The organism is Neiella marina, from assembly GCF_002165625.1.
GTDB lineage: Bacteria > Pseudomonadota > Gammaproteobacteria > Enterobacterales > Neiellaceae > Neiella > Neiella marina.
This window is the reverse complement of record NZ_NGNS01000013.1, coordinates 57,672-115,342: the sequence shown is the minus strand read 5'-3', so window position 1 is coordinate 115,342 and position 57,671 is coordinate 57,672. Positions and strand designations below refer to the sequence as shown.

Below are 57,671 nucleotides of genomic sequence, written 5' to 3'. Positions count from 1 at the left end.
CAGTTGTGGCGATATGTCAATGCCCAAGCCGTGACCAGATAATGGTTCGACTAGCGCCCTCGGTCCGAGCATTAGCGGTGGCTCAAAAATATCGTGAGCGAGCAACAAAGTTCCGAAGCAACCTTCTCGCCACCTCAAAGTAGGCGTAATAGTAGCCAAGGCCAAACCTGCGGCTGATAAACAGCTGGTTTCGCCTACCTGAGCGCCAAGCTGGCAACCAATGCCATTGTCTGCCGCTACTTGTGCTATGCGGTGACTGTTGCCAAGACCACCACACTTGGAAATGCGAATGTTAAAAAAGTCGCAGGCATGTTGGTCGATCAGTGTTTCGGCATCCGCCAATGAACAGATGGATTCGTCAACCATCACCGGAGTGATGGCCGCCTTTGTCAGAGCGGCCAGACCATCAAGATCCTCACTCGCCAATGGTTGCTCGATGCTGTTTAAGCCAAAACGTTTGAGTTCACTGAGTTGAGCGGCCGCTTCATCGGCATTTTGCCAAGCACAATTGGCATCGCCACGTAAATCATGATCAGGGCCAAGCACGTCGCGAACAGCTTGTAGCAAGTGGATGTTTAAGTCTAACTCTTGATGGAGTTTAATCTTGCTGCAAGGTACCCCAAGCTGCTTGATCTGCGTTGCCATCGCAACCGCTTTTTCAGGCTGACCAACGGCGATGACGCCGCTATATTGCTGTTTGCTTGATGATGGTGTCGCCAGTAAGCATGCTGCCTGACATTGGCGCTGTTTACCTATGATATCGAGTAACGCCAACTCGAGTGCGCAAAATGCCGCATGCTTGTTGCGAGGTAAATTGATGGTTTGCATCATCAACCAGTCTTGTAAATGCTCGCTTGTCGTGCCTTGCAAATCCTTCAGCAGTGGTAACAATTCGTCAGTCAGGGTCTGCCAGGCTTGTTCAAATGTTTCCCCTGTTACGTATTGGCGAGGACAGCTTTCGCCAAATCCAGTTAGGCCATCCGATGTGGTAATTTTGAGTAGGATATTACGGGCGACTTTACGCGAAGCTAAGGCATGCTCGACTTCTACCAGCATGGGTATTTCGATGGCATACAGTTCCGCTGATTGAAACTTCATTATTGAGCCTCCTTTTGACTGAGCCACTGGCTAATATCTGTTGCCAAGCGATTTGGCATTTCCAGTTGAATGGCATGGACTTGCTGAGGGTAATGTTGCACCGATGTAGCTTGCTGTCCCCTGAACAAAAGCTTGGTCACTTTGTCGTTGTCGATGATTTCATCCTTACCGGCTAAAAAAAGTAACGTCGGACGTTGCAACTGGTTGATATTGGCCGCTATCCATTTATCCATACGGCGGGTTTGCCAGAGAAACTCCGCAGTCACCAGTGGGTTTCGCAGCGGATCCGACTCAATAAACTCAACCCACTGTTGCTTGTCACTGAACATCGCCGGAGTCACAGGTACCGGGTATGTGCTTTGTTGACAAAATAAATGGCAAACGGCGATGGAGAGTTTTTCAAAGCCATTGTAGTCAACGGCCGCAACCAAGCCTGGGGTGACTAACGCTAAGCCACTGACCTTGTCCGGGTGAGCTAATCCGTAAGCGGTTGCCAGCTTGCCCCCCCAAGATAAGCCAATCAGGTAAATGTGGTTGTATTGCGGTCTGATTTGACGGATGAAGTCGTCCAAATCATCCAACCAATCGTGCCAGCTATCGATGTGACCGGGGGTAATACTTCGCTGCGAGCGATTAACGCCACTACCGCGGCGATCAAGCATGTAGACGTCGTGGCCTTGAGCCGCTAAGCGGTTCGCTGTTAGCTCAAACCAACCTGAGTGACTGGCGATTCCGTGTAAGTACACAAATGCGGTGTCGGGATGTTCGGATGCCATACGAGCGAAGTAACCGAGTTTGGAACCATCACGGGTGACGTACTCCAACTCTGAGCGCTGCTCAATGTGCTGTGAAATTTCTTGTTTCAGGCTGTCATCGTTTGCCATTGCAAACTGACTGACATTAACGCAAGCAGTCAAGATAAAGGCTAGGACCTGCTTGTAATTCATCGCGTTAACTCCTCGGTTAGGTCGACTGCTTGAACGTCTTGTTGGTCGCGCTGTGCTAACAGAATGTCAGCGTCTTGCTGCCAACTCCCAGTGGCCAGTTGCTCTGACCACGGTTGTGATTCTGCCAATTGATATAAGGTATTGAGTACCTGCTGACAGTCTTGAGGACGGTCTTCTGGCTGGCGACTCAAACAACTCATAATCAAGGTTTCAAACGGTGCTGAAATCTTGCCATCGAATTGGGCATTGAGATCTTTCGGCGCTTCGCTGAGCATTTTGGCGACCATTTCCATTGGCGTGTCAGCGACGAATGGTGAATTTGCGGTCAGTAGGTTGTATGCGACAACGCCGATGGAATAGATGTCCACCGCAACACTCGCAGCAAGCGGGTCGCTTAGGCGTTCTGGCGCAATGTAGGCCGCAGTGCCTGCAATCGATTGGGTTTGGGTAAGCGCCATATCTTGATTGCTGCCAATGTCTTTGACGAGGCCAAAATCCAGTACTTTGACAAAATCAGCTTGGCCACCAAGTTGGCACAGCATGATGTTAGCCGGTTTGATATCGCGGTGAATGAGACCTTTACCATGGGCCTCATCGAGGCTTTGACACAGTTGTTTGATGATGTGAATCACTCGGGCTTCTGGCTGAGGCCCGCGTTGCTCAATGAGCTCAGCCAACGAAAAGCCGTTAAGTAATTCCATCACGTAGAAAAAGCGCCCCGTTTCAGTCATGCCGAAATCAAAGATCTCAATCGTATTTGGATGGCGCAACAAAGCTGTTTGTTGCACTTCAAGCTCGAACCGTTGAATGTTTTCCGGAGTCGATTGATCGCGGCGCAACAGCTTCACCGCCGTTGGTCGCTGGAGCAGTGCATGCTTGGCGCGATAAACACTACCCATTCCGCCTTCGCCAATTTTCTGTTGCAGCCGATAGTTACCAAGTTTTGATAGGTCATCAATTTGCTGCGCCATGTGTGATAGCCGGTAACGCAATACCGATAAGCCAGCAATGGCAAGTGAAACCAGCGCTAGTAAGCCATATTGGCTGTAGACCAAAGGCGACATCAGGTTGAATGCTTCATCACGCTCTACCTCAATCACCAAGCCAATTTCTAGCGCAGGCTCCCATGCCCAAGCGCCCATGACGTCGATGCCTCTGAAATCCTTGTAACCATCAACGTTAACTCCAGACTGTTGTTGGATGACCGATTGAACCGACTTAATTAGCTGATCGCTGTTGGCGCGAGTAAGGCGCAAGTTAAATAGCAAGTCGTCATTGTCGGGGTCGAGACGTTGTTGTTGTTGCTCAGGCAGTGTCATCGACATTGGCGAGATAAGGACCCCATCACCATTAACAATATAGCTGTGAGTGAAATCATCTTTATCAAATATTTCAGTGAGATATTTCAACTCTGTCTCTGGGTCAAGAACCGAAATGGCGACATGTTGTTGGTCATCGTGCTGTAACGCGATACCGACCAGAATGATTGGTATTGATATATCGAGTTTAGGAAACAGTTGCTTGGAGTTTTCAAGCGCCGACATGTGAACGCCGCTGGCGAGCGTTTGATGAACAAAGTAAGTCATCTTTGGGGTCAGTTGGCCGTCTTCCGCAGCTTTGTGGGAGCTCAAGATGACCTTACCTGTGTTATCCGCGATGGCATAACCAATAGCACTGACGCTCTCGGTGTAGCGTTTCAGTAAGGCGTGAATGGCGCTTCGATCCTTAGCGCTAGCACTTTGTAAGTAATTGTTGAATAACGCTGGCAAAGCTAGTTCATCGGCAAGAAATTGAGCATGAATCAGCTCAGCTTGATACCAGCGCTGAATAATATTCTCATGGGTCTCAATTTGTTGGGTTAAGCGATGTTGATAGCTCTCTTCGACACCTTCGATGATGTGAGTCGAAATGACATAGGCAAGCACCGACAATACCAATGCCGTAGCCAGTACCACCAGCGTTAAGTTTTCGCGGCGACTTCGCTTTTTGCGTTGGGGGCTTAAGGTCAGCCGGGTTTGGCCGCTGTCGGTGCTCAAAGTTGCAACTCCATTGTGATGATTTCAGTCAACATCGCTGCCGAATCCGATATTGGCAACATCGATGGTGGCGATATAGCACCGTCCGATACGAATTTAACACCTTATCTCGCAGCCAATGCAACGATAGCAGTGAAGTATAGCTTGGAAGAAAGGCTCAATAGCTTTCTGTAAGTATGTGTCAATTTATTGATGTTTCAATAAATTATTTAATTTTACTGGTAGTTATTCGAGACCTGTTCAGGCTGTCGACAGATCGCAAGCTGAAATAGCCGGACAACAGTAGACCATTGCCGAAGAAGCTTGGACTACTTCTTCGACAATGCAATGTCATGGGTTAGGTGAGGCTATGGTAGGCGTTAGTGAGTGTCGCGGCGGAAGCTAATGCGGAAGAAAATACTGTACAGCACTGGAACCGCAATGAGAGTCAGAATAGTCGCAAAGGTCAGACCGCCCATAATGGTGACCGCCATATCGGCAAAGAACGCATCAAACAATAACGGTGCCATACCGAGAATGGTGGTAATGGCCGCAAGTGCTACCGGCCGCAAACGGCTCAAACTTGCTTCGACCAACGCTTGTCGCTTGGGCTTACCTTCGGCGATTTGCAAATCAATCTCTTCGACCAAGACGATGGCATTTTTAATCAGCATGCCAAACAGGCTAAGGAAGCCAAGCAATGACATGAAACCAAAAGGCATGTCGGTAGCGAGCAAGCCACTGACAACGCCAACGGTTGCCATCGGTACTGTTAACCAGATGATCAGTGGTTGTTTGACGCGACCAAAAAGCAATACCGTGACCAGAATCATGACCAAGAAGCTCATTGGTAAACCTGCGCCTAATGCCCGCTGTGCATCACCAGCAGATTCATATTCGCCACCCCAATCAATGTCATACCCGTCGGGCCGTTCAATCGCTTCGATTTGCTGACGGATTCTACTGAGTGCTGCCGCTGCGGTGTCATCAAACCCAGGCTCGCCGAATACTGCAATGGTGCGCACCCGATCTCGACGCTGGATGAGCGTATCTTCGCTGGCTAGTTCAACCTCTCGCATAACCTGGCTCATGGGGATATAGCGGCGCTGATGAGCACTCCATACCAAGGCATTGCGGAGGCTTTCGACATCGGCGACCGCGGCATCAGGCACTTTGGCGACAATCGGGTAGTCGTAATCACCATCGCGCAATTTACCTAGTTCTAAACCACTACTGACGTATTGCACAGCGTCAGCGAAATCGGCACGGGTGACACCAGCAACTCCTGCGTTGTACTCATCGAAATCGGGTACCAGCGTTAAGGCTTTTTCGCGCCAGTCATGGCGAATGTCTCGGATCTGACCATCGGCCCGCATGATGCTTTCTGCTTCGGCCGCCAGCGTTCTCAGTACCGATATGTCTGGACCAGAGAAACGTGCCTCTAGCTTGGCTGTTGTACTGGGGCCAAAAACCATGCGCTTGAGGTAAAAGTCGGAATCCGGATCCATGGCACTTAGCTTGAGGGTGATGGTGGCAATAAAGTCATCAATTGCCTCTGCATCCTTCATTTCTACCAAGAACAAGTTGTAGCTTTCGTTACGTGCCTCGGGGCCGTAGGTTAGGGTAAAGCGGGCGGTGCCTTGTCCAATACTTGATGTCACTGCGGCAACATCATCATATTGCAGCAATAGTTTTTCAATGGCTTTAGCCTGTTGCTCTGTGGTTCGAATATCACGCGCTTGCGGCCCCCAATGGTGAATGTAGAACATCGGCGTGTTAGACGGTGGAAAGAATCCTTGCTTGACGTTGCTGAAATTGGCCATGGCGACCAAAGTAATCGCAATCAACCCGGCAATAGTCACCCAGCGAAACTTAAGTGCTGATGTTAACGCTGATAAATAACCCTTGTGAAACAATGAGCTTGATGTTTGTTCGTTGCTTTGCTTGCCCTGTTTATAAAAGTAAGAACCAAACAAAGGCGTTACCGTGACAGCCAGTACCCAACTTAGCATCAGTGAGATCAGGATGACGGCGAATAGGGAAAACAAGAACTCTCCGGTGGCATCATCTGACAAGCCAATGCCAGAAAACGCGGCAATACCGATGACAGTGGCGCCGAGCAACGGCCATTGTGTCCGTTTGACGATAAAACTCGCCGCTTCAATTGCTCGCTTGCCTTGCTGCATTCGCAGCATCATGCCCTCGGCGACTACAATCGCGTTGTCGACCAGCATTCCCATCGCAATGACCATGGCGCCTAGAGAGATCCGCTGCAACTGCAGATCAAACAGCCACATCAACAGAATTGTGCCCATGACGGTGAGCAATAGCACGGCGCCGATGACCACGCCTGAGCGCCATCCCATAAACAGGCAAAGTGTCAGGGTGACGACCAGCACCGATAGCTCGAGATTGAGAATAAAACCTTTGACGGACTCATCAACAATACTGGCTTGGTCATAGATTGGCGCCAAGGTCAGCCCTGCTGGCAGTTGCTGGATCATGCTATCTACTTCGGCTTGAACCGCTTTGCCTACTTCGACAATGTTGACATCGTCGTTGGCGGAAATTGCCAGCGTAATGGCGGGATTGCCCTGGTAGCGAAACAAGTTTGGCTGCACATCCACCGGTTCGATGCGAAGTTCAGCAAAGTCTCTGACTCTGATTGTCGCCTTGGAGCCGGGAACCGCCAAAATTAAATCGCCCAATTCTTGTAGGCGGTTGTCTGCCGCTTCAATCGGGATGCGAACTCGATTGCCATCGATCAATAAGCGCGCATCGTGCAATGGGCGGAGATTGTATTGCAGCAGTTGAGCAATATCGGGAAAAGACAGGCCAAGTCCGGCGATATGGTTGAGATCCATTTCCACCACAATTTGCTCTTTTAGCACGCCACTGACGTCCACTTTGGCAACGCCGGGCACAGTAAGTAGATTTCGGCGAATGATTCGTGAGAATTCACGCAACTGATAGGGGCTAAAATCCGGTGCTGTCAGGGCATAGTAAAGGCCAAAAACATCACCAAAATCGTCATATACAGTCGGCGCTCTGGCTCCTGCCGGTAGTGTTTTGCTGGCATCAGCTAAACGTTTGCGCAATTCATCCCAAATTTGTGGTAGCTGAGAGCCGTCGAAATGCCGTTTCATTTCAACCGTGATCTCAGAAACTCCGGGCTTCGATGTTGAAGTCAGCTCGTACAGCTGCGGCATTTGCTGAATGGCTATTTCCAACGGTTCAGTGATTTCATCTTCGACCTGCAAAGCGTCGGCGCCCGGATATTGGGTGATTACCTTGGCTTGCTTGATGGTAAATGCCGGGTCTTCCAAACGACCAATATTGCTGAGGCCGACAATGCCGCCAATAAGGCAAATTAAGATCAGCAACCATGTATTGACCGGTGTTTTGATTGAGTAACGGGCTAAATCCACAGGTCATTACTCCGCAACATAAGGTTTTACTGCTAAGCCTTCACGCATTTGCGATACACCGGCGGAAACCACCTGATCGCCGAGCGCCAAACCGTGTTTGATCACCACCATATGACCGTGCGTTGTACCAATCTCAACGGCAACTTGCTCGACGACCTTTTGCTTTGCGTTGTAGCGCCACACTGAATATGAGTTATCAGGATTAACTTGTAACGCATTCAGCGGTACATATAGCTCTGACGAATCATTGGCATGGCCAACAACAACATTGGCAGATGCGCGAATGCCGGGTGTTAAATGGGTATCTGCGGGTGGTTCGCTGGCAAACACGACCTTGTAAGTTTGGGTAACAGGATCAGCAGCGGTAGTGTGTTCCACATATTCCAGTTCAAACTCATTGTCACTGCGGCCGGCGACAGTTGCTTTGGCACTGAGGATCTTATTATCAATGTTGGCCGCCAGAACGCGTTCCGAAACGTTGATTTCAAAATGGACTTTTGACACATCCTGCAAGCGGGTGATGGCTGTTCCGGTAACGATGTAGCTATCCGCTTCGACAAGGCGTTCACTGACCAAGGCATCAAACGGAGCGCGAAGCTCGGTGTAGCTTAAATCTTGAATGCTGTTTTCCAGATCGACTTTGGTAATTTCAAACTGGGTTTCGGCGTTGTCTAGCTCTCGTTTGGCAGCCAAACCCTTTTTGTAAAGTGATTGGATGCGTTCTAGCTCTAATCGTGCTTGTTTGTGACGCGCTCGGTTTTCTCGAACGCTCCGCTCAAATGGGGCTGCATCAATGGCTGCTAGCAAGGTGCCTTTTTGCACCCGTTGGCCTTGCTTTAAATCGACATATTTCAACCGACCTGATACTTCAAAATTGAGTTCTACCGTTTTTACTGCGGTGACGGTGGCAGGAAAGCGATAGGCCTGAGTGCTATCGGTTTGCTGCACCGCACTGAGTTGCACGGTTTTCGGTGGTTGTACGGATAAATCGTCCGGTTTATCGGCTGGCCCACAAGCTGTAAGGGCGATCGAAAGAGGCATGAGCAAAAGAAATAATCGAGTCACGGGGGCACGCTCGGTGGTAATGAAATACAACGGTTATCAAGTTAACATATTTTCATAAAGTGTAAACTTGCAAATTGCCAATTGAGATCAAAGTCGTTAGTCTTTGTCGCCAGTTCGATCCTCGCCATAGTTATTTGAGACATGCTGACAAGTACCGAAACAATCTTAAAAGCGGCCCGCCAATGCTTTTTTCAGCATGGTTACAGTACCAGTAGCATTGCCATGATTAGCCGTTATGCCGATATCTCGCGAGTGACGATCCACAAGCAGTTCGGTAGCAAAGAGCAGCTATTTAGGGCATTGCTGAAGCATGAGCATGAGAGCCAATACAGTAAATTGGCAGGCTATCTCACTGATTATGATTGTATCTGGCAGCAACTTGAGGCCATGCTGCTTGACTGGGGACGACCACTCTTTGAGGAAATTACTGACAAATTGGTGCTCAGTGACTTGGTTAGATCTGCCAGTGATCATTGCCAAGATATTTTTGATTCCCATTCCGAGGTGATTACTGATTTTGTCGTGTCTGCGCTGGCGACCGCCGAACAAAAGTCACAGATCTCGTTTGCACAGCAGAGCTTGACGCCACAGCAGTTTGCCGAAACCTTGGTGGTGACTGCCAAAGCCATCTTCTCTATTTCGCCGTTAACGGATGCCAAACAGGCGGTGCTTAATAATTTAGCGATTTATCGAGCCGCGTTAAGTCGCTAGTGCTGCCATTTCTCAGCTCTGATCAGTCGTGGTATTTATTGCCACTGAGTTTCCTTCGCCAACAAAACCTTCTATCCTAATTTGACAGTCATAATTGTGCTGTTTGTTGTTGAAACGCAACTTCCAGTACGCTGTTTTTATTATATTTATTGACCTACCTATGCAGCCTTTTGACGAGCCATCTATGGCGCTCAAAAGTCACTGCAAAACACTGACCTCGCAAAACGGAGAGCCTGATGAAAAAGGAAACCCTGGCCATTCACGCTGGATATCAAACCGATCCAACGACTAAATCGGTTGCCGTACCTATATATCAAACGGTGTCATATGAATTCGATTCAGCGCAGCATGGTGCAGATCTGTTTGATTTGGCGGTACCAGGCAATATTTACACTCGCATCATGAACCCTACTAATGATGTGCTAGAGCAGCGTATGGCAGCTTTAGAGGGCGGTATCGCAGCCCTGGCGGTAAGCTCTGGTATGGCGGCAATCACGTATGCCGTGCAGACTCTGGCTCAGCAAGGCGACAACATCATCAGTGTGCCGCAACTTTATGGTGGCACTTACACTTTGTTTGCCCACATGCTGCCGAGTCAGGGCATCGATGTTCGTTTTGCCATCGATGACTCTGCTGCTGCCATTGAAGCTTTGATTGATGACAAAACTAAAGCGGTTTATCTTGAAACGATTGGCAATCCAGCAGGCAATATTGTTGATTTGGAGGCTATTTGTCAGGCAGCCCACAAACATGGGGTTGCGGTAATCGTCGATAATACCGTTGCCACGCCTATCCTTTGTAATCCAATTGAGTATGGTGCTGATATTGTGGTGCATTCTCTGACGAAGTATGTTGGCGGTCACGGTACTTCGATCGGTGGCATCATTGTCGACTCGGGTAAGTTTCCTTGGGCAGAGCACAAAGAGCGTTATCCCGTATTTAATCAGCCTGAACCTTCTTATCATGGTGTGGTTTATACCGAAGCGTTTGCAGAGGCGGCCTACATTGGTCGGGCCCGGACTGTACCGCTACGCAATACCGGTTCGGCAATCTCTCCGATGAATGCCTTTCTGATCTTGCAAGGCTTGGAAACTCTGGCACTTCGAATGGAACGTCATTGTGAAAATGCAGTCGCGGTTGCTCAGTTCTTGAAGCAACACCCACAAGTCGAGTGGGTCAGCTATGCAGGGTTGGACGATGACCCATACCACCAACTCGCTCAGCAGTACTGCAAGGGCACACCAGCCTCATTGCTCACTTTTGGTATCAAGGGTGGATTTGATGCCGGGGTGAAGTTTTATGATGCGCTGGAGTTAGTGAAGCGCTTGGTCAATATTGGTGATGCTAAAACACTGGCTTGCCACCCAGCATCGACCACCCATCGTCAGTTATCTGAGCAAGAACAGGCCGCTGCTGGGGTGAAGCCTGAGACCATCCGGATTTGTGTTGGCATCGAACACGCCGACGATATTCTGGCTGATTTAGAGCAAGCGTTTGCGGCGATCTAGCTTGACCGCGTCAGTTAAAAAGTTGAAATAAAAAGGGAGCCGTTAGGCTCCCTTTTTTTCATGCTTTTTCAGTACCACTGATTATTGATTCAATGTATTCACTGAGGCATCAGCACCAGCGAACATGACGTTGTAACCAAATGGCGTGTCTGGATCGTTGTACAACAACATGGTGTAGTTGAAGTCATCTTGGAAATCGAACATTTCTGATTGGTAAACCATTTCCAAGGTGTGATCTTCAGTTTCAATCACGACATTAACGCGATAGCTGTTGGTTGGCAGGTTGCCTGTCTCCACTTCTTCAAAGTCAACACTTTGGAAGGTGTAAGGCGTGGTTTCAATGGTTTTGCCTTCTTCAACGAAGTAGACGTCTACCTGATCGATATCTGTGGTTAGGTTAACGAAATTAACATCAACCTGATAAGTCAACTGACGAACCGACTCAGGGAAGGTCAGCACTTTCACTGCATCTTCTTTGTCGTGATAAATCGCCGCACCCATTGTTGCGTTTTGTGGCAGGCTCATGACAACGCCACGGTAGATTTCCTCATCGCTCTCGTCAGTTAGGAAGATCTTGTAGTCGTTGTAGTTAACCACGTCATACGGGCTCGCCGTGTATGGCGCGATGTCATCTTGGGTGTAAGTATCGTCACCTGAGACAATTTGCGAGTTAACGGTTTGGTCAATCAAGTTCATGAAACGATACTGGGCCGCGCCGAAGGCATCTTCATAGCTAACCACAGTTGACGAGCTGGTCATCTTGTCGATGGCAACACCCGAGTTGCTTGGGCCAAAGGTATCACGCAATACAATGATGTAGCCGGTTTCCGCTTCCATGTTGACATCTTCTGCGGTAAACAGAATGTCAGTGGTACCGGTGCTGGTCAGATAGATATCGTAAGTATCGGTTTCAAAGTCACCGACTTCGAACATAGTGCCAGGGACACTGGTTGCCCAAAGCTCAGCTGCTGAAAAGCCTTCATCGGCAATGCCAACATAAACGTCGTAGCCTGGGCTGTTGACTTTAAAGTCAGCGACCAGAAAACGCATGGTGTCATCGAACAGGTCATTGAGGTTGAAATCGAATTCAGCCAGCGCAATTTCAGGATAGATGCCGTAGGTAAAAACAATGTTCCGCTGGTCATTGCGGATGTTCACTTCAACGTCTTCGAGAATATCTTCACGGTCACCGTTGGCATCGATACCAGAGACGGTTACTTCGTGAGTGCCGTTTTTCGATACTTGAGTTAAGCCACTGGCATCGCCGAAGGTAATGAAGCTAGCGATGTGAGTGGTTTCGTTATTTTTTTCAAATTCGTAGGTTAAGCCTGTGCTGTTTGGCGAGGCGTTGTAAACCTGAATACGCGTCTCGTTAACGTCGTCACTTTTCTCGTTGTTGTTGCCGCCGCCGCCGCCACAGGCAGTCAGCATTGCGGTAGCAAAGGAAAGAGCCAGCGCAGGATATAAATTGTTTTTAAGCATAAATCTTCTTTCTCTGGTTCAAACAGCAAATTGAGGGCTGATTACCTTCAGACACTCGACTGCACTACTAAATAAGCTTGTAAAATCTCGTTCCTTAAGAAGCCCTTTTTACAAGACCAAATGAGCCATCAGGCAGATAACGGGCAAGGTTACCAAAGTTCTGAGTAGGAACACCACGAATAGTTCCCACAATTTGATGGGAATTTGACTCCCTAGTAACAAAGCACCAACTTCTGACATGTAAATCAACTGGGTGACCGACATGGCAGCAATAACAAAACGAGTCAGTTCATGGTCAATACTGGCAGCCAGAATTGACGGGATGAACATATCAGCGAAGCCAACCATCACGGTCTTGGAGGCAGCTTGCGCTTCGGGAATTTGCATCAGTTCTAACAGCGGCACAAATGGCATGCCGAGATAGTCAAAAATAGCGGTGTACTCGGCAATGATCAGTGCTGTGGTACCAATGGCCATGACGACAGGTAGAATTCCAAATACCATATCGATGGCGTTACGGACCCCTTCGAAAAACACCTGACGGAAGCTTTGGACTTGGCTGGCTTTGGTCAGTGCGCGCTCCATTCCCCAGCCCCATAAACTTTGCTCTGGCGGTGTTTGCTCGGCATTGTCATCACGAGTGGTGCCGTCGATAAAGCAATCCTTTTTATTCCGCAGTGGTGGCAGCTTGGGCACGATAATGGCGGCGACGAAGCCAGCGAGACATACGGTCAGATAAAACGGGGCAAACAAGTGTTCGAGTTTAACCTGAGTGATGACTACTAACGAAAAGGTAATGGAGACGGCAGAGAAGGTGGTGCCAATAATTGCCGCTTCTTTCTGGGTGTAGTATTTGGCTTCATACTGTTTGCTGGTAAGTAATATGCCAACTGAGCCATCGCCTAACCAAGATGCCATGCAATCAATTGCTGAGCGCCCTGGCAAGCCAAAAATCGGCCGCATAATTTTGGTCAGTAGGGTGCCAAATAGCTCCAGCAAGCCGAAGTTCAATAACAACGGCAGTAGTAATCCGGCCAACAAAAACACCGCGAGTAGGACTGGCATCAACTCATACAACACCAAACCACCGGTGACGTCGGAGTAAATCAACTCCGGGCCAACTTTAAAAAATGCCAGTAGCACGAAAACTGCGCCAAAGCAGCGGACAACAAACCAGATCGGCGACACGTTGAGCAAGGCATTCAAAAATGGATCTTTGGTTACCCACCTTGGTGCCAACGTTTTGGTAAAGACAGACGCCAGCGTTGCCAAAACCACGACTGCGGCAATGAGTGACGTGATATTGCCGCCGAGAAACTGTTGGATCCATTTTGCCAGTATCGCGATCGGAATAGTCAAGCCGCCTTGGTAGGGGACAGGCAGCATAAAAAGCGCAACGCCGATTAACGAAGGAATGGCGAAAATTGAGATGTTGCGAGCGCTGTACAACGAAGCTGTTCGAGTCTGGCGAACCATATCGGTTGGGTTGTTTGCTGGAAAATGAAATCAGCCACGCATGCTAAAGCGACAAGCCAATGAACTCAATAGCTAAGGCGAGATTATTGCCAGAGGGACTGTACAAATCACAAAGCATTGTGGTTTCGCACGCCCGGCTCGGTGAATTTTGCTTCATGCATCAATAAACCGCACCTTTTTCTGTTTCGGTAAGCATTTGAAAGTCGTCCTGAGCCATACCCTTGGCATAAATCACCTGATATGCCAGCACGGCCTGAACATAATCTCTCGTTTCTCTAAACGGGATGGTTTCGACCCAAACGTCAAACGGCAGCGGTGTATCATCGTTTAGCCAACTCTTGATGCGATGCGGACCTGCGTTGTATGACGCAATGGCGAGTACCCTGTTTTGCTTGAACTGTTTTAGCAAGCGTTGCATGTAGGCTGAGCCCAAACGGATGTTAGTTTCTGGCTGATACAAGGTTTTGACCCCGCGGTAACGCAGATTGATTTTGCGAGCCGTTTCTTTTGCTGTGGCTGGCATTAGCTGCATGAGTCCGCGAGCATCCTTAGGCGAGCGAGCGTAACGGTTGTAGCTACTTTCTCGCCTTGCGATAGCCATCAATAAGGTATCGTCGACCTTGCGCATATCGGCAAAGGTGTCGAACAGATCTTGGTAGGCGATGGGAAAGCGCAAATCGACTGCATCCCAAATTCGAGCGCGGATGGCGGCGGAAATGGCAAAATGCCACCAACCTTGCTGCAACGCATAATGAGATAGCGCGACACGCTTGTCATCCGAGCTATAGCGGAGTAAGTAAATCCATTCTGAGTTAGCATCGTTGTGCTGCTCATTGCTCATTAACGCTCTGACTCGAGCGAGCCCTTTGGAGCTAGCTAGCAATTCGGTGCTTGCTTGAGTGGGTTGCGGCGTGTTGGCAGCAAGTTGGTAGTCTCGGCCCAACTCGTCTGCGGCCAAGTAAGCGTAATAATTGCGCTTGTCGGCAATCGCTTCAAGTCGCTGCGTTGCTACTTGGTGTCGCCCATGGATATTGTCGATTTTTGCTAACCAGTACTGCCAACGTTCGGACTGCTGTTGTTCTGGGCTGAGTGCTTCAATCAACTGTTGCACCGCTGACCAGTCTTGCTTCTTGAGTTGTTGACGGATTCGGCGCTCGGTCAAATCATTACTCGATAGGGCCTTTAATCGAGTGTCGGCCCAAGCACTTGCTTTGGCATCTTTACGAGCGTAGGCATAGCGGACAATCTGCTTCTCAATCGCCGCTTTTTGCGCGGTGGTAAAAGATAGTTGTTGTTGATAATGCTGCCAGAGGTTGATTGCTGTTTGCGGCGACGTTCGTGCGAGCTTGCGTAAAGCGGCACTAATGATGGCGCGACTTTCGCTGTTGTCTTGTTTGAATGAGCTGTGATTTTTGATTCGATTGGGGCTGTTATAAACCGACCATAGCTGATCGCCATAAGGACGGTAGTTGCCGTTCAGCTTGCGACTCAAATAAGACAGCAAACCACGCTCTTTGGCATCGAATGCCAAAAGCATCCGTTCCCAGATCTGCTCGTTGGTGCGCAGTCCTGCTTTGGTCCACTCATCAAACAACACATCGCAAGCTTTCGGTTGTGATGTACCACTGAGCCAGAGACTCTCGGCACCATCATAGCCAACTTGCTTGCTACCCTGTTGTAGTTGCGCTCGATGATAATAACAACGCAACTCGGTCGCTGTTGGCTCGGTTGGGCTAACGGTTAAGAAGTCTCGCCAGCGCCTCTTGGGGCCAATGTAGCTCAGGTATCGTCGTTGCAGTCGCGGCGCCAAAGGAGACCCTTCGGCTCGCTCGATAAAATCGGCAACTTGGCTGGCCTTGAGTTGCTTTAGTCGATCACCGAGATAATAGTAATCAAGGTAAATGGCCAGCGGGTGCTCATCAAGTTGCTTACGCAGAGATTTGTACTTGCTAATGTGGCCTTTGCGCAGAGCTTGACGTGCTTTGTCATAATGCTGTTGTTGCTGCTCTGGAATATCAGCTAACTCAATGCGGAGCTGTTGTTCAACTGGTGCAGAGTTAGACCAAGTCGGAAATGCACCAAGTGCAAGTACAGCAGCAAAAGCTGCTGTTCGAGCAAACCGATGTGAAAGATTAGATAACCGCTGAAGCTGTTTGTTGCTAACCACTCAGTGTTCTCGTCTAAGCAAAGGCAATGCTCAAGAGTGTAATCAAGCTAGCGCCAAGCTGACAGGAAATACTTGGTTATTTTTCTGTGAACGATTGGTTAACCGCTGGTCAGGTTGACTTCAATTTTCAATCGCTGACCCGCTCGCAAAAAATCTGAGGTCAGAGAATTCCAACGTTTGAGGGCCGATACGCTGACATCGAAACGTTTGGCAATCAGGCTCAACGAATCGCCGTTACGCACTTTGTAGCGCACTGTTTTGGTTTGGTGTTGCGGCTCATTGGTGTAGATGGTCAATGTTTGACCTGGTTTGAGCATATTGCTACTTAAGCCGTTCCATCGAGCGATATCCTGATGTTTTACCTTATAGCGACGGGCAATCAGCCACAGGCTATCACCTCGCTGAACTTGGTACTTGGTTGGTTTGTCCTCTGCCATTCGTAGCGGAGGCAATCGTGCTTCGTCGCCCAGAGGAATCATCAAATGACGACCTGCTCGGATGATATGACTGTTGAGGTTGTTGGCAGTCATCAACACATTGACTGTTGTGTGATGTTTCTTCGCAATGCGCTCTAGGCTGTCACCTGGGCGAATTTGATAGCGCTGCCAGCTCACTCGTTGCTCGGCGGGTAATTGAGCCAACCCTGCTTCAAGCTGTGCTTGCTGACTTTGCGGGATCAGCAACATATTGGATTTAGTTGGAGCGGTGGCCCAGCGGTTATAGCCAGGATTTAATTCGGCAATTTGTTTCAAGCTCATATCAGCAAGTTCTGCGACTATCGCTAGTTCAATCTGACTGCCAACATCGATGGCCACCAAAGTTTGCTGATTGGGTCGTTCTGGTAACGCCATATTGTATTGTTCGGCGTTTCTAATGATGTCAGTAATTGCTAACAAACGAGGAACGTAAGCAGTTGTCTCTGAGGGTAGTTTAAGCGAGAAAAAATCAGTTGCTTTGCCGCGACGTTTATTCTTCTTCACCGCACGTTTTACTCGGCCTTCGCCGCTATTGTATGCAGCCAAGGCCAATAGCCAGTCGCCATCAAACATGTTGTGCAGATACTTCAGATAATCGATCGCTGCCAGAGTGGATAAGTAGATGTCGCGGCGGCCATCAAACCACCAGTCATTTGCCAAGCCGAAGCGCTTTGCCGTCGCTGGCATAAACTGCCACATGCCCACGGCACCACCATGACTGTATGCGTATGGGTCAAAGCCGCTTTCGACAAACGGCAGCATGGCAATCTCGAGTGGCATCTGATGTTGCTCTAGCTGCTCGATGATGACGGCGAGATAAGCCCCTGCACGTCTATCAATTTCGGCAATCACATCCTTATGTCGTAAGTAACGCTTGCGCTCCTTGTCGATTGCTGGGTGCGATTGCTCAGCAAGAGCGAATCCATCGCGCATGTGGTGCCAAAGATATAGCTCTGCTTGGGTTGGTGCAGTGGGTTCGGGGGCGGCTTCGACCGCCGGTGGCTCTACTGGAGTGACTACTTGTTGGGCGGTCGATTCGCTAATCTCTGAAGTGCTTTGACAGCCTGCCAACAGCAAGCCCAATAACAAACCAACTAAGCCATTATTTGTACAACGTTTCAACAAACCAACTACCACAATCACAAATCATTGAAAGGCCCGATTCCGGGTCGTCATCGGCCGCTTTGTCGACCACAAACAGGCGATCCTATAGTGTTGCTCTGCCAAGGTCAAAACTGGTCCTTCCATTGCCGCAGGTGGGTAAAGGTTGATAGTTCATCGGCAAGTTGTTGATTCGCCCAGTTGGCAACTGATTGCGCGAGTGGTGACTCGGTACAACGCAAAAACGGATTGACTCTTTTTTGCTCGGCGATACTAGTGGGGAGTGATGGCAGATCAATCGCCCGCATCTGTGCCACTGTGTCGGAAACCTCTTTTAGCAATGGGTTGTTCGGCTCCACTGCATTGGCAAACCTCAAGTTCGCTTCAGTGTACTCGTGGGTGCAGTAAACGCGGGTTGCATCCGGTAGCGTGGCAAGTTTTTTCAATGATGCCAGCATTTGTTGCGGTGTTCCTTCAAATAGGCGACCGCAGCCTGCATGGAATAGGGTGTCGCCGCAAAATACTGCGCCATGGCCAAAGTAGGCAATGTGATCCAAGGTGTGACCGGGAATCGACATGACTTCAAAAGACAACTGCAATGGTTCGATAGCAATGACATCGCCTTGATTAACGGTTTGGTCTACCGCCGCAATCGCTGGGTTGTTAGGGCCAATCACAGTCAATTGAGGAAACTGTGATTTGAGCTGAACAATACCGCCGGTGTGGTCACGATGATGGTGCGTGATCAGGACGCTAACAAGGGTAAGCTGATGCTTTTGGCAATAATCTATCACTGGTTGCGCATCGCCAGGATCGATGACAACAAGATTGTGCTTATTGTGAATTGCCCATATATAGTTATCTTGAAATGCTCGAATCGGGTAGATTGTCACAACAGTTCTTGTCCCTAACCAAGGTATCAGTAGCGATAATACTATGAGACCCGCTGCAACAAATAAAGCATTGCGCATGCCTTTGAGCTGGGATGAGTTAGCTCAAGGGCTTTGGCTTAAACAGCAACTTGAACCTGCTATTACACCGATGCTTGAGCGCATGTTTGGTTACTACATGGTGACGCTCGGGCCGTTGGGAGACTCGCTTGATACCAGCGCTTCGAGTATTAAGCGTCAGTTGCGTTTATCATCCTTGCTGACAGGGAGTATTCGTGGCAAAGAGACTGAATTACCGCTGAGTGAGAATTCGATCGATGCTTGCGTGGCACCATTTTGCCTCGATTTTTGCAGCGACCCGCACCAAATGGTGCGAGAAATACATCGCGTTGTTATTTCGGATGGTCATATCTTAGTGGCAGGTTTCAATCCGTATAGCATGATTAGTACTGGCAAGATCTGGCCTAGCTGGCGAAAGCGCTACCCTTGGAGTGGTCGTTTTTTCGCTCAAGGGCGCATTGCCGATTGGTTTCAACTACTCGGCTGCGAGATTATTGATCGCCAAACTCTGGCATTTAGCAGTTTGCTCGGTACAAACCCCGCTAATCGCAAGATTCAGCAACTTGGCCAACGTTATGCGCCGTGGGCAGGTTCGGTTTATGTCATGTTGATGAAAAAGCGTGAAGTGCCACTGACGCCGGTTAAGCCATCTTGGAAAACCGTCAGTCGAATCAAAACGGTTGGCGCTTTGAGTGGCGCAGGTGTCGCCGGTCGTCAGTGTTAAACATAGCCGTTAAGGTTTATAGCCTTCGTCTTCCATCGATGGCGACTGGGCCGCTTCCCGGGCCAAATCATCAACTCGCTCGTTTTCATCATGGCCGGCATGGCCCTTGACCCATTGCCAATCGATTTGATGACGTTGGGTTTCGGCATCCAGCGCCTGCCATAAGTCGATATTTTTGACTGGTGTCTTGTTGGATGTTTTCCAGCCTTTGCGCTTCCAACCGGCAATCCAGCTTTGAATGCCTTGTTTGACGTATTGGCTGTCTGTGGTCAGCGTGACTTGGCATGGACTGGTTAATGCTCGCAAACCTTCAATCGCCGCCAGCAATTCCATTCGGTTGTTGGTGGTTAAGAAATAGCCGCCACTGAGCTCTTTCTCGTGTTTGCCGTAGCGCAGCAGGGCGCCGTAGCCGCCAGGACCCGGATTGCCCAGACAAGAACCATCGGTGAATATTTCGACCTGTTTCATTGTTTTTCGCTTCTTGTTGTAATATCAACAGCCTTGAGTGGCCGTCGTGCAGTTGACGCGAGTATAAACGAGCCCTCAGCGATACATCAAAGGCCGATGAGCCCGACACAGAGGATATGATGCAACCCGATCAAACTCGACAGATCATTCTGGATACTGAAACCACAGGTATGAACATGGCCGGCGGCGCACCGCATTTGGGCCACCGGATCATTGAAATTGGTTGCGTGGAGGTGATAAACCGCCGTCTCACCGGCAATCACTATCATGTCTACCTCAATCCGGACATGCCGATCGATCCTGAAGCGACCACAGTTCACGGTATCACTGATGATGACGTCAAAGATTGTCCCCGCTTTGCTGACGTTGCCCAACAATTTGTCGAGTTCATTCGTGGCGCCGAGTTGATTGCGCACAATGCGCCGTTTGACGTCGGCTTTATGGACCATGAGTTCGGCAAACTTGGTGCTGGCTGGGCGATGACGGATGAACTGTGTCAGGTCACCGACTCCCTAGTGCTGGCAAAAGACATGTATCCGGGGCAGAAAAACAACCTTGATGCGTTGTGCCGTCGACTAGGTATTGATAACTCTCACCGTGAATTGCACGGCGCATTGCTCGATGCCGAGATTCTGGCAGATGTTTATCTGTTAATGACTGGTGGCCAGACTAAGTTGGCGTTAGGGCAAGACAGTGAAGATGGTTCGTCTGCTGCTGGGAGTGACATTCGGCCGGTTACTTTGTCGGCAGATGCACTTCCTGTGATCAAGGCCTCATCAACTGAACTCGAAAGTCATCAAGAAACCATGGCTCGAGTCGAAAAGAAAGCAGGGCAAAGCATTTGGCAAACTTTGGGAGTGGCTGAATCAACATGAAAAAATACCTGCTTGGGTGCCTAAGTACCCTGTTGTTGCTGGCGCTGACGTTACCGTCCCATGCTGAGGCTCCTGAAAAACTGGTTCGCAGTGCCTATCAGCTGCTCGACAATCGTTTTCGTCTTGACCACGGTATTGAAGAAGTCACCTTAGTGGTATATCGCAAACCCGGTGCTGGGCCTATTGTTTTGGTTCAGCCGGATGGCAGTAAGCTTTATGCGCACACGTCTCCACAAAATGTCAGTTGGTATGACGAAGATTCGTTTGACTTAATTACCATTACTAAGCCGATTCCGGGGCCATGGCAGATTGTCGGCAGCATTGACCGACGCAATGCCATCGAAATTCTCAGCGCCATTGAGTTGCAGGTTACCGAAGCACCAAAGGTGCTTTATCAACACGAGCGCATCAAACTGACTGCTCAGTTGATGAATCATGGTGAGCGAATAAATAGTGATGCATTTTACCGTTCGACTGAGCTCGACCTATTTTTGACCCGCAGAACGCTGAACCAGCCGAATCCAGCTTTGAATCCAGGTTCGGCGGATCGGATGGGCAAGTTTTACGACAACGGCACTGGCCTCGATGAGTACCCAAGAGATGGCGTATTTACCGGCGAAGTGGATATCCGACAAAAGCCAGGGCGTTATAAACTGTATGCCCGCGTCAGCAACAAAACCTTCCAACGGGCGGCGGTGCAAGACATTGAACTCAAACCGTTACCACTTAAGGCCAATATCGTTCGTATTGCGGACAATGCTCTGCGAGTTGAATACACAGTCGACGCCAATGTGATTAATCTCGATACCGTCGCGATCAATTTAATGGTGACTGGCTCTAATGATTTTCAATATCCGCTTACTCTGGTGGAGCCGAATGACAAAACCTTTTCGATGGATTTAGATTTCGTCGATAGGACAGGCGATTATCGAATCGGCGGCTGGTTGTTTGCCGACGATAACACGGGTAGAGAAGTTGCCATTGAAATCCCTAAAGAGCGCTTTAGTGTGATCAAAGCGGCGCCAACTTTCCTCAGTAAAGATGAGCTGGGTCCAGAGCAAAGCCCGGAAATTGTTCTGGAGGGCGATGTGTTGCCGGCTTCGGAACAGCCTGAATCGGCCGTTACTGAAGCAGAATCAAGCACTGAGGCTCCATCTGCAGGGATACCTTGGTGGGGGTGGGCGATTGCCGGCTCGGTTGGTTTATTGCTGATTGTTGGCGGTGTAGTTTTTGTCATTCTGAGAAAGCGCAAAAAAGCAGCAAAAACTGGTGATGAAAACGACGATTCTGACGATGATGGCGATATTGATCTGAATCGGCCAGAAGACCGCTAAAAAGTGGTTGACTCACTTTTGGGGAATCCGTATTATTCCGCCCGCGCTGCACGGTGGCGTTCATACAAAGTTCATCTTTGTTAGCTAGGCACCGTCAGATTAGTGCGGAGTGGTAGTTCAGTTGGTTAGAATACCGGCCTGTCACGCCGGGGGTCGCGGGTTCGAGTCCCGTCCACTCCGCCAACATTTTCAAAGTCACGCAAAAGCGGGGCTGACGCAGTAAAGAAGTGCATTTCAGTACATCTGCTCTGCAGCTCGTAAGAGCAACAATCAGGTTCCAGTGCGGAGTGGTAGTTCAGTTGGTTAGAATACCGGCCTGTCACGCCGGGGGTCGCGGGTTCGAGTCCCGTCCACTCCGCCACTTTTCCTGATGACAATGTGATACAAAGAGTTCCGATGCGGAGTGGTAGTTCAGTTGGTTAGAATACCGGCCTGTCACGCCGGGGGTCGCGGGTTCGAGTCCCGTCCACTCCGCCATTAAACAATAAAGCCCTGCTCATTTGAGCGGGGCTTTTTTGTTTGTGATTGAACTTGAACGAGAAGCCGCGAAGCGGGTTTGACTAAAATGTCTGGAACATTTTAGAGCGCGCTTTAGCGCGACCCGAAGGGCAAAATACATGGATGTATTTTGTAATCCCGTCTAAGCAGACCCACATCCGCAACAAAGTTTCTGCAACAAGACGCGGTGAATCCGTCCTTGGCCGCAGTTAAATCCTTTTTAACTGCCACTGGCAGGCCAAATCATTAGTACAATTGGTATCAGACGATTTTTTGGCACAAAAAAGGCGTCATGTGCCGAGCGAGGCCATGACGCCTAAGTGTTGGGACTGACTAGGGGTCTTAAGCCCCCTTACTCGTTGTTTGTTTTATGGTGTCGTCTAGGCCGCATTCTTGGTTTGTTTTTGAGGCAACGTCGATTTGTCAGCAACCAACTCATCGGAATCAAAATCATCGACATTAATTGCCTTCATGCGACCTACTTCTGCACGACGCAGCAGCTGTGCCTCTGAGTCACTTAGCACTCCCATTTCAAGCCCTTGCTCGGCAATTCTATCGAGCCAAATGAATGGTACTTTTTCGCCTTTGGCTTCACTGACTTTAGCAACTAGCGCTTCCGCAGCAATGATGTCATTCAGAGTTGTTTGAAGTGTACCAATTGGATTGTTTTCGCAATCAGTCAAGAAGCTCATGTGGCCCAGCCGGTCACGACTCTCGCCGGGCGTCATTGCCAACTTAGCGACTTGATGGTCTAGCTTATCGCCTTGGCGACTGCTTGGTAGGCCGAATGGCATGATCACGGCTTTCATTAACCCGCCAACACCGGCGACCGGGAAGTTATCCAACAGATCGCGTAGGGCAACACGAAGTTTCGCTAATGAATCTTCAACGGCCCACTGCAACAATGGTAGATCTTCTGCTGGGCGACCGTCGTTGTCATAGCGTTTGAGTGCCGCAGAGCACAAATACAACTCACTCAGCATATCGCCCAAGCGCGCCGATACCCGCTCACGACGTTTCAGTGAGCCACCAAGTGTCGCCATGGCAATGTCTGACAGTAGCGCCAGATTCGCTGAGTAGCGGTTTAACTGGCGATAGTATTTGGCCGTTGCATCACGTTGCGGCGAGCTACTGAAACGGTAGCCTCCCCAGCCAAACCATATGCTGCGAAAGACATTACTGATGGCAAAACCAATGTGACCAAACACCGCTTTGTCGAAATCAGCCAAGGCTTTGCTATGGTCTTTCAAACTGGCCGCTTCAAGCTCGGCTAATACGTAGGGGTGACAGCGAATCGCACCTTGGCCATAGATAATCATTGAGCGGGTGAGAATGTTGGCGCCTTCAACGGTCACTGCAATTGGTGCGCCTTGATAACCGCGAGCCAAGTAGTTCGATGGCCCCATACAGATGCCTTTACCACCATGGACATCCATGGCGTCAATCATCACTTTCTGACCTCTGTCGGTCAGGTGATACTTGACGATCGCTGAGATCACCGATGGTTTCTCACCCATATCAATTGCCGTGGTGGTTAGATTGGCGGCCCCATCCATCAGGTATGCATTACCGGCAATTCGCGCCAACGGTTCTTCAATACCTTCCAAGTAACCAATTGGCACCTTAAACTGGCGTCGAACTCGAGCGTATGCACTGGTCGACATAACCGCCAGTTTGGCTCCGCCTGTGGCGTTGGCTGGCAGTGTAATACCGCGACCAACAGACAAACATTCAACCAACATACGCCAGCCTTGGCCAGCCATTTTCTGGCCGCCGATAATGTAGTCGATTGGTACGAATACGTCTTCACCGCGAGTTGGCCCGTTTTGGAACGGCACATTCAGAGGAAAATGACGACGACCAATATCGACACCTTTAGTATCTGTGGGGATTAGTGCGCAAGTGATGCCAAGATCGGTTTCGCCACCGAGCAGTTGCTCTGGGTCATCCAGCTTGAATGCCAAGCCAAGTACGGTTGCCACTGGAGCCAGAGTGATATAACGCTTGTTCCAGGTTAACCGCATTCCCAATACTTGTTCACCCTGCCATTCACCCATACAAACCGTGCCTCGGTCCGGGATTGCGCCAGCATCGGACCCTGCTTCCGGGCTTGTTAGGGCAAAGCACGGAATTTCCAAGCCTTTTGCCAAGCGCGGCAGGTAATGGTTTTTCTGTTCTTCGGTACCATAGTGCTGCAACAGTTCGCCCGGTCCAAGGGAGTTAGGTACGCCAACGGTGCTGGCCAAAACTCCGCTGACAGTTGCCAGCTTCTGTAACACATAACTTTGCGCGTAGGCCGAAAACTCCAAACCGCCATATTGCTTCTTGATAATCATGGCGAAAAAGCCATTGTCCTTGAGGTATTGCCAAATTTCAGGGGGGAGATCAGCGCGCTCGTGGGTGATTTCAAAATCGTTGGTCATTTGACAAACGGTTTCCACCGGACCATCAATAAATGCTTGTTCCTCTGCACTCAATACTGGGGCAGGGTAGTTGTGTAGCATTTTCCAATCTGGGTTGCCGCGGAATAATTCGCCTTCCCACCAGGTGGTGCCTGCCGAAATAGCATCACGCTCTGTTGACGACATTTCCGGCATAATGTTGCGGTAGGCTTTGAGCATGGCACTGCTGAGTAAGCTCTTGCGTATCGCCGTTATATTTAGCGGTACAGCCAATATGGCCCAAATTGCCCAGCACCATACTGGCAAACTCAAGGCCAACTGACCAAGTACCAGCCAACCGGCTGTAGCAGCTGTTGCCAGCAACAGTGATTGGCGATGATAAGCAACGATACCGATCACCGCGATTAAACCTAGGATCCAAAGAAACATCTCCACGACACATCCCCCATTTTTGTTATTTGAAGTGGTCAGACCTCTTACGAGTTGAGTCTATTAATAGATCAAACGCTTGTTCGGATCAAGCAGGTTGAGATGGAATTGCGGTATCATCCACGACTCTGACTCACCAAGGGTGGAATTGTTGTTATGTGCGAGTTGTTGGCGATGAGTGCCAATGTGCCAACTGATATTTGTTTTAGCTTTTCTGGATTATTGCGTCGTGGCGGCGATACTGGGCCGCACCGTGATGGCTGGGGATTGACCTTTTATGAAGGCAAGGGCTGTCGAAGTTTCAAAGATCCGGAGCCTAGTTATCAGAGCCGAATTGCTAAGCTATTGGAGCAATATCCGATAAAAAGCGAAATTGTTATCGGCCATATTCGTCAAGCTAACCGCGGTGGTGTCCGACTTGAAAACACCCACCCATTTGAACGTGAGCTAGGTGGTCGTATGTGGACGTTTGCTCACAATGGCCAGCTGTCAAACTACAAAGATTTACCTTTGGGCTGCTTTCAGCCAGTCGGCAATACCGATTCCGAGTTTGCGTTTTGCTATCTGATGGGGCGCCTGAAACAGCGATATGCCAATGGCCCTCGCGATCCGGCGGCATTTGCTCGCTTCGTTGCTAAACAAGCAGATATGTTTCGGGCCAAGGGGGTTTACAACATGCTGCTATCGAATGGTCGTTGGTTGTTTGCTTATTGTTCGACTAAGTTGCATTGGATCACTCGTCGGGCGCCATTCGGTACCGCGACATTGTTGGATAATGACTGGGAAATCGACTTTGCCAAGGAAACAACACCCAATGATGTTGTATCGGTCGTTGCAACACAACCATTGACCAAAGATGAAGATTGGCACGTCATGTCGCCAGGTCAATGGGTACTGTTTAAAGAGGGAGAAGTGATAGCCAGCAACTAGCAACTGCTGGCGTCATAGTCGATGCCAAAGATCGGTTAAGATTTCGCCTCAATTGGCGACTCGGCTTTGGCTTCTTGTTTGTCTTCATTGAGCAGCTCAAATTCAGCCAAGCGCAAGTCGGCTTGTTCATCACCATCCTTTGCCTGCCAGATCCGAGCAACGATGTAATCGTGCTTCTTCGACAACCAAACAAATGTTTCGCGACGATTGTTTTTACGAATTCGTTTGAGTTTTACCGCTTCAACTTGGCCAATCGGTAATTCAATTATCTCGTCACCAACCACTTCGTAGCGATATTCACGGCGCTCGCCCTTGTAGAGCACTGGATAGAGCAACTCATTCTTACCGGCAGCGACATCAAGGCGCATTTGCAACTGATAACCAACTGGATCGAGTAGGTCAGCGGTCCACTCTGTTTCTAATGGATAATCATCGTAAATGTCAGTCAGGCTCTTTTTGGCATCATCAAAAATGATGTGGCTTTCCCTGTCCGGGCCCGTGCCGGAGCGATTGAATTGATATTCAACAGAGTTGACTTGGCCACCGGTCAACTTTACCCAGCTCTGTTCTTTGCGTTTGTCGGAGAGAATGAACCAATTAAGGTTACTTTCGGAGCAAAAATACCAACGGCCATCGGCACTGTGATGAAAGGTGCGTTTGCCGGTGCCAACTTCACTGCCGTTACGAAATACTTTGTAGGTGCTTTGAAAGGCGACTAATTCAAAGGGATCATCCGCGTGACTCGGTGTTGCGAAAAAAGCTATGGATGCTAGTAGCAACCAATGACGCATGATAAATCCCCTTAATAATTAGCGTTAATCTGAAGCGTACCCTGCCGATGTTAAAGGATTTCCATCCAATTGAGCAATGCCATTAATCAGTTTTGCGCGCCCGGTAGCAACCCATTGAACTGTAAGCGGGAAAATCCGGTGCTCTTGTTCTAAGACTCTTTGTTGCACCGATTGTTCATCATCATCTTCAAAAATTGGGACTTTGGCCTGCAGAATCACTGGTCCGCCATCTAATTCTTCAGTGACAAAATGAACTGAACAGCCATGTTCTTTGTCACCCGCTTCGATTGCCCGACGGTGGGTATTCAAGCCGGTGTACTTTGGCAGTAGGGATGGATGAATGTTGATCATCTTACCTTGGAATCGGCGCACAAATTGCGGTGTCAAAATCCGCATGAAGCCAGCAAGAACAATAACATCAGGCTCGAAGGTATCCACCAAGCCGGCCAATGATTCATCATAATCTTGGCGATTAGCAAACAGTGCGTGCTCCAGCACTTTAGTCGGTATCGACGCCGACGCAGCGCGCTCCAGACCATAAGCATCGGAGCGGTTGGAGATGACTCCAACCACTTGACCGTCTATCTGACCATTCGCGGTATGATCAATAATGGTTTGCAGATTGCTGCCATTGCCCGAAATGAGCACAACAATGCGTGCGGGTTCTGTCATCACTTGATTTCGACCTGTTCTTCGCCTTGTTCGGCCGCTGCGATAGAGCCAATCAGCCAAGCATTCTCGCCATGTTGTTGCAGCAACGCTAGCGCCTCATCGACTTGCTCTTGTGGCAGGGCAACGACTAAGCCTACGCCGCAGTTAAAGGTACGATACATCTCGTGCGTTTCAACGTTGCCTTGAGCTTGTAACCAGTTAAAGATTTCAGGCCATTGCCAAGAGCTACCATCGATGACAGCTTTCGTTTGAGGTGGAAGTACACGGGGGATGTTTTCCCAGAAACCGCCGCCTGTGATGTGGCTGATGGCGTGTACGTCAACTGCTTTAAGCAGTTCCAAGGTTGATTTGACGTAAATGCGAGTTGGCTCAAGCAAAGCTTCACCTAAGGTTTTATCGCCAAATGCTTCGCTGGTATCGGCACCCGATACTTCTAAGATTTTGCGGATCAACGAGTAACCGTTAGAGTGCGGGCCACTAGAGCCTAGGGCAATCAGGGCATCACCTGCGGCGACTTTAGTACCGTCGAGGATTTTTGATTTTTCGACGACACCAACACAAAAGCCTGCCATGTCGTAGTCATCGCCTTCATACATGCCCGGCATTTCCGCGGTTTCGCCGCCGATAAGAGCACAACCGGACAGTTCACAGCCAGCGCCGATACCAGTCACAACGTCAGCGGCGGTGTCAACGGCCAACTTGCCAGTGGCATAGTAGTCGAGGAAAAACAGCGGCTCTGCACCTTGGACGATCAAATCGTTAACGCACATGGCGACCAAGTCGATACCAACGGTGTCGTGCTTTTTTAAATCAATAGCAAGACGGAGCTTGGTGCCCACACCATCAGTGCCGGCAACCAACACAGGTTCGTCATAGCCTTTGGGTAATTGGCAAAGGGCGCCAAAACCACCTAAACCCCCCATGACTTCTGGACGGGATGTGCGTTTCGCAACGTGTTTGATGCGGTCTACCAACGCATTACCGGCATCGATATCAACACCCGCGTCTTTGTAACTCAAAGAAGGTTTATTCTCGCTCACTTGTAACCTCAGTCGAACTGGCCAAAAAAAGACGCGGTATTCTACCAACGCTTGCGTAAAGGGGAAACTATTAGAGACCAAGATCCGGTTTAATTCGGTAAAATCGCACGATTTGCTGGTGAAATCTCTGACTTGCTCGTCAGTGCGGATTGGAATTGCTACTATACATGCCACTTGAATAACCCCTTTGTTGCACTTGGGCTATATGGCCTGACAAGGAAATACTGTGAGTCGTCGAGTTGTTTTGCTACTGATCGCGCTGCTAAGCCCATTGTCCAGCGTCGCTACTGAAGTGGCCAATTTGTACACCGCGCGTGTGGATGCATCATTAAAGTTAGAAACAGGCTTATCACAAGGCTTTGATCAGGTTCTGGTCCGTGTTTCCGGTCAGCGCAATGCCTTGAGCAATGCTTTGGTGATCGGACAAAAAAGTTCGGTACGACAGTACTTGGTTCAATACGGGTACATTGATGAAGGCGGTAAACGCTGGCTTGAAGTGACCTTTAATCAAGAAGCGGTTGATCGTTTGCTAAGACAGGCGAACCTGCCGATTTGGGGAAGCTTGCGGCCAATGACCATCGTTTGGTTGGCCACTGAGCAGAATTTTGAGCGAGAGCTTGTGAGTGAACAAAGCCCGCTTCTCGCAGAGGCTAACCTTGCTGACGTATTACGCCAACGAGGCGTGCCGATGATGCTGCCGTTGCTTGATCTTGACGACATCATGTTGGTTGATGCCGCTGATGTATGGGGTAATTTCCCTGTACCTGCGATACAAGCATCCGCTCGTTATAGTGCCGATCAGATGGTCATGGCAAAGCTCTACCAACTCTCTGGTGAGCAATATCAACTTCAATGGTCGGTCTATCAGCTAGCTGATATGCAGCCAAATGCGATTGCTAAGGCATGGCACCAAAGCCAATTGCAAGGCGAACTAAACACCTTATTACCTGAATGGCTGGAACAAATGGCCGATGTCTTCGGTCAGCAGTATGCAACGCAAGCGGGGCTCTCTGCCACTGATAGTGTTCAGGTCAAGATCCACAATTTAACTGATTTGTCTCGTGTCCTTCGAGCCGAACAAAGCTTGTCGTCAATGGCAATGGTATCGCAGGTCGATTTACAGGACTTTAGTGCCAACTACGCGATATTCCGCGTCAATCTGTTGGGCGCAGCGCAAGATTTCTATCGCGCATTGGCGTTGGATAAGCAACTCCAAGCCATGGAAACGTTTGAAACTCCGATGGTTGGAGCCGATGGCAACGTGGTAGAAGAGAACACTGCCGTCGATCAGCAAGCTCCTGAAACAAAGCCTGCGATGCCATCTTATATGTGGCAAATGTAGTGCTGATTTAAGGTGGGTTGGTTCTGACAATCGATAACTCTGGCCAGTTGCCGCTGGCCATTCAACTTCCCGATGATGAGACTTTTGCCAGTTTTTACAGCGCTGGTAATGAAGTCCTTGTCGCCGCCATGAAACAGGCACTTAACTCCGACTCAGGTGGCTTCTTGTATCTGTGGGGGCCTGCGAGCAGTGGTAAAAGTCATTTGTTACACGCCGCGTTAAACTGGTGTGCTAGCTGCCATCAGCCAAGTAGTTACATTCCTCTGCAACACCATGCCAGTATGGCGCCTGAAATGCTTGAAGGCCTGGAAAACCTGCATTTGGTGGTGCTAGACAATCTGAACGAAATTGCCGGTCATGAGGCTTGGGAGCAGGCAATTTTTGATTTGTTTAATCGCGTTAAAGAGCAGGGGAAGGTGCTGATCGTCAGCGCCGATGCGGCGGCTCGTCATTTGCAACTGCAGCTGCCTGATTTGACATCGCGTCTTGACTGGGGGGCTAGCTATCAGCTTGCGGCGCCCGACGATGACAGCAAATTAGCTATTTTGCAGCTTCGAGCTAACATGCGGGGATTAGTGCTATCTGACGAAGCGGGGCGTTTTTTGTTGCATCGAGCGAGCCGCAATATGGCTGACTTATGGCTCACCCTCAACAAGTTAGATACCGCTTCAATGCAGGCGCAGCGTAAATTGACGGTACCATTTATCAAGCAAGTGCTAGGTTATTGATCGCTCGATGGCTTGGCATTATTGCGTTTTTTGAGCCCCAACCCCAGTTGCTTGCCGCGCCAGCGAGCAAACAAGATTGAACCCACTAACCAGCAGCTCACCAGAACAATTTCAATAAACGCCAACCAGCGCTCGGCTGGCTCGACATAGATCTGCACGCAACCATGCATTAAATAAAGCAACGCAATAAAGGTGCTCCAAGCATGGGTATATGGATTGTTAGCGATAATGCCTCGCAGCGGAAACAATAACGGCACCAGCCACAAAACAGTGAGCCACAATGATGATACGTGTGGATGTGGCGATAGCACTCCTTGCCAGAGTACGATCAGTGCGTAGAGGCCAAAGTAGCCAACTTTTGATAGCCAACAAACGGCAGTTACTTTTTGCATGAATTCTTGTCTGTTTGAGTCGTAGATGACTGTCGATGACATGGTTGTGGCTGGCAGCCTATAGCGGTGTTAACGCCAATGCAACCCACACCGCTTATTCCGCAGATGTGGGCCTGTTGTCTTGTAGTACGGTATTCAATTAGTCGTTGATCAACGACAGGACATTTTCTGGCGGTCGGCCAATAACGGCTTGCTCGCCTTTCACTACGATTGGTCGTTCAAGCAATTTAGGTGTTTTGGCCATCGCATTGATCAGCGCGGCAGCGGTGACATCATCGCCATCGAGCTGTTGCTCTTTATACTCGGCTTCCTTCGTGCGCATCATTTGGCGCGGGGTTAGCTCCAGCAATTCTGCCAAGTTTTCGATTTCGTCTGGCGTTGGCGGAGTTTTCAGGTATTCAACGATTTCTGGTTCAATACCATTTTCTTGCAACAAAGCCAGTGTCTGGCGTGACTTTGAACAGCGTGGGTTATGGTAAATGCGATAGGTGTTCATGCACTTTCTCTGTGGTTTATAGTTTTAATTGAACAAAAATGATTCGCTTTTATGCCACGTGGTATCGAATGCTGCAAGCAGACTAAGGTCTAACCTGTGATTACAAAGCCTTCAATTTCGCCAGATCATTACGGTATTGGCGGACCTTCGCTTCGAGCTTCACAATCTCAATATTGTTGTCATCAGGGGTTGCATGCAACGCCCGTTCTAACATCGCAATAGCCTGTTCATACTGCAGCATCAAGGCAAGTCGATCGGCCTTCACACTGTAATGCTGACCGGTGTTCCCTTGCTTCAAATAGGCATCGCTCAATAGTGCTAATGCCACCATGTTTTCCGAGTGTTTGACCCGAAAACGATTGAGTAGCTCGATAGCTTTATCTGCTTTGTTGCGCTTAATCAGAATGTTGGCATAGTTCAGGGTGATAACCTGATTGTTGGGCATGTACTGATAAAAATCATTCAATCGAGCTTCGGCCCGTTCACCATTGCCCGTTTCCATATCGATATCGGTAATGGCATCGATGACGAACAAATTACGTGGATATTTTTTTAGCAGCGGCGCTATGGTGCGCGCTGCTTGCTTGCCATTGCCGTCGTCAAACTGCGCTAAAGCTAAGCCATAAACAGCAGCATCGACCAAACGGCCTTCTTTTTTATCTACCCGGCGCTGAAATTCCTGCACCATCACTTTCGACGATTTGCCAGAATAACGCGCTTCAACTCGTGCTTTGGCAAATTGAAAATCGACACTCACCGGATAGGCTCGTCGAGGAAACTGTTGGGCCCGTAACTGCGCATCGGCCACCCTGCTTTCTGGAATGGGGTGAGTCAACAAAAACTGGGGTGGTTTGCTGACATAGCGATACTGCGCGGCCATCTTGGCGAAGAATTCCGCCGCGGCATACGGGTCATAACCTGCTGCCACCAAAGTTTGCATGCCAATGCGGTCTGCTTCAGCCTCGTTTTTGCGGGTAAAGTTAATACTCATTTGCTGTGACGCCGCCATGGTTGTTTGCAACGCAGCAATACCTGCTTGCGGTGCCAGTACGGCAAGTACGATCGAGCCTAGTGCAGCGCCAAGTGTTGCCGGTTGATTCTGCATTTGCGCTTCAATATGGCGTGCCAGGTGGCGTTGGTTAACGTGCGCGATTTCGTGCGCCAGAACCGAAGCTATTTGACCTTCAGAGTCGGCGTGCAAGTAAAGGCCACTATGGACGCCAATATGACCGCCAAAAAAGGCAAAGGCGTTAATGCTGGTTTCATTGACCCAGAAAAATTTGAACGGATGAATCGGTTGTTTGGTTGCCGTTACTAAGCGGTAACCGAGAGATTCGAGGTGTTCTTGCAACACCGGATCGTGAATTAGCGGGTAAGCACCACGGATTTGACGCATTGAAATATCGCCTATCATCCGCTCTTTCTCGAGAGTGAGTGCAGATAAGCCCGCAGTGCCAATATCTGGCAGATTGTTGCCTGTTGTGACGGCTTGGCTCGCCGGCGCAAGCACGGCAGTCATGACAGTCGCCAGTGCTAGAGGGCGACATTTGGTAAAAGTTGCCGTCAGGCGTTTAATTACATTCAAAAGTCTGTCTTTCCGTTGATTGTATGACCATTGAGATAATTGGCTTGGTCATGCTAAGAGAGCAGTTTAACCAAGTCTTGCTTAAAAATGCCATTGTCAGCGCTGGTTTAGACTGAAATAATCACCATCATGCAACGACAGCCACAAGTTCTGACTAACACGCTTGATTTGACCCGTGAGCGCTGCCCCATGGCATTTGTACGATGCAAGCACGCATTGTTGAAACTGCAGCCGGGCGAGTCGCTTCAAGTTCACTTCAAAGACCCTTCGAGTGTAGCGGATATCCTTGACTGGTGCCGTGTCAGATCTTTGCAAGCTAGCGTTTTTAATACTAATAATGAAACTCGAGTCGTTTTTTTATTGACTTCGGATCACGCTAGTTCAGCCTCAACCTAAGGAGTTCATCGCTGTATGTTACGGATGATGAAGCGTTGGTATCAGCGTAAATTTTCTGACCCCGCTGCGGTTAGTTTGTTCACCATTTTGTTAATTGGTTTTCTCCTAATTTACTTTGGGGGCTCACTACTGGCGCCAATTTTCTTAGCTATTGCCTTTAGCTACATTCTCGATTGGCCGGTTGGTCAGCTTGAGCGTATCGGGGTCCGGCGCGGCTTAGCGACATCTTTAGTGTTAATACTATTTGTCGGTTTGTTGCTGATTGGGGTGTTGGGATTGATCCCGTTGATCTGGGGCCAGGGCGTCAACTTGGTCACCGAGTTGCCAGTGATGTTTGAAAAGGCTCGCCATGGTTTGTGGGAGTTGCAATCAACCTACCCGCAATTTGTTAGTAAAGACCAAATTGGCCTGATCACCGATAACATTCGTGACTCGGTGCTATCTTATGGCCAGACATTTGTGTCCACCTCACTGCAATCTTTGGTCAGCTTGGTCACCGTACTGATTTACCTTATCGTGGTGCCATTACTGGTGTTTTTCTTTTTGAAAGACAAAGATGAGCTGTTAGCTGGCATGAGCCACTTCTTGCCGGCAAATCGTCAGTTGGTTAACCAAGTGGGCGAAGAGATGAATTTGCAAATCATCAACTATATCCGTGGTAAGTTGATAGAAATTGCGGTCATTGGCATCGCATCGTATGTGTTCTTCATCGCCATCGATTTGCGCTATGCCGCGTTACTTGCGGTGCTGGTCGGGTTATCGGTGGTGATCCCTTACGTTGGCGCTACCTTAGTGACCATTCCCGTCGCTTTAGTGGGATTGTTTCAGTGGGGCTTAACGGCTGATTTTGGTTACCTGATGTTGGGCTATGGGGTGATTCAAGCTCTGGACGGCAACTTGCTGGTACCTTTGCTGTTTTCTGAGGCGGTGAACTTGCATCCGGTGATCATTATCATCGCCGTGTTGGTATTTGGTGGGCTTTGGGGCTTTTGGGGCGTCTTCTTTGCTATTCCGCTAGCAACATTGGTCAAAGCAGTGATCAATGCATGGCCGACGACTCAGTCTGATGAGCCGCCGCCACAGACTCAAGGTTAATCGTTCAAATAGCTGAGCACCACATCGTGGTGCTCTTTGGTTTTAAACTTGTCAAAGACGTGTTCAACCTCACCCTGTTCATTGATCAGGAATGAAATGCGATGGATGCCATCGTATTCCTTACCCATAAATTTCTTTAATCCCCAAACCCCAAAAGCATCTGCGATAGCATGATCTTCGTCCGATAGCAGGTCAAAGTTAAGGTCGTATTTTTCGATGAATTTGGGCAAACGTTTGACCGGATCTGGGCTGACACCAAAGACTACTGTATTTAATTCATCTAACTCGGCTTTGCTATCACGCAAACCGCATGCTTGGGTGGTGCAACCGGGAGTGAGTGCCTTCGGGTAAAAATACACCAGCACCTTTTTCCCTTGGTAGTCGGAGAGTTTAACGATCTCGCCATTCTGGTTGGGTAACTCGAACGCTGGCGCTTGGCTTCCGGCTTGAATAGGGTTCATGGCTAATCCTTGTTTGTTATTGAAATCAGGCCAAGTCTTCTGCTTGACCTTAACGGTTGGTTGAAAAGTATCCATTGATACCACTTAGATGTGATTACGATGCTGATTCGTGCGCAGTTCAACCTTGTCTTTAACAAGGCTGCAAATTACCATAGAGCGCTTAGGTTTTCAGGGGAAAAATTACATGCTGTCAGGAAGCATCGTCGCGCTGATCACACCCATGGATGATCAGGGCAACGTAGATTACGACGCGCTCGCTCAGTTAGTTGAGTGGCATATTGAATCGGGTACTAGCGGTATTGTTGCTGTTGGTACAACGGGCGAATCGGCGACGCTGAGTGTTGAAGAGCACCAACAGGTGATCCGAAAGACCGTCGAATTTGCCGCTGGTCGTATCGATGTTATTGCTGGTACTGGAGCAAATTGCACCAGAGAAGCATTGGAATTGACCCATGGTGCAGAAAAGGCCGGCGCCAAAGCTTGCTTAAGTGTGACACCTTACTACAACAAGCCAACGCAGCAGGGCTTGTACTTGCACTACAAAACCATTGCCGAAAACAGTTCGCTGCCGCAGGTTCTATACAATGTGCCAGGTCGCACAGCGGTTGACTTGTTGCCTGAAACTGTCATTGAGCTGGCTAAAGTAGATGGCATTATCGGTATAAAAGAAGCCACCGGCGACGTGTCTCGCGTCGCAACCCTGCGTCACGGATGTGGTGATGATTTCGTCTTGCTCAGTGGCGATGATGCAACTGGCTTGCAATTTATGCTTGACGGTGGTGATGGCGTCATTTCGGTGACCAACAACCTGGCACCAGCAGAAATGGCTGAAATGTGTCGTTTGGCAAAGGCTGGCGACATTGCGCAAGCACAAGCGATTAATCAACAACTGATGCCGTTGCATGAAAACTTGTTTGTCGAAGCTAACCCAATTCCAGTTAAGTGGGGTATTTGGCGTCTTGGTTGCGCTGCTTCACCGGCTTTGCGTTTGCCACTAACAACCTTATCTGAATCGAATCAGGCAGTGATGGAAAAAGCCATGATTGATGCTGGTTTAACTCTGTAAGTCGGGAGATTAACATCTTGAATAAGCTAGTATTCGGTGCAGTAGCTGCCGGGGTCGTATTGGCAGGTTGTACCGGAAATGACTATCGAGCTCGTTCTGACTTTGAATACCTCGAAGAAAAAAGTCACCCAGAGTTTCAGGTGCCTGGAGATTTAACTGCACCACCGAAACGGGCGGATTACTATATTCCACCGGTGCAAGAAAGTGAGGAAACTGCCGTTGGAGCCGATTTGGCTATTTCTGCACCTATTCAGGTTCTGACCTTAGTTGATGGTAGCTTGCGCCCACAGGGGGATGAGCGCAGAGCTTCAATCGAATTCGATATCACCAGCACCGACGGAGACAATCCGGTTGATGGTATCTGGAATTCATTGTGGGGGCTGATTCAACAACGTGGCATTGCCGCGCGTTTTTGGGACAAAGAAGGTGGCATCTTGGTCACCGATTGGTTTGTTGCCCACCGTGATGAAGATCCCAACTACTTTTTCGGTTTGGAAGACTATTTCATGGACCGCCGAGGTGACTTGGAAGTCCGCGCCCGCTACGCCTTCAACCTAGAGGTTGGTCGCACCGGCCGAACTGCCAAGCTAAGTGCGGCAATGGTCGGTTTCGAGCGCTACTTTGATAGCAAATTGGAGCGTAATAAACCGACTCAGGTTGAACGAGATAACTTTACTGTCAACGTACTCAACGGCGTGGTAAAGCAATATCAACAAGACATGCAGTTGTTGCGCCAAGAGAAGTCTCTCGAGCAACAACGGGCAATGGCGTTGTCGCTGCAAGTTGATCAAAAAGGTTTAGCGTCAATTGTTGCCGCTGTGCCGTTTGATCAGGCGTGGAAGAATGCTGAATCCTTGCTCGAGGCAGCAGGCTTTATTGTTGAAGATAAGGACCGCACTCAGGCGACTTATTTCGTCAACGTACCGTCCAATTGGAGCTTCAGAAAGCTGTTTGTAACCGATGACGAAGACGGTCTAGGTATTGAATCTGGTGACTACAAACTATTCTTTGGCGACCGTGGTCAAACCACAAGTATTAGCATCTTTAACGATGACAACAAACCATTGAACGAACAGGAAGTGACCAAGGCCTATCACTCCATGCGCGAAGCACTGGAGCGAATGACCACCAACTAATCGTCTTTTTCGCTGTTATATTTGGCCCGAGCCATGGGATCGACAAGGTCCTCTCGCTTGGGCCATTTCATTTTGGCCGAATACTTTAATACCATTAGATTGCTGACAATCACGCCCAACACCAGCAAGATGATGACCGCAATACTCCAACCAGATAACTCTGTGCCCATGTCCTTACCTTAGACGGCTAATTGGTGATACAAATCGTGCGAACAGAGTATCGAAGTTAGCCGCGATAGTTTTTTGACCTGCGACATTAGCATTGACGATTGCGTCAAGTATCGCTTCAGGTTGTCGCATGGATTCCACTTTTTCTGCCATTGGCCGATGACTGAGATGCCAAGGCTCGCAGGCTACACCGCCCAAATCATCGCTATAGGGAAAGAAAAAATCGAATTCATGGGCGCGCTGCTGTAACCACTGGTGAGTTTGAAATTGAGGGCCGCCGGATTGATATTCGCTAGCAACTAACTGTAGCGGCTGTTGTTGCAAAGGTTTGCTGTACACATCCAAATCTGTGCCCCAGTGATGGCGGCTGGTGCCAGGTAATGCCGAGAAGCGCATAATTGCCAATATCTTCTCAAGCTCAGTCAGTTGCGCCATAGCCACCGGCACATTGTGATCATCAAGCACTGGGCGGTGACCATTGAACTTGTTATCCCAAATGACTTGCTGGCGCCCAAAACTGCGATAGCTGCTGACCAAATTGAGTGTCAGGCCGTCGTTCGCAGCGGCTTCCACCATGGCTAACCAAGCCTGCTTGGTCGGCTGCATCAGGCCATGGTGGTCGTCAATGGGGCTAAGGTGAGATGAGTCGAGCCCTAACCAGTGTGCGGTTTGTAACTCTGTCATTCGGTGAGTAGGTGCGCCATGATGCCCTGATACATGTCAGTCAACTGAATCAAGTCGTTCACTTTGACGCATTCATTTACTTTATGAATGGTGGCATTGCATGGGCCGAGTTCAATGACCTGGGCGCCTGTTGGGGCGATAAAGCGACCGTCTGAAGTGCCCCCAGTCGTCAGTAACTCAGGCTCTTGGCCATTCACCTGCTTAATTGCAATTCTCACGGCATCGAGCAATTTACCGGTATCAGTTAAGAACGGCTCGCCATTAAAGGTCCACTTCAAATCGTAATCGAGGCCGTAGCTATCAATCAGGCTTTCTACGCGTTGAACCAGGCCTTTAGAGCTGCTTTCTGTGCTGAAGCGGAAGTTGAACATGACATCCAACTCTCCCGGAACAACATTGGATGCGCCTGTGCCAGCTTTAATGTTGGCAATCTGAAAGCTCGTAGGTGGGAAGTAGTCATTGCCATTGTCCCAATGCTTGCTGCTCAAATCTGCCAGCATAGGCGCGGCTTTGTGCACTGGGTTGTCAGCCAAATGAGGGTAGGCGACGTGACCTTGAACCCCTTTCACCACGAGCTCACCTGTGAGTGATCCTCGGCGCCCGTTCTTGACGACATCACCGACATGATTGGTACTCGACGGCTCGCCGACCACACACCAAGTCATTTTTTCCTGGCGTTGCTCCAAATGTTCGATGACTCGAACGGTACCATTGACGAATGGCCCTTCTTCATCACTGGTAATTAGAAAAGCCAATGATCCTTGATGATTGGGGTGTTCGGCGATAAAGCGTTCGACAGCGACAATCATGGCAGCTAACGAACCCTTCATATCCGCTGCGCCACGACCATGGAGGTGATCATCAATAATGGTTGGCTCGAACGGTGGCGTATGCCATTTGGCTGGGTCGCCAGAAGGCACGACGTCGGTATGACCGGCAAACCCCAATACGGGGGCTTGATCGCCGCGGCGAGCCCAGAAATTCAAGGTATCTTCAAAGTGCAGTTTCTCGATACGAAAGCCTAGCTTGACTAAGCGCTCAATCATTAACTCTTGGCAGCCTTCGTCCAACGGTGTCACTGATGGGCGAGAAATCAACTCTTTCGCTAGCTCAATAGTTGGATGAGTCATTCACTAGTTTCCTTATGGCAGCAATGGGCTGTAAAGTTTGTCATTAAAGCCAACGATTATTGTGTCACCAGTGATCAATACCGGGCGTTTCATTAATGTCGGTTGTTCAAGAATTAAGGCAACGGCCGACGCTTCATCAAGGTTTTGTTTTTGTTCATCGCTAAGCCCTCGATAACTGGTAGAACGTTTGTTAAACAGTACTTCCCAGCCAACTTGACTCGCCCACTCAGCCAATTGCGACTGTGCTAGCGGTTGTTCGCGAACATCTTGAAAATTGAAGTCGATAGCGTTTTTTTCGAGCCACTTGCGAGCTTTGCGAACCGTATCGCAGTTGGATATACCGTAAACAGTGGCGTGATGAGTTGACATGTGATCCCTATGGCGCAATCAAAATTGGGCCAAGAATATCACAATCTTTTCGACAGGCAGGAGTTGATTGACTAATGATTCACTCAGCTCGCATGAACATGCACCTGATGACTCCGCTGGACCGCTGCCACTTAGAGCACCGCAACAGATTTGACCTGTGCCCAGACATGATGGCCAGGGTGTATTTGTAGTCGTTCCACCGAGTGGCTCGATAGTTGTGCCAACAGGTGTTGTTGTTGATCGAGTTGTAATGTCACTAGTTTTTCACCCGGCCTTCTGCCATCGCCGACACTACTCACTTTGGCAGGAAAGATATTACTAATACTGGTGTCATGGGGTTGCGTGAGGCAAACACTGACATCGGAGGCAAACACGCGGCAGCGTAGCTGTTGACCCACTGGATGATCTTGCTGACTCAATCGCAGGGCAAAACGACCAAAGCGAAGCTCGCTGGCATAGTGCTCCAAATGGCCGCTGATCTGGCCCTCAATGACGGAGCTGGCGCCATCATTGAACAATTCGGCATGCTGATGATCGAGCAGTACTTGTTTGATTGGTCCTGCTGCTTTGACTTCGCCGCCATCAATCAATACCAAGTGATCCGCCAAGCGAGTGACTTCATCAGCAGCATGGCTGACATAGATGACAGGAATAGCCAACTCCTGATGGAGTCGTTCAAGGTAGGGTAGTATTTCTTGTTTGAGGGCCCGATCCAGCGCTGATAACGGTTCATCCATTAGCAGCAATTGCGGCGAAGTCAGTAATGCTCGGGCAATTGCGACGCGTTGCCTTTCCCCGCCGGATAAGGCCGCAGGCGAACGTTTTAGTAGTGGTTTCAAGCCCAATAATTCAATGATATGGGATTCAGACACCTGCCGCTCTGCCGCTGCGATTCGCTTTTGGCCAAATTGTAGGTTGGCAGCAACGTCGAGATGGGGAAACAAACTTGCTTCCTGAAACACGTAACCGATTTGGCGTTGATGAGGGGGCACAAAAATACCATTGGACTCGTCTTGCCAAACCTCAGTACCAATTTGAAAGAAACTATTCGGCAGACGTTCGAGTCCCGCGATAGCGCGTAAGCAAGTGGTTTTGCCCGAACCTGATGCGCCATAAAGCGCAGTAATCCCCGTCGCCGGCAAGTTGAGCGCCATATCCAGAGTGAAGCCTTCGCGTTCAACGCGAAACTTTGCCACTATCGCCACTACAGTGTACCTCGCCGGTTTGCCCTGTGGTTGATGATGTAGATTGCCAATAATGCCACGAACGAGAATGCCACCATGCCGCCGGCGAGCCAATGGGCCTGACTGTATTCCATGGCTTCGACATGATTGTAGATTTCAACTGACAGCACTCTTGTTTCGCCGGGAATATTACCGCCAATCATTAACACCACGCCGAACTCGCCAATTGAATGACAAAAACCCATCACAATGGCGGTGAAAAATCCGGGTCTAGCCATTGGCACGACAACATGCCAAAAAGTGTCCCAAGGGGATGCCCTGAGTGTTGCAGCCACTTCAAGCGGCCGCTTGCCAATAGCCTCAAATGCGTTTTGCAGGGGTTGTACAACGAATGGCAATGAATGAACGGCACATGCAATGGCGATACCGGCAAAGCTGAACGGCAAGGTGCCAAGGCCTAGCCCCGCCGATAGCTGCCCTGCAGGGCCGTTGGGGCCCAACAGTAGTAACAAATAAAAGCCCAATACCGTTGGTGGTAGCACTAGCGGAATGGCAAAGATGGCACTAACAGCCGGCTTCAACTTGGATTGAGTCTGCGATAGCCACCAAGCCACTGGGGTGGCAATAACCAGTAGCAATAGTGTGACCACTGAGGCTAACTTCAGTGTCAGCCAAACCACAGTCAAGTCAACACCGCTCATGGACGTTCCTCTTGCCTATGCCGCTGTGGCCATGCTTGGTCGCTGGTATCCATCAGTGATATGGCCTTTGTGATTGTCATAGTCGTTGACTTAAGCCTATCAAATCATTGGCTTTGTGTCCGGTAACCAAACGATTGAATGATTGTTTTGGCGGCATTTGAACGCAAGTATTCGATAAGCGCTTGTGCTGCTTGATTTGTCGTTGCTGATTGGAGCAACACGGCATCTTGCTTCAATGCTGGATGCAGTGAACTTGGGACCAACCAAGCAGAGCCAGCGATGAGTCGACCTTGCTGGTACACCTGTGATACCGCAACAAACCCTGCGGTGGCATTACCACTACTGACGTATTGGTAGGTATGACTGATGTTCTGCCCCTGAACCAAGCGTGGCAACCAGTATTGCGCCACGCCGAGCTGTTCCATCACTGCGATTGCCGCGGCGCCGTACGGGGCCGATTTGGGATTGGCGATGGCCAGTCGCTTGATTGTTGAATTGGGCTGCAGCTGTTGTTGCCCTGTAATTAACTTGGCATCGGCTGACCACAATGCCAGTTGCCCAATGGCGACCGTCATTAGTGAATCGGCTGTTGCTAAATCTTGTTCTATCAAGGCTTGCGGTCTTGCCTGATCGGCAGCCACGAAGACATCAAAAGGAGCGCCATTGATAATTTGCGCATACAACTTACCGGTCGAGCCAGCGGACAACGATACTTGGTGGCCGCTGCGTTGCTCAAAGTCATTGGCCAGTGCTTGCATTGGTCGATAAAAATTAGATGCGACAGCAACTCGAACTTCGCCACTTTGAGCGGTGGCTGTTACTACGAGGGTCAAGATCACTGCGAATGGCAAACGACGGAGCAAGGTTGTCACTGTTTTCAACGACGAGTAATCCTTATTTGAAAGCTGACTTAACTAAGAGTGCCAGAACTGTGGCGCAAAGCCAGCAAGTAATAATTACAGCTTTGCAAAAATAACACCAAGCCTTTGCTTTGGGGGCAGTGCAGTGAAAGCCGCACTGCGTCAGATAGGCAAGCTAACAGACATCACCGAACAAGCGACAGTGATGCACTAGCGATGTCTGTTTTACGACAACAGATGGCAACGTTGATTGGTTTGTGGCAGCGCCGTTGCTGCTCACTCTCGAACCGATTTTTCAAAATACAAAAAAGCCTCCAACAATGGAGGCTTGATGATGATGCTTTAGCAAGGGCTTATTTACGCAACGTCAGAACCACACTCTCGGCCAACGATACTTTGCCGGAGTGTTTATCCAGCTGCTTGATTTCATCCATGTTGGAAATCACCACTGGGGTTAACACTGATTTTGATTTGGCTTCTAGCAGCGGTAAGTCAAATTCGATGACGACGTCTCCGGTTTTTACTTTCTGGCCTTCTTGCGCAATACGCTTGAACCCTTCACCTTTAAGCTCAACAGTATCGACGCCAAAGTGAACAAACAGCTCGATACCGCTGTTTGACTCAATACTAAAGGCGTGGTTGGTTTCGAAAATTTTGCGAATTGTGCCATCACAAGGAGCCACCATGCGGTTGCCAGTTGGGTGAATAGCGATGCCATCACCTACTATTTTTTCAGCAAATACAACGTCAGGCACGTCTTCAATATTGACGATTTCGCCGCTCACTGGAGCATAAATTTCAATACCATTGGTTGCGTCGGCTTCATCGCTAACCAGTTTTTTCAGTTTATTGAAAAAACCCATGTTTTCTGGCTCCTATCATGGTTGCCTAAATCACTGTGCCGGTAAGTCTAACACCAACAAGATTAATTAGAAAAATATCTCTTGCCATGCCAATACAAAACCAAAAGCAATGCTATGAGGTTTAGTTTTTATTGTTTAGATTTGCAACAACTCATTGATAATTTTGCTGCATTTTTAACTGAAGTGTATCACCGATTGCCTATTATTAACTTTTTTCCATGGCAGTTGCCTCAGCATCTTCAAAATGAGTCGTTTGCTGTTCAATGAAGCCAAGGCGCTCACAACTATCTTGGGCAAAACCTTTACCCGCTTCTCGGTATACGTTGAACACGCTGGTGACTCCGAGTTGTGCCATTTGTTTCTCTTCGTCAAAGTAACGGACCACAGCGGCAACATCGCCAGAATAGTCGGTCTTTGATAGTTGCTTGGCGGCATAGTAGTTACCGGTATGCTCCGGCATCGCCAGGAAAATACCTCGAAGAGATCCTGATAATTCAACTTTGTGCCAAAAATCCGGGTCAGTCGCATCTGCATGAATGATATTGCGATGCTGACGCTCATGGTGACCAACACGCGAAGAATCACTATCAACACCGGTCACGGTGCCGCCAATATGGGCATTTAAATACTCGTAAGTACCGGTGCCAATGCGGCCCATACCGACCACCAAAAACTGTGTATTGCCAAGAGCAATCGGTCGATCTAAATCATTCAGTTGTCTTGGTTGAAGCCAGCCGAGCTTCGGCCTTAGGTTGACATAGAGCTTGCTGACTTGCTGATTAAGCGGCGCAGAAAGAATGAAACTTAGCGCCAGCGCTAGCGCCACCGTTGTCAGCCAGTCTTGAGATAACCAACCAGCGTTTACCGCAATAGCACAGACAATTAGACCGAATTCACTGAAGTTAGTTAACGAAGCCGAAGCCATTAATGTCGTTCGAATGCGCATGTTGAAACAGCGGATTGCGGCGGCATAAATGAGCGACTTGATGGGCAACAGGAGCAACAAGATCAGCGCCACAGCGATGGCATCTGAACCTGGGAATTGGCGCATGCCAATTTCCAAAAAGAACACGATGAGGAACAGTTCTTTCATGCTGTAAAGAGACTTCATCAGCTCATCTGATTTCTTACTCGGTGCCAGCATGATCCCCATGAGCAAGGCACCAAGATCGCCTTTGATACCAACCATGGTAAACAGCCCGTAGCCCATACCAAAGGCCATAAATAGGCCAAACAAAACCAGTAGTTCACCGTGACCGGCACGCTTCATCAGACCAAACCAAACCGGCCTGAATAGCGGAATGAGCAACAAGGCAAAGGCCCACATGCTGGGCATGACACCTTTCGATATGGTTAAGAAAACCACGGCAAAGATGTCTTGAATAATCAAAATGGCAATGGCCAGTTGCCCGTAAAGGCTTTGGCCTTCGCCCTTCTCTTGCAGAATTTTGATTACGAACACGGTACTTGAAAAGCTCAAACCAAAGCCAAGTAATGCCGCAGTTTGCCAGTCCAGTTGTTCAAATAGCGGCAGCGGCACAAAGAGCCCGAACATCATGAGCATGGGGGTGAACAATGCTACCGACGCCGTCATTTGTAGCAGTGCACTGCCCCAGAAGGGCTTCGCTGCAAGTGATTTGACGTTGAGTTTGAGGCCGATGGTGAACAACAGCAAGGTCACGCCGAGGTCGGCCAAAATGCCTATTTCTTCGGTGGCTTCAACGCCAACTAAGTGAAGAGCAAATCCGGCGATCAAGAATCCCACCAATGGTGGTAGTCCAAATCGAGTGGCCATCATCCCTAAACCAAGGGCAAAAGCGATATCTAAAAGAGCTGACTCCATGAATACCTTTCAGATTGTTGCGAACCTCATTGGTTTGCACCATAGCATTGGATCTGGTTTTGACCAATCAGACTTGTTATCTTTGCCGCCATTGCGACAGAAAAAAGAGTGACAATGGCCTACGAACACAAAACCAAAGCGGGGAATCTTGGCGATGTGTTTAAGCACTTAACGCTTTGCCAACTGCTCGATGGAAAATTAGAAAAGCATCAAGGAAAGTTTTTCTGTTATGCCGACACCTTTGCTGGCCGGCCGCAATATGCCATCGAGCAAAGTAAAGGCTGGCGCAAAGGCGCCGCTAAATTGCTTGATATTAATATTCCGCCGTTGAGTTCGGTGCGTTATTGGCACCAGCACGTCAGCGCCACTAAGACCCAAACCGAACCTTTCTACCCCGGCTCATCAAAATTTGCTGAACAGTTGATCGTTCAGCATGGCTTCAAACCGCAATTGTTGCTTTGGGACACCTCTGAAGTTTGTGTCAATGCGTTAAAAGACAGTTTTCCGAACGCTAAGTACGTTGGCCAAAGTGAAGTGAAGGTCAATGATTTGCTATTAGAGCAAGCCGATTTCGTGTTGATTGATCCGCCCGGTATTCGCTCTCGCCGCCACCCCGATTACCCCAGTTGGCAATCGCTGGCACAAATGATGGCATTGCCAGTGGATATGCTCATGTGGCTGCCTTTGCCTGATAGCCTGACATCCAGTCGTAATGTATCCCACCGTGATATTCGTAAATTAGCTGTGAGCATGAATTTGACCGTCTCTGAGGTCACTTGGAACACCACGGGCATGCTTGGCTGTCAGCTGCTTTACCGCGCTGATCCGCTGATCATGGGGGCGGCTCGGCGGGTGATTGACTGGATGGCTCACACCATGAAATGCCAAGCCAAACATTTCGACATTACCTCCATATGAGCGACGCAACCTTGTCTAACTCGGCATGTCGTTGGCATCCCGATTGGCAATGTCATTCACCACTTTTTGCCAATCTGACAAGCCCTGCAAAAGCGACTCGTGACTTAGCCGCTTGGCCGGAGCCTTGCTTGTTAGCTCAACGGTTGCAGTTATCAGGCATCGATCTGATCGCTCAGACCACGTTTGACCAAACCGGCTTGAGCTACGAAAGCTACGTCGCTGATTTCAATGCGGTACCGACTCGAAACAACTGGCATGACTTTTTTAATGCGGTGATCTGGAGTCAATTTCCGTTGAGCAAGCAAGTGATGAATCAACTGCATGTGACGGATATCAGTCGCTATGGCAAACGGCGGACTAAACGGCGTGATGCGCTGACTTTGCTGGATGAATGCGGGGTGTTACTGCTTTGTAGTGACTCGAAATGGAGTGATGCGCTAGCGGCACACCAATGGCACGACTTGTTCTGGCATTGGCGTTCAGGTTGGGGTCAGAGCATTGTTCCCCTTGTCATTGGTCATGCGCTTTACGAACAGGCATTCACTCCACACATTGGTTGGTGCGGCAAAGCGCTGGTGCTCAATGTGGACCAAGCATTTTCGTCACTGACTAAGACCCAACAATACGCCGAAGCCGATAGGCTCCTAGCAGCGAAACTGCCAACGCTCGAATCGCCTCGCCAGTTAAAACCATTGCCGATTCTTGGCGTACCGGGTTGGCACCAAGAACCGGTGGAAGCGAGCTTTTTTGATAATCAAAGCTACTTCCGCCCCAAAAGAATCGACTAACCAGCCATCAGCCGACACCTACTTGCCAAAGGTCACTTATTCAGATTGTTTAATACCGGAAATCAATGTTCGGTAGGGGAATAGCTGCGCCTATTGGTAGCGGGAATCATATCAACGCCCAAAGCAGAGTTGTGCCGATAAGCACGTCCTACTGGCTTTACTTGTTAAATTCTTTCCATTCTCCAATTAGCCCCCAATCTTGGAAGTAATATATGGATGTTAAATAGGCCTCGGTAGTCTTGAATGTGATTTCATAGCCGTTATTACAAATTAAGCTTTCTGGTCGAAAGGCCATCTCTTTTCCTAGTTGAAAATCAGATACGAAATCACTTAGATCACCCGGTTCCTCTAACCATTGTGCGATACAAAAAGCTAACTTTAAATTCTGATTTTCTTGCAGTACATAGATATTTTTTAAGGCAAAAACCTCTTCTTTAATAAGTGTTCGGCCTATAAAACGCTCATCCACGAAATCTAGCTCAAAAGCAAGTTCACTCACCTCCGACAAGTTGCCAGAATCATCTTTCAATATGAGAATATGAATATTCGTCGGACCTTTAATCCTCCAGCTGTAATACAGGTATTCATCTACCACGGTGAACTTAGTGCCGACAGGGATATACTTAATCCTGATAGGAGTTGTTATCCTATCCTCCCCCATACAATTACCGCAGTCGCTGAGAATACCCGTTATTGTTCGGTCAACCTCATCAGCGAATATTGTTGTCGAATTTCGCCTGATATATCTAGACACCTTGTCATACCTAGGTAAATTCATTTTGTAGGCAAGAGGAAGTTTCGTTACAAATGTCTTGCCCAGAAATTCGCTAGAGCTTTCAACTTCTTTCCGCTCCGGAATCGAGCTATCGCAAGTTACCAAAAATACAATTATTAACAGTACTGAAAGCTTATTCATGGAATTTAACGTCTAGCTAAGGGGAGCCGGAACGCAGTATAGGCTTCCCATGGAGGCCAAGTTTCTTTGTGGCCGGAGTAATCTTGAGCTACTTGCTAAATAGCTTGGTCTTTAAATCTAACAACGAACTCTTTTGCCTCTGACAAAGTAGCAGGATAATCGACTTTATAGTGACCGCCATCCTCTCTTAACTCATAGACTGATTGAAAATAAAAGCCATTATCGACTAGATATTTTACTTTTTTCCACTGCGCTGTGTCAGTTGATTTAGGTGCAGAGAATTTACGACTTAACTCAATCAATTCTCCACCACAATCGGGACAAACTCTGGCGTCTTCAGAGCTAGGCTTTTTAAAGCTCTTCTGGCACTTAAAGCAAACATTTGGAAGGAGGTAAGACTGAATACTCTTCTCCTTAGCAAAATACTTGTGGTGTTTGAACTTGCTCATAAGCTATTTAACACTTAGCAGGGATACCAAGCCCGTACTATCCAGATAGGTGGACTGTACACCTATTTTGAAAATGGGGATGTTTTCGGAGAGTGTTCGCCTATGTCCTTTAGGCTTGGCATCAGCAGAATGCTCTAACCGATTGATTCCCTTCGTGAGATTTAATATATCTTGTTCGCCGCTAAAAATCAGCGATACAGCTCAAATTGGCTCGATCGCAGTGGAGTGTTGCTCGCCTGATGGGGCGCTTTGCAGCGGCTTGAGTTGACTCAGCGCAATTACCAGTCTTGTTACATTAGCGAACCATGATTTAAAATGCCGACCTTCAAGCCGGTATTCAGTAGCCTCACCTTAGCGCTGCGCACCGCTCATTTGATGAGTATCACAAAGGTCTGTTTGTTTTGATGTTGTTTTGCCGTGTAAGCCACAAGAGCCAACTATTCTTATCCCGTCGCATCGTTGGCGACCAACATCAATTGGTAACCCTATGACCGATATGGTTCTCAGCCAAACTATTCCTACTGCTAATGGTTGGCGTATCGGCCGGTTGACGCTGAATCACCCCGAACACTTGAACGCCCTGAACGCCACCATGATTGCGCAAATTCATCAGCAGTTAGAGCGTTGGCGTTATGACAATCGCATTGTCGCGGTGATGATGGATAGCAATTGTGACCGGGCTTTTTGTGCTGGTGGAGATTTGTTCAGCATGCACCGCATGATGACTGCCAATCCCAATCAGTTGCAGCCAGAGCTGGCAGAATTTTTGGCCGCGGAGTATCGCTTAGATCACGCTATTTTTCATTTTCCCAAACCGTTATTGGTCTGGGCTGACGGCATTGTCATGGGCGGCGGAGTTGGCTTGTTGGTCGGCGCCAGTCATCGTGTTGTCACCGAACGAGCTCGACTGGCGATGCCAGAAGTCATGGTCGGCTTGTTTCCAGATGTCGGCAGTACTTGGTTTCTCAATCGCATGGAGCCTGAGGTGGCTCGTTTTTGGGCGTTAACGGGTAGCCAGATTAATGGCGTTGATGCGGTCGCACTGAGCTTGGCCGATGAACAGATTAAGAATGATCAAAAGCAGTCCATTATTAACCAGCTGCAACTATTGTCGTGGCAGGCTGATGGCTCTGATCATCAATCGCTGTCAGAACTGCTGCATGAGTATCGGATATTGCAACCATCCCAAGGATGGCTTACATCGCGAATCGAATTGATTGAACAACTGTGTACTGGTGATTCGCTGGTGGCTATCCAGCAGCGGCTCAATGATTATCAAGGCAACGATGGCTGGATTAAGAAAGCGGCGCAGAATCTGGCTAGCGGTAGTCCAATTTCGGCGCAAATCATTTGGCGACAACTAGCCATTCGAGGCATGAGTTTGGCTGATTGTTTCCGGTTAGAACTTGCGATTGTTGCCAACCTTGGCCGTCATGGCGAACTTACCGAAGGCATTCGAGCCTTGCTGATTGATAAAGACAGAAAGCCCAAATGGCACTATGCCGATATAGTTGACGTGCCAGCAGCGCTCATCGACGGACTACTGACATCGCCTTGGTCGCAACCTCAGCATCCGCTGGTGGATCTGCGCGATTAACTCATTTCGTTTGTTGTTGCGCTTCGCCACGCAGTCAACCTTATGGCAGAATGACCGCTGTTTCGATTGCTTTGCTTCATTGATAATAATCACGGACACCGTTGATGGAATTTAGCCCTTTAGTAGAACAACTGATTGAGTCGCTGCGCTGCCTTCCTGGGGTCGGCCGTAAGTCGGCCCAACGCGCCGCTTTTCATTTGTTAGAACGCGATCGTGATGGCGCTAACGAGTTGGCCAATGCCTTGCAAAAAGCAATGGCTGAGGTCGGTCATTGTCAGCAGTGCCGCAATTACACCGAGCAAGATTTGTGTGCCATTTGTCAGAGCCCAAAACGCAGTCAAGCGACTGTTCTAGCTGTAGTCGAATCACCCGCTGATTTGATGGCACTGGAACAAAGTGGTCAGTTCAATGGCTTGTATTTTGTTCTCTATGGTCACCTATCGCCGCTGGATGGTATCGGGCCAGAACAACTTGGCCTGAGTTTGCTTGAACAGCAATTAGCGAAAGGCCAAATCGAAGAAGTGGTTCTTGCGACAAACCCAACCGTAGAGGGAGATGCGACGGCTCATTACATTGCCGAGATCTGTAGTCGTCACAGCGTAAAGGCAACGCGTATTGCTCATGGTGTGCCAGTTGGCGGTGAATTGGAATATGTTGATGGCACCACGCTGGCGCGCTCATTTGCTGGCCGCACCTCCATGAGTTGATGTTGAGCTTGGCCGGTCGCTCTCCGGCCCGAGCCAAGCCGTTGACACCAGCAAATTTTGCATCGACTGCACTTTTCCCCTTGAAATCGAAATCACTGCCCTTATATCCCAATCCAACAATAGCTCTGACCGCAAGATTGAGATAGAGGACCTAAGATGAGCGAAACTGCACAACGCGAAACCCATGGCTTTCAAACCGAAGTCGGCAAATTGCTGCATCTGGTAACCCACAGCCTGTACTCAAACAAAGAAATCTTCCTTCGTGAGTTGGTTTCCAACGCCGCCGATGCTGCCGATAAGCTGCGCTTTAAAGCTTTGTCAGACAATGATCTGTACGAAAATGATGGCGAACTGCGTGTTCGCATCAGTGCCGACAAAGACGCCGGGACATTGACCATTTCCGATAACGGTATCGGTATGACCCGTGATCAGGTGATTGAACATCTGGGCACCATCGCTAAATCTGGCACGTCGGAATTTTTCAACCAACTGAGTGGCGATGAGTCGAAAGATTCGCAATTGATTGGCCAGTTTGGTGTTGGTTTCTATTCAGCATTTATCGTTGCTGACCGCGTCACGGTCCGTTCTCGTGCTGCTGGCTTTGGCGCTGATGCTGGTGTCCAGTGGGAGTCGGCGGGTGAGGGCGATTTCACTGTTGAAGACATCAACAAAACCGATCGCGGTACCGACATCATTCTGCATTTGCGTGACGAAGAGAAAGAATTCCTCGATGACTGGCGTTTGCGTCAGATCGTCAACAAATACTCAGACCACATCTCTATTGCGGTAGAAATGTGGAAAGAAGAAGTTCCAGAACAAGATGGCCCTGACGGCGAAAAAATCGCTGCGGTACCTGCTAGCTGGGACAAGGTAAATACAGCAAAGGCGTTATGGACTCGCGAAAAATCAGATATTTCTGACGACGAGTACGGTGAGTTTTACCGCCATATTTCTCACGACTTTGAAGCGCCAATGACTTGGTCTCACAACCGTGTCGAAGGCACTCACGATTACACCAGCTTGCTGTTTATTCCAAAGCGCGCGCCATTCGATATGTGGAACCGAGAGTCTAAGCACGGTCTTAAGCTCTACGTGCAACGCGTGTTCATCATGGACGACGCCGAGCAGTTCATGCCTACCTACCTGCGTTTTGTCAAAGGTGTGCTGGATTCCAATGATCTGCCACTGAACGTGTCGCGTGAATTACTGCAAGACAGCAAAGTCACCGATGCCATGCGCAAAGCTTGTACCAAGCGCGTGCTGCAAATGCTGGAAAAACTAGCGAAGAAAGACGCCGACAAGTATCAGGAATTCTGGAAAGAATTCGGTAACGTGCTGAAAGAAGGCCCGGCTGAAGATGCTGCCAACAAAGAAAAAATTGCTGGCTTGTTGCGCTTTGCTTCAACTGAAAATGACACGGCAGAGCAAACTGTTGCCTTGGCTGACTATATTGAGCGCATGAAAGAAGGTCAGGACAAGATTTACTATGTGGTTGCTGACAGCTTTAACTCTGCCAAGAGCAGCCCTCACTTAGAAGTATTCCGCAAGAAAGGCGTTGAAGTGCTGCTGATGTCTGAGCGCGTTGATGAGTGGTTAATCAGTCACTTAAACGAGTTTGATGGCAAACAGTTAGTTTCAGTGACCCGCGGCGCTCTGGATCTTGGCGATCTTGAAGATGATGCTGACAAAGAGGCGCAAAAGGCCTTGGAAGAATCGTCGGAAGGCTTGGTTGAGCGAATTAAGACGTCACTGGGTGAAGCAGTGAAAGAAGTCCGCGTCACGCATCGTTTGACCAATTCGCCAGCCTGTATCGTGGTTGATGAGCACGACATGTCGAGCCAGATGGTTAAGCTGATGAAGGCTGCTGGTCAGCCGGTACCAGAGCAGAAGTTCATTCTGGAAGTAAACCCAGAGCACGATCTGGTCAAGCAAATGGATGCCCTGCAAGCGGAAGATACCTTCGCCGAGTGGAGTCAATTGCTGTTGGACCAAGCGACTTTGGCAGAGCAAGGCACGCTGGATGATCCTGCTTCTTTCGTGGCTCGGGTCAATAAGTTGTTGCTTAACCAAGGCTAAAATCCAATTTAAAGACGGCGATAGGTTGGCGCCTACGCCAAATGTCTAACCCCGTGGATTTTCTAATTGCAGCATTGCCTGCTAGGATCCGCGGGGTTTTAGTTTTTAATCAATTTATAAAATAGAGAAAGAGGCCAATTATGCGCATTATTTTGCTGGGCGCCCCTGGAGCCGGTAAAGGCACTCAAGCGCAAGTCATCATGAATAAATTTGGTATTCCCCAAATTTCTACCGGTGACATGTTGCGAGCTGCGATCAAAGCCGGAACCCCATTAGGACTGGAAGCGAAGAAAGTTATGGATGCTGGCCAGCTGGTATCTGATGACATCATTATTGGCTTGGTGAAAGAGCGTGTTGCCCAAGACGATTGTGCAGAAGGCTTTTTACTCGATGGTTTCCCTCGCACGATTCCACAAGCAGATGCGATGAAAGACGCAGGCATTAGCGTCGATTACGTCGTAGAAATTGATGTCCCAGATGAAGAAATCGTCAAGCGTATGAGTGGCCGCCGCGTGCATCCGGGCTCTGGTCGTACTTATCATGTCATCTACAACCCACCAAAAGTGGAAGGGAAAGATGATGTCACGGGTGATGATTTGGTGATCCGCGATGATGATCAAGAGGATACCGTGCGCAAGCGTTTGGGTGTCTATCACGATCAAACCAAGCCTTTGGTCGACTTCTACACTGCAGAAGCAGCGGCTGGTGCGACCCAGTATCTGAAATTTGATGGTACTGAATCAGTTGACCAAGTCTCTGACAAAGTGCTGGCTTCACTGAGCTAATCAGCGCAGCCTAACAGCAATAAAAAAACCGCCGAATTGGCGGTTTTTTTGTCGAATTCGTTTGCCCTACACGTAGACGATGGAGGCGCAGGCAGCCAGCGATAGGAATGCCAATAAGCCGAATAGTCGTTTCATGGGGTAGCTCCTAGAGGTTTAATATTTTGCCTGCCCTGAAGCTAACCAAGCCATCGATTTAATACAAATTAAGCTGTTTGTTGTGTGACCATTCGCACCCAATTGCAGAACTGATTCTCAGTTACAGAGCCCAATGCCGAAGCTAGTTCACATGGCTGTGAATAAAGCTATCGATAGCCTTCAGCGTTTGCAGTCGGGTTTCGTTTTTGCTCAAGTAGTGGCCTTCATCATCGAGCTCAACAAAGGTCACCTCTTTGCCGAGCTTCTTGAGCTTTTTATACATGTCTTCTGACTGCTCAATATCCACCACTTCATCGATGTTGCCATGGATAAGCAAAATCGGCGCATTAATGTTAGTGGCATGATGAATGGGAGAGACAGACTCAAGATACTCATCACTCGCCTTGCCATTGGCCATGGCGTCTTCCCAGTAAGCGACAATAGAATCTCGGCGTCTATTTTCGCGCTTTTCCCTATCTAGCATCATCTCTAAATCAGCGATGCCGTTGATCGACACCGCACACTGATAAACATCTGGCGTGAAAGTCGCCCCTGCCAACGCCGCGTAGCCTCCGTAACTTGCGCCAACAATACACACCCGATTGGCATCGAGCTGACCTTGTTGGGCTAGCAGAGTGACCGCGTCGGTTAGATCGTCCTGCATTTTTTTACCCCACTCGCCGCGCCCTTTGAGTACATGTTCGAGACCAAAACCCCAAGAGCCCCGAAACTGTGGTTGGATCACCAGGAACCCGCGGCTGGCAAAATACTGGGCTAACCAATCAAAGCCCTTTCTGTCGTATGACTCAGGCCCGCCATGCGGCATCATAATGGCCGGTAGCGGTTGACTGCTTTCAATATGGGCAGGTCGAGTCAACAGGGCGGGGATGGTTAAGCCATCTCTGGCTTGATAGCTGAATACTTCGACAGGGTTGACTTGTTCAGCCTTCAGTTGCGGCCGTGATGAGGCGACAAAAGTGAATTCCCCGTCGCTAAACAAATAATACTCGCCGGGTATTCCCATGCCTTCGACGTAAAACAGCATCGTTCGCCAATCAGGCGTATAGTCGACTAACGTCATCGAGTCGTCCGGCATTGCTTTGGTAATCGCCGAAAAAAGCTTGTTGAGTTTGGTGTCGAAAAACTCATAGCTTGGCTGGAATCCGGCATAACGGACGCCTGCGACAACGCGGTCGGTATCGGTCAACAGTCCTGCGACACTGGCGTCTTGGCGAGAGAATATGGGGCCGGTAATGCTGCCGTCGGCCAACTCCAATCGGTAGTATGCGCGATGGCCGGATTCGGCAACTGCCGACATCACCAGTGCTTTGTAATCCGGAGTAATACCAGCAATGCCCTTGTTGATGTAATCGGTGGTTTCCTCATAAACAGTGCGCCATTGTCCATCGTCATAGGCTTCTACAATGTGACGGTTGCGGTATTCATCGTATCGTTCCCGTGCTAGCAACTGGTCATTCTGGTCGAGAAAAAAGTCGAGGGAGTTGACCGTTCCTTTATGTACTGCTCGCGGGGTCCGTTTCGGTGAGTCAAGTTTGACCCGAACCAAACCATAAGAGGGTGAGTTAGGATTTCGCTCGTTACTCAAAAACGCGGGCATGTAAGCCCAAGCGAGATCACTCGATAGCGCAACAATATCTCCGAGGCCGGTTTGACCTTTGTGAATACCCTTGCCTGGAGTCAGCATTTGCTGAATTTTGTTGGTGTTCAGATCAAACAAGAATGCGGTGCTGACATCATGAGAGCCAGAGTATCCTCGAATCCGCCGATGCTGAGTGGAGCGAATGACGATTTGCTGCTCGCTGAGGAAGTAAAGTTCATCGGTGCGGATGCTGGAAAGATCCAAGGCGCCAATCACTTCAGACTTAGTCAAGTCAATCACAGTGAGGATATCCTTGCCCCTTGATGTATCGCGGTAGACGAGTCGTTGTCCTGATGGCGAAATTTTCATCATTGTTTTGGCCGGCAGGTAGCCAAAAACTTCCAGTGGCACCAGAGGCGTGACGGCGGTCAGTTGGTCACTTGGTTGGGCGTAGGCAACGCTAGCGTGGAGAGTGACAGAGGCTAATAATGAAGCGAATAATAAAATGTGACGCATCGTTCGAATCCTTGAACAATATATTGATCTTCATGCACTTTAAACAACATTAAAGGGTATGCCAAACGGCTTAAACGTTTGTGTGATTTGGACAGCTAATGTCGGTGACAATGTTCAGCTTTCGCTGGTCCAAAGGTAACTTGATCCCGTACACTGATGCAATCTCCAAGGAGAAGTAACTGACTGATGGATTTGCAATTAGAAACTCAAAAGTATGGTGTGCTGCTGGTCAACTTAGGTACTCCTGATGAGCCAACCGCCTCGGCCGTGCGCCGTTACCTGAAACAATTTTTGTCCGACAAGCGCGTTGTCGATGTGCCGCGGCCAATATGGTGGCCGGTGCTAAATGGCATTATTCTACCAATCCGTAGCCCCAAGGTAGCCAAAGCCTATCAGACCATTTGGCAGGATGATTCGCCACTGCGAACCATTGGCCAGGCACAGGCTTCGGCATTGCAACAGCGGCTATTAATTGATTTTGGTATTGACTGCCCAGTAGAGCTGGCAATGACCTACGGTAACCCATCAATTCCTGATGCGATGGCGCGACTGCAACAGGCTGGGGTTGAACGGATTGTCGTGATGCCAATGTACCCCCAATATTCGGCTACCACCACTGCCTCGGTGGCAGACGCAGTGAATGCTGCCGTCGCCAATATTCGCCATATTCCTGAGCTGCGTATGGTGCACCATTATTACCATCATCCGTTGTATATCAAAGCATTAGCTGGCTCAGTCAAAAGCCACTGGCAACAGCATGGCCGTAGTGATTTGTTGATGATGTCTTTCCACGGTATTCCTCAACGTTATGCCAAGCTCGGCGACCCGTATCCAAAGCACTGTGAAGCAACTGCCGAAGCGGTTGCCAACGCTTTGGAGTTAAAACCTGAGCAATGGCAGCTGACCTATCAATCGCGATTTGGCCGAGAGCCTTGGTTGCAGCCATACACCGATGAAACACTTGAGAGTTTGCCGGCAAAGGGGACTAAATCGGTTGATATCATGTGCCCAGCTTTTGCTGCTGATTGTCTTGAGACACTGGAAGAAATCGCCGAAGAAAACAAAGAAGTATTTGTCGAAGCCGGTGGCGAGCAGTACCGCTATATCGGGGCGCTCAATGACTCCCCTTGCCATATCAAGCTATTGTCGGTGCTGGTGGCAGAACAACTTAACGGATGGTAATTGGTATGGTGACAGGTTTATTTGTTGCGCTTCATGGTTTGCTTTTGCTGCTGTTGTCAGTTGCCGTCATTCGGCTTCGGATGCGTCACCAAGTCGGTATTGGTGACGGCGAGGTCAGTCAGCTCAAGCGAGCGATTCGGGTCCAAAGTAACTTTATCGAATATGTGCCATTGTGCTTGTTAATTATGGCGGCGCTGGAGTGGCAGCAAGCTCACGTGGTTGGCTTGTTTGTGCTCGGAGCGCTACTATTTATCGGTCGCGTCCTTCATGCGATTGGTCTGTCGGCAAATGCGGGTGAATCCAAAGGTCGAATGTTTGGTACGGTGGCCACTTTTGTTGTGCTGTTTGTTGGCGCGATATGGTTGCTCGCTGTGAGCGTCGCTAGTTTGCTCGGCTAGGATGCCTATTGGCAATGCCCTTTGATTATTATTTGGTATTGCTGATGCTGAAGTTCGTCAATGACATAATTACGCGAGCAGGACCCACGGATTTCAAGTAGCGATTCCAAATCGTTCAGCGCCTGATGTTCGCGCAGTACTTTAGCATTACTTGGCTCGCTGAGTTGATAAGGCTCCTCGGGCGGCAAGATACGATCGTAGATACTTCGAGACCTCGGCTCATCCTGATCGACTTTGTGTGGCGTAATCAATGCTTGATAGTTGAAGCTAATCGGAGACGATTGATTATCAATCATCAACTGGCTTTCAATGTCGTAACCCTTGTCAGCTGGACTGCTGGAACAAGAAGCTAAGGTCGCAATAATGATGGCGGCTGCAAGTAATCGTCCTGAAGGAGCAGTCATATATCTCGTTAGTGGCTAAATCAAATCAACTCCCAAGGTACCGTCTGGTGAGCGAATTGCAACCTTATTAGAGCAAACTCAGATCATTGAATAGCAATGATGCTGCCGCCAAAA

At 49.1% G+C, this 57,671-nt stretch carries 54 protein-coding genes and 3 tRNA genes (2 of these 57 cut by a window edge); 24 read left to right on the top strand and 33 right to left on the bottom strand.

Annotation, left to right across the window (positions count from 1 at the left end; genetic code table 11):
• The 3 genes in view from CBE68_RS11390 to CBE68_RS11380 are tightly spaced (each overlapping or abutting the next) and all read right to left on the bottom strand, a layout consistent with a single transcriptional unit that may run on beyond the window.
• A protein-coding gene (locus CBE68_RS11390; protein ID WP_087506210.1) for a mandelate racemase/muconate lactonizing enzyme family protein crosses the window boundary here: on the bottom strand, positions 1–1,098 show its 5' portion. It extends 48 nt beyond the left edge of the window; the window shows 1,098 of its 1,146 coding nt (coding positions 1–1,098); its start codon is at positions 1,096–1,098; its stop codon lies off the left edge, out of view.
• Positions 1,098–2,045, bottom strand: a complete 948-nt coding sequence (locus tag CBE68_RS11385) for an alpha/beta fold hydrolase (RefSeq protein WP_087506209.1) — start codon at positions 2,043–2,045, stop codon at positions 1,098–1,100. Before CBE68_RS11385 ends, CBE68_RS11390 begins: the two co-directional genes overlap by 1 nt.
• A complete protein-coding gene (locus CBE68_RS11380; RefSeq protein WP_087506208.1) occupies positions 2,042–4,081 on the bottom strand; it encodes a serine/threonine protein kinase in 2,040 nt (679 codons plus the stop codon). The genes CBE68_RS11385 and CBE68_RS11380 overlap by 4 nt, the downstream gene beginning before the upstream one ends.
• Positions 4,082–4,096: 15 nt before the next feature.
• Here CBE68_RS11380 and CBE68_RS18745 point away from each other — a divergent pair, with 15 nt between their 5' ends.
• Positions 4,097–4,255, top strand: coding sequence for a hypothetical protein (locus CBE68_RS18745; protein ID WP_158100584.1), 159 nt, complete (start codon positions 4,097–4,099; stop codon positions 4,253–4,255).
• A 185-nt stretch (positions 4,256–4,440) separates the two neighbouring features.
• On the opposite strand, the gene CBE68_RS11370 is transcribed toward CBE68_RS18745, so the two are convergent.
• Positions 4,441–7,488: an efflux RND transporter permease subunit gene (locus tag CBE68_RS11370; RefSeq protein ID WP_087506206.1), complete on the bottom strand. Its 3,048-nt coding sequence runs from the start codon at positions 7,486–7,488 to the stop codon at positions 4,441–4,443.
• A gap of 6 nt (positions 7,489–7,494) precedes the next feature.
• On the bottom strand, positions 7,495–8,553 hold the full coding sequence (locus CBE68_RS11365) for an efflux RND transporter periplasmic adaptor subunit (protein WP_143824547.1): 1,059 nt from the start codon (positions 8,551–8,553) through the stop codon (positions 7,495–7,497).
• Positions 8,554–8,694: 141 nt separating this feature from the next.
• Here CBE68_RS11365 and CBE68_RS11360 point away from each other — a divergent pair, with 141 nt between their 5' ends.
• Together CBE68_RS11360 and CBE68_RS11355 are read left to right on the top strand one after the other, a co-directional pair.
• Positions 8,695–9,264 carry a TetR/AcrR family transcriptional regulator gene (locus CBE68_RS11360; protein WP_087506204.1) on the top strand — a complete coding sequence of 190 codons (570 nt, stop codon included), beginning with the start codon at positions 8,695–8,697 and terminating at the stop codon, positions 9,262–9,264.
• Between the two features lie 236 nt (positions 9,265–9,500).
• On the top strand, positions 9,501–10,772 hold the full coding sequence (locus CBE68_RS11355; RefSeq protein ID WP_087506203.1) for an O-acetylhomoserine aminocarboxypropyltransferase/cysteine synthase family protein: 1,272 nt from the start codon (positions 9,501–9,503) through the stop codon (positions 10,770–10,772).
• An 81-nt stretch (positions 10,773–10,853) separates the two neighbouring features.
• Here the strand turns inward: CBE68_RS11355 and CBE68_RS11350 are convergent, their stop codons facing one another.
• From CBE68_RS11350 to gloB, 5 genes are all read right to left on the bottom strand, one after another.
• The gene (locus CBE68_RS11350) at positions 10,854–12,254 is read right to left on the bottom strand and encodes a hypothetical protein (protein ID WP_087506202.1); all 1,401 of its coding nucleotides are present in this window, start codon (positions 12,252–12,254) and stop codon (positions 10,854–10,856) included.
• Positions 12,255–12,362: 108 nt separating this feature from the next.
• The gene (locus CBE68_RS11345; protein ID WP_087506201.1) at positions 12,363–13,730 is read right to left on the bottom strand and encodes a YjiH family protein; all 1,368 of its coding nucleotides are present in this window, start codon (positions 13,728–13,730) and stop codon (positions 12,363–12,365) included.
• A 160-nt stretch (positions 13,731–13,890) separates the two neighbouring features.
• Positions 13,891–15,897, bottom strand: coding sequence for a transglycosylase SLT domain-containing protein (locus CBE68_RS11340; protein WP_087506200.1), 2,007 nt, complete (start codon positions 15,895–15,897; stop codon positions 13,891–13,893).
• Between the two features lie 98 nt (positions 15,898–15,995).
• Complete coding sequence (locus CBE68_RS11335) at positions 15,996–17,495, bottom strand: LysM peptidoglycan-binding domain-containing protein (protein WP_143824546.1); 1,500 nt, start codon at positions 17,493–17,495, stop codon at positions 15,996–15,998.
• Between the two features lie 107 nt (positions 17,496–17,602).
• Positions 17,603–18,367, bottom strand: a complete 765-nt coding sequence (gene gloB, locus CBE68_RS11330; protein WP_229744743.1) for a hydroxyacylglutathione hydrolase — start codon at positions 18,365–18,367, stop codon at positions 17,603–17,605.
• A 76-nt stretch (positions 18,368–18,443) separates the two neighbouring features.
• Here gloB and CBE68_RS11325 point away from each other — a divergent pair, with 76 nt between their 5' ends.
• Entirely contained in the window at positions 18,444–19,148 is a 705-nt protein-coding gene (locus CBE68_RS11325; RefSeq protein WP_158100583.1) for a methyltransferase domain-containing protein, read from the top strand.
• A 9-nt stretch (positions 19,149–19,157) separates the two neighbouring features.
• Here the strand turns inward: CBE68_RS11325 and rnhA are convergent, their stop codons facing one another.
• The gene (gene rnhA / locus CBE68_RS11320) at positions 19,158–19,616 is read right to left on the bottom strand and encodes a ribonuclease HI (protein WP_087506196.1); all 459 of its coding nucleotides are present in this window, start codon (positions 19,614–19,616) and stop codon (positions 19,158–19,160) included.
• Between the two features lie 116 nt (positions 19,617–19,732).
• Between rnhA and dnaQ the strand changes: the two genes are divergently transcribed.
• The 5 genes from dnaQ to CBE68_RS11295 all read left to right on the top strand — a co-directional run bounded on the left by dnaQ (position 19,733) and on the right by CBE68_RS11295 (position 22,302).
• On the top strand, positions 19,733–20,491 hold the full coding sequence (dnaQ, locus tag CBE68_RS11315; protein ID WP_087506195.1) for a DNA polymerase III subunit epsilon: 759 nt from the start codon (positions 19,733–19,735) through the stop codon (positions 20,489–20,491).
• Complete coding sequence (locus tag CBE68_RS11310; RefSeq protein ID WP_087506194.1) at positions 20,488–21,825, top strand: TIGR03503 family protein; 1,338 nt, start codon at positions 20,488–20,490, stop codon at positions 21,823–21,825. Before dnaQ ends, CBE68_RS11310 begins: the two co-directional genes overlap by 4 nt.
• A 106-nt stretch (positions 21,826–21,931) precedes the next feature.
• Positions 21,932–22,008: transfer RNA gene (locus tag CBE68_RS11305), tRNA-Asp, on the top strand.
• A gap of 101 nt (positions 22,009–22,109) precedes the next feature.
• Positions 22,110–22,186 (top strand) — tRNA-Asp (locus tag CBE68_RS11300).
• 39 nt (positions 22,187–22,225) lie between these two features.
• Positions 22,226–22,302, top strand: a tRNA-Asp gene (locus CBE68_RS11295).
• A 401-nt stretch (positions 22,303–22,703) separates the two neighbouring features.
• Here the strand turns inward: CBE68_RS11295 and fadE are convergent.
• A complete protein-coding gene (gene fadE / locus CBE68_RS11290) occupies positions 22,704–25,154 on the bottom strand; it encodes an acyl-CoA dehydrogenase FadE (RefSeq protein WP_188708256.1) in 2,451 nt (816 codons plus the stop codon).
• Between the two features lie 156 nt (positions 25,155–25,310).
• On the opposite strand from fadE, the gene CBE68_RS11285 reads away from it, so the two are divergent.
• Positions 25,311–26,084 (top strand): class II glutamine amidotransferase, encoded by a 774-nt coding sequence (locus CBE68_RS11285; protein WP_087506192.1) that lies wholly within the window; start codon positions 25,311–25,313, stop codon positions 26,082–26,084.
• Between the two features lie 35 nt (positions 26,085–26,119).
• Here CBE68_RS11285 and CBE68_RS11280 read toward each other — a convergent pair whose 3' ends face one another.
• Genes CBE68_RS11280 through purM form a run of 3 tightly spaced genes read right to left on the bottom strand, consistent with a single transcriptional unit; the run spans position 26,120 to position 28,587 of the window.
• Positions 26,120–26,875: a DUF3108 domain-containing protein gene (locus CBE68_RS11280; protein ID WP_087506191.1), complete on the bottom strand. Its 756-nt coding sequence runs from the start codon at positions 26,873–26,875 to the stop codon at positions 26,120–26,122.
• 24 nt (positions 26,876–26,899) lie between these two features.
• Positions 26,900–27,547, bottom strand: coding sequence for a phosphoribosylglycinamide formyltransferase (purN, locus tag CBE68_RS11275; protein WP_087506190.1), 648 nt, complete (start codon positions 27,545–27,547; stop codon positions 26,900–26,902).
• Positions 27,547–28,587, bottom strand: coding sequence for a phosphoribosylformylglycinamidine cyclo-ligase (gene purM / locus CBE68_RS11270; protein ID WP_087506223.1), 1,041 nt, complete (start codon positions 28,585–28,587; stop codon positions 27,547–27,549). The genes purN and purM overlap by 1 nt, the downstream gene beginning before the upstream one ends.
• 226 nt (positions 28,588–28,813) lie before the next feature.
• Here purM and CBE68_RS11265 point away from each other — a divergent pair, with 226 nt between their 5' ends.
• A complete protein-coding gene (locus CBE68_RS11265; RefSeq protein WP_087506189.1) occupies positions 28,814–29,929 on the top strand; it encodes a DUF2066 domain-containing protein in 1,116 nt (371 codons plus the stop codon).
• Positions 29,930–29,946: 17 nt separating this feature from the next.
• A complete protein-coding gene (gene hda, locus CBE68_RS11260) occupies positions 29,947–30,657 on the top strand; it encodes a DnaA inactivator Hda (protein ID WP_269844730.1) in 711 nt (236 codons plus the stop codon).
• Here hda and CBE68_RS11255 read toward each other — a convergent pair.
• The 3 genes from CBE68_RS11255 to bepA form a co-directional block, all read right to left on the bottom strand.
• Positions 30,651–31,049: a DUF2069 domain-containing protein gene (locus CBE68_RS11255; RefSeq protein WP_087506221.1), complete on the bottom strand. Its 399-nt coding sequence runs from the start codon at positions 31,047–31,049 to the stop codon at positions 30,651–30,653. The genes hda and CBE68_RS11255 overlap by 7 nt on opposite strands.
• 139 nt (positions 31,050–31,188) lie before the next feature.
• Complete coding sequence (gene arsC, locus CBE68_RS11250) at positions 31,189–31,545, bottom strand: arsenate reductase (glutaredoxin) (protein WP_087506188.1); 357 nt, start codon at positions 31,543–31,545, stop codon at positions 31,189–31,191.
• A gap of 100 nt (positions 31,546–31,645) precedes the next feature.
• Positions 31,646–33,130, bottom strand: a complete 1,485-nt coding sequence (gene bepA / locus CBE68_RS11245) for a beta-barrel assembly-enhancing protease (protein ID WP_456298994.1) — start codon at positions 33,128–33,130, stop codon at positions 31,646–31,648.
• A 129-nt stretch (positions 33,131–33,259) separates the two neighbouring features.
• Here bepA and CBE68_RS19080 point away from each other — a divergent pair, with 129 nt between their 5' ends.
• Both CBE68_RS19080 and CBE68_RS11235 read left to right on the top strand, forming a co-directional pair.
• Complete coding sequence (locus CBE68_RS19080) at positions 33,260–33,526, top strand: sulfurtransferase TusA family protein (RefSeq protein ID WP_087506186.1); 267 nt, start codon at positions 33,260–33,262, stop codon at positions 33,524–33,526.
• A gap of 15 nt (positions 33,527–33,541) precedes the next feature.
• Positions 33,542–34,621 carry an AI-2E family transporter gene (locus CBE68_RS11235; protein WP_087506185.1) on the top strand — a complete coding sequence of 360 codons (1,080 nt, stop codon included), beginning with the start codon at positions 33,542–33,544 and terminating at the stop codon, positions 34,619–34,621.
• Here CBE68_RS11235 and bcp read toward each other — a convergent pair.
• Positions 34,618–35,082, bottom strand: coding sequence for a thioredoxin-dependent thiol peroxidase (gene bcp, locus CBE68_RS11230; RefSeq protein ID WP_087506220.1), 465 nt, complete (start codon positions 35,080–35,082; stop codon positions 34,618–34,620). The genes CBE68_RS11235 and bcp overlap by 4 nt on opposite strands.
• A gap of 184 nt (positions 35,083–35,266) precedes the next feature.
• Here bcp and dapA point away from each other — a divergent pair, with 184 nt between their 5' ends.
• Positions 35,267–36,148, top strand: a complete 882-nt coding sequence (gene dapA / locus CBE68_RS11225; RefSeq protein ID WP_087506184.1) for a 4-hydroxy-tetrahydrodipicolinate synthase — start codon at positions 35,267–35,269, stop codon at positions 36,146–36,148.
• 17 nt (positions 36,149–36,165) lie between these two features.
• On the top strand, positions 36,166–37,284 hold the full coding sequence (bamC, locus tag CBE68_RS11220) for an outer membrane protein assembly factor BamC (protein WP_158100581.1): 1,119 nt from the start codon (positions 36,166–36,168) through the stop codon (positions 37,282–37,284).
• Here bamC and CBE68_RS11215 read toward each other — a convergent pair.
• The 9 genes from CBE68_RS11215 to CBE68_RS11175 all read right to left on the bottom strand — a co-directional run bounded on the left by CBE68_RS11215 (position 37,281) and on the right by CBE68_RS11175 (position 45,086).
• Positions 37,281–37,454, bottom strand: coding sequence for a DUF2897 family protein (locus CBE68_RS11215; RefSeq protein ID WP_087506182.1), 174 nt, complete (start codon positions 37,452–37,454; stop codon positions 37,281–37,283). The genes bamC and CBE68_RS11215 overlap by 4 nt on opposite strands.
• 4 nt (positions 37,455–37,458) lie before the next feature.
• The gene (locus CBE68_RS11210) at positions 37,459–38,136 is read right to left on the bottom strand and encodes a M15 family metallopeptidase (protein ID WP_087506181.1); all 678 of its coding nucleotides are present in this window, start codon (positions 38,134–38,136) and stop codon (positions 37,459–37,461) included.
• Positions 38,133–39,266, bottom strand: coding sequence for a succinyl-diaminopimelate desuccinylase (gene dapE / locus CBE68_RS11205; protein WP_087506180.1), 1,134 nt, complete (start codon positions 39,264–39,266; stop codon positions 38,133–38,135). Before dapE ends, CBE68_RS11210 begins: the two co-directional genes overlap by 4 nt.
• Before the next feature lie 12 nt (positions 39,267–39,278).
• Positions 39,279–39,635: an arsenate reductase gene (locus CBE68_RS11200; protein ID WP_087506179.1), complete on the bottom strand. Its 357-nt coding sequence runs from the start codon at positions 39,633–39,635 to the stop codon at positions 39,279–39,281.
• Positions 39,636–39,766: 131 nt separating this feature from the next.
• Positions 39,767–40,831: a molybdenum ABC transporter ATP-binding protein gene (modC, locus tag CBE68_RS11195; RefSeq protein ID WP_229744744.1), complete on the bottom strand. Its 1,065-nt coding sequence runs from the start codon at positions 40,829–40,831 to the stop codon at positions 39,767–39,769.
• Between the two features lie 8 nt (positions 40,832–40,839).
• Entirely contained in the window at positions 40,840–41,520 is a 681-nt protein-coding gene (gene modB, locus CBE68_RS11190; protein WP_087506178.1) for a molybdate ABC transporter permease subunit, read from the bottom strand.
• 104 nt (positions 41,521–41,624) lie between these two features.
• Positions 41,625–42,392 carry a molybdate ABC transporter substrate-binding protein gene (gene modA / locus CBE68_RS11185; RefSeq protein WP_087506177.1) on the bottom strand — a complete coding sequence of 256 codons (768 nt, stop codon included), beginning with the start codon at positions 42,390–42,392 and terminating at the stop codon, positions 41,625–41,627.
• Positions 42,393–42,733: 341 nt separating this feature from the next.
• Complete coding sequence (gene crr, locus CBE68_RS11180; protein ID WP_087506176.1) at positions 42,734–43,243, bottom strand: PTS glucose transporter subunit IIA; 510 nt, start codon at positions 43,241–43,243, stop codon at positions 42,734–42,736.
• Positions 43,244–43,448: 205 nt separating this feature from the next.
• Positions 43,449–45,086 (bottom strand): cation:proton antiporter family protein, encoded by a 1,638-nt coding sequence (locus CBE68_RS11175; RefSeq protein ID WP_087506175.1) that lies wholly within the window; start codon positions 45,084–45,086, stop codon positions 43,449–43,451.
• Positions 45,087–45,200: 114 nt separating this feature from the next.
• Here CBE68_RS11175 and CBE68_RS11170 point away from each other — a divergent pair, with 114 nt between their 5' ends.
• Both CBE68_RS11170 and CBE68_RS11165 read left to right on the top strand, forming a co-directional pair.
• Positions 45,201–46,004, top strand: coding sequence for a 23S rRNA (adenine(2030)-N(6))-methyltransferase RlmJ (locus CBE68_RS11170; RefSeq protein ID WP_087506174.1), 804 nt, complete (start codon positions 45,201–45,203; stop codon positions 46,002–46,004).
• A complete protein-coding gene (locus tag CBE68_RS11165) occupies positions 46,001–46,792 on the top strand; it encodes a DUF3025 domain-containing protein (protein WP_158100580.1) in 792 nt (263 codons plus the stop codon). Before CBE68_RS11170 ends, CBE68_RS11165 begins: the two co-directional genes overlap by 4 nt.
• A 157-nt stretch (positions 46,793–46,949) precedes the next feature.
• Here the strand turns inward: CBE68_RS11165 and CBE68_RS11160 are convergent, their stop codons facing one another.
• Both CBE68_RS11160 and CBE68_RS11155 read right to left on the bottom strand, forming a co-directional pair.
• Positions 46,950–47,708 (bottom strand): hypothetical protein, encoded by a 759-nt coding sequence (locus CBE68_RS11160; RefSeq protein WP_087506172.1) that lies wholly within the window; start codon positions 47,706–47,708, stop codon positions 46,950–46,952.
• Positions 47,709–47,803: 95 nt separating this feature from the next.
• The gene (locus CBE68_RS11155; RefSeq protein ID WP_087506171.1) at positions 47,804–48,157 is read right to left on the bottom strand and encodes a hypothetical protein; all 354 of its coding nucleotides are present in this window, start codon (positions 48,155–48,157) and stop codon (positions 47,804–47,806) included.
• 487 nt (positions 48,158–48,644) lie between these two features.
• Here CBE68_RS11155 and CBE68_RS11150 point away from each other — a divergent pair, with 487 nt between their 5' ends.
• The 4 genes from CBE68_RS11150 to adk all read left to right on the top strand — a co-directional run bounded on the left by CBE68_RS11150 (position 48,645) and on the right by adk (position 53,322).
• Entirely contained in the window at positions 48,645–49,754 is a 1,110-nt protein-coding gene (locus CBE68_RS11150) for an enoyl-CoA hydratase/isomerase family protein (RefSeq protein WP_087506170.1), read from the top strand.
• Positions 49,755–49,858: 104 nt separating this feature from the next.
• Positions 49,859–50,461 carry a recombination mediator RecR gene (gene recR, locus CBE68_RS11145; protein ID WP_087506169.1) on the top strand — a complete coding sequence of 201 codons (603 nt, stop codon included), beginning with the start codon at positions 49,859–49,861 and terminating at the stop codon, positions 50,459–50,461.
• A gap of 156 nt (positions 50,462–50,617) precedes the next feature.
• Positions 50,618–52,537: a molecular chaperone HtpG gene (gene htpG, locus CBE68_RS11140; protein WP_087506168.1), complete on the top strand. Its 1,920-nt coding sequence runs from the start codon at positions 50,618–50,620 to the stop codon at positions 52,535–52,537.
• Between the two features lie 140 nt (positions 52,538–52,677).
• A complete protein-coding gene (adk, locus tag CBE68_RS11135; protein ID WP_087506167.1) occupies positions 52,678–53,322 on the top strand; it encodes an adenylate kinase in 645 nt (214 codons plus the stop codon).
• A gap of 277 nt (positions 53,323–53,599) precedes the next feature.
• Here adk and CBE68_RS11130 read toward each other — a convergent pair whose 3' ends face one another.
• Positions 53,600–55,573, bottom strand: coding sequence for an alpha/beta hydrolase family protein (locus CBE68_RS11130; protein ID WP_087506166.1), 1,974 nt, complete (start codon positions 55,571–55,573; stop codon positions 53,600–53,602).
• 186 nt (positions 55,574–55,759) lie between these two features.
• Between CBE68_RS11130 and hemH the strand changes: the two genes are divergently transcribed.
• Both hemH and CBE68_RS11120 read left to right on the top strand, forming a co-directional pair.
• Entirely contained in the window at positions 55,760–56,755 is a 996-nt protein-coding gene (gene hemH, locus CBE68_RS11125; protein ID WP_087506165.1) for a ferrochelatase, read from the top strand.
• 5 nt (positions 56,756–56,760) lie between these two features.
• On the top strand, positions 56,761–57,153 hold the full coding sequence (locus CBE68_RS11120; RefSeq protein ID WP_158100579.1) for an MAPEG family protein: 393 nt from the start codon (positions 56,761–56,763) through the stop codon (positions 57,151–57,153).
• Between the two features lie 5 nt (positions 57,154–57,158).
• On the opposite strand, the gene CBE68_RS11115 is transcribed toward CBE68_RS11120, so the two are convergent.
• Together CBE68_RS11115 and CBE68_RS11110 are read right to left on the bottom strand one after the other, a co-directional pair.
• Positions 57,159–57,557 (bottom strand): hypothetical protein, encoded by a 399-nt coding sequence (locus CBE68_RS11115; RefSeq protein WP_087506163.1) that lies wholly within the window; start codon positions 57,555–57,557, stop codon positions 57,159–57,161.
• A 67-nt stretch (positions 57,558–57,624) separates the two neighbouring features.
• Positions 57,625–57,671, bottom strand: partial view of a YqaA family protein gene (locus CBE68_RS11110; protein WP_229744745.1) — the 3' portion only. Its footprint extends 367 nt past the window's final position; 47 of the gene's 414 nt are visible here — the last part of the coding sequence; the start codon falls outside the window, past its right edge; it ends in the stop codon at positions 57,625–57,627.

Coding starts and splice junctions, on each gene's coding strand:
- CBE68_RS11385 (WP_087506209.1), bottom strand. CDS start 2,045: ATGAATTACAAGCAGGTCCTAGCCTTTATCTTGACTGCTTGCGTTAAT.
- CBE68_RS11360 (WP_087506204.1), top strand. CDS start 8,695: ATGCTGACAAGTACCGAAACAATCTTAAAAGCGGCCCGCCAATGCTTT.
- CBE68_RS11355 (WP_087506203.1), top strand. CDS start 9,501: ATGAAAAAGGAAACCCTGGCCATTCACGCTGGATATCAAACCGATCCA.
- CBE68_RS11350 (WP_087506202.1), bottom strand. CDS start 12,254: ATGCTTAAAAACAATTTATATCCTGCGCTGGCTCTTTCCTTTGCTACC.
- CBE68_RS11345 (WP_087506201.1), bottom strand. CDS start 13,730: ATGGTTCGCCAGACTCGAACAGCTTCGTTGTACAGCGCTCGCAACATC.
- CBE68_RS11325 (WP_158100583.1), top strand. CDS start 18,444: ATGCCTTTGAGCTGGGATGAGTTAGCTCAAGGGCTTTGGCTTAAACAG.
- rnhA (WP_087506196.1), bottom strand. CDS start 19,616: ATGAAACAGGTCGAAATATTCACCGATGGTTCTTGTCTGGGCAATCCG.
- dnaQ (WP_087506195.1), top strand. CDS start 19,733: ATGATGCAACCCGATCAAACTCGACAGATCATTCTGGATACTGAAACC.
- CBE68_RS11310 (WP_087506194.1), top strand. CDS start 20,488: ATGAAAAAATACCTGCTTGGGTGCCTAAGTACCCTGTTGTTGCTGGCG.
- fadE (WP_188708256.1), bottom strand. CDS start 25,154: ATGTTTCTTTGGATCCTAGGTTTAATCGCGGTGATCGGTATCGTTGCT.
- CBE68_RS11285 (WP_087506192.1), top strand. CDS start 25,311: ATGTGCGAGTTGTTGGCGATGAGTGCCAATGTGCCAACTGATATTTGT.
- CBE68_RS11280 (WP_087506191.1), bottom strand. CDS start 26,875: ATGCGTCATTGGTTGCTACTAGCATCCATAGCTTTTTTCGCAACACCG.
- purN (WP_087506190.1), bottom strand. CDS start 27,547: ATGACAGAACCCGCACGCATTGTTGTGCTCATTTCGGGCAATGGCAGC.
- CBE68_RS11255 (WP_087506221.1), bottom strand. CDS start 31,049: ATGCAAAAAGTAACTGCCGTTTGTTGGCTATCAAAAGTTGGCTACTTT.
- arsC (WP_087506188.1), bottom strand. CDS start 31,545: ATGAACACCTATCGCATTTACCATAACCCACGCTGTTCAAAGTCACGC.
- CBE68_RS19080 (WP_087506186.1), top strand. CDS start 33,260: ATGCAACGACAGCCACAAGTTCTGACTAACACGCTTGATTTGACCCGT.
- CBE68_RS11235 (WP_087506185.1), top strand. CDS start 33,542: ATGTTACGGATGATGAAGCGTTGGTATCAGCGTAAATTTTCTGACCCC.
- bcp (WP_087506220.1), bottom strand. CDS start 35,082: ATGAACCCTATTCAAGCCGGAAGCCAAGCGCCAGCGTTCGAGTTACCC.
- dapA (WP_087506184.1), top strand. CDS start 35,267: ATGCTGTCAGGAAGCATCGTCGCGCTGATCACACCCATGGATGATCAG.
- CBE68_RS11215 (WP_087506182.1), bottom strand. CDS start 37,454: ATGGGCACAGAGTTATCTGGTTGGAGTATTGCGGTCATCATCTTGCTG.
- CBE68_RS11210 (WP_087506181.1), bottom strand. CDS start 38,136: ATGACAGAGTTACAAACCGCACACTGGTTAGGGCTCGACTCATCTCAC.
- dapE (WP_087506180.1), bottom strand. CDS start 39,266: ATGACTCATCCAACTATTGAGCTAGCGAAAGAGTTGATTTCTCGCCCA.
- CBE68_RS11200 (WP_087506179.1), bottom strand. CDS start 39,635: ATGTCAACTCATCACGCCACTGTTTACGGTATATCCAACTGCGATACG.
- modB (WP_087506178.1), bottom strand. CDS start 41,520: ATGAGCGGTGTTGACTTGACTGTGGTTTGGCTGACACTGAAGTTAGCC.
- crr (WP_087506176.1), bottom strand. CDS start 43,243: ATGGGTTTTTTCAATAAACTGAAAAAACTGGTTAGCGATGAAGCCGAC.
- CBE68_RS11175 (WP_087506175.1), bottom strand. CDS start 45,086: ATGGAGTCAGCTCTTTTAGATATCGCTTTTGCCCTTGGTTTAGGGATG.
- CBE68_RS11170 (WP_087506174.1), top strand. CDS start 45,201: ATGGCCTACGAACACAAAACCAAAGCGGGGAATCTTGGCGATGTGTTT.
- CBE68_RS11165 (WP_158100580.1), top strand. CDS start 46,001: ATGAGCGACGCAACCTTGTCTAACTCGGCATGTCGTTGGCATCCCGAT.
- CBE68_RS11160 (WP_087506172.1), bottom strand. CDS start 47,708: ATGAATAAGCTTTCAGTACTGTTAATAATTGTATTTTTGGTAACTTGC.
- CBE68_RS11155 (WP_087506171.1), bottom strand. CDS start 48,157: ATGAGCAAGTTCAAACACCACAAGTATTTTGCTAAGGAGAAGAGTATT.
- CBE68_RS11150 (WP_087506170.1), top strand. CDS start 48,645: ATGACCGATATGGTTCTCAGCCAAACTATTCCTACTGCTAATGGTTGG.
- recR (WP_087506169.1), top strand. CDS start 49,859: ATGGAATTTAGCCCTTTAGTAGAACAACTGATTGAGTCGCTGCGCTGC.
- htpG (WP_087506168.1), top strand. CDS start 50,618: ATGAGCGAAACTGCACAACGCGAAACCCATGGCTTTCAAACCGAAGTC.
- adk (WP_087506167.1), top strand. CDS start 52,678: ATGCGCATTATTTTGCTGGGCGCCCCTGGAGCCGGTAAAGGCACTCAA.
- CBE68_RS11130 (WP_087506166.1), bottom strand. CDS start 55,573: ATGCGTCACATTTTATTATTCGCTTCATTATTAGCCTCTGTCACTCTC.
- hemH (WP_087506165.1), top strand. CDS start 55,760: ATGGATTTGCAATTAGAAACTCAAAAGTATGGTGTGCTGCTGGTCAAC.
- CBE68_RS11120 (WP_158100579.1), top strand. CDS start 56,761: ATGGTGACAGGTTTATTTGTTGCGCTTCATGGTTTGCTTTTGCTGCTG.
- CBE68_RS11115 (WP_087506163.1), bottom strand. CDS start 57,557: ATGACTGCTCCTTCAGGACGATTACTTGCAGCCGCCATCATTATTGCG.